This window comes from Lyngbya confervoides BDU141951 (genome assembly GCF_000817775.3).
In the GTDB taxonomy this organism is placed as follows: domain Bacteria; phylum Cyanobacteriota; class Cyanobacteriia; order Thermosynechococcales; family Thermosynechococcaceae; genus Lyngbya; species Lyngbya confervoides.
In genome coordinates this window covers 1-56,403 of record NZ_JTHE03000005.1, presented here as the reverse complement: position 1 = coordinate 56,403, position 56,403 = coordinate 1, and the positions used below count along the sequence as shown (strand labels likewise).

Annotated in this window: 54 protein-coding genes, 2 pseudogenes and 1 riboswitch (1 of these 57 only partly in view); of the genes and pseudogenes, 20 read left to right on the top strand and 36 right to left on the bottom strand. The window is 53.8% G+C overall.

The annotated features are described in order from the left end of the window. A protein-coding gene (locus QQ91_RS00920; protein WP_166278845.1) for an EAL domain-containing protein crosses the window boundary here: on the bottom strand, window positions 1-576 show its 5' end (the start). It extends 2,112 nt beyond the left edge of the window; 576 of the gene's 2,688 nt are visible here — the first part of the coding sequence; it begins with the start codon at window positions 574-576; its stop codon lies beyond the left edge, outside the window. A gap of 290 nt (window positions 577-866) precedes the next feature. Then, window positions 867-1,838, bottom strand: a complete 972-nt coding sequence (locus QQ91_RS00915; protein WP_166278842.1) for a cation diffusion facilitator family transporter — start codon at window positions 1,836-1,838, stop codon at window positions 867-869. Between the two features lie 172 nt (window positions 1,839-2,010). Here QQ91_RS00915 and QQ91_RS00910 point away from each other — a divergent pair, with 172 nt between their 5' ends. After that, complete coding sequence (locus QQ91_RS00910) at window positions 2,011-2,646, top strand: nucleoside triphosphate pyrophosphatase (RefSeq protein WP_166278839.1); 636 nt, start codon at window positions 2,011-2,013, stop codon at window positions 2,644-2,646. Between the two features lie 3 nt (window positions 2,647-2,649). On the opposite strand, the gene QQ91_RS00905 is transcribed toward QQ91_RS00910, so the two are convergent. The 4 genes from QQ91_RS00905 to QQ91_RS00890 all read right to left on the bottom strand — a co-directional run bounded on the left by QQ91_RS00905 (window position 2,650) and on the right by QQ91_RS00890 (window position 5,945). Then, window positions 2,650-3,192 (bottom strand): L,D-transpeptidase, encoded by a 543-nt coding sequence (locus QQ91_RS00905; protein ID WP_166278836.1) that lies wholly within the window; start codon window positions 3,190-3,192, stop codon window positions 2,650-2,652. 120 nt (window positions 3,193-3,312) lie between these two features. Then, entirely contained in the window at window positions 3,313-3,867 is a 555-nt protein-coding gene (locus tag QQ91_RS00900; protein WP_166278833.1) for a L,D-transpeptidase, read from the bottom strand. A 268-nt stretch (window positions 3,868-4,135) separates the two neighbouring features. Beyond that, window positions 4,136-5,230, bottom strand: coding sequence for a peptide chain release factor 1 (prfA, locus tag QQ91_RS00895; protein ID WP_166278830.1), 1,095 nt, complete (start codon window positions 5,228-5,230; stop codon window positions 4,136-4,138). A gap of 94 nt (window positions 5,231-5,324) precedes the next feature. Next, a complete protein-coding gene (locus tag QQ91_RS00890; RefSeq protein WP_250833216.1) occupies window positions 5,325-5,945 on the bottom strand; it encodes a hypothetical protein in 621 nt (206 codons plus the stop codon). A 164-nt stretch (window positions 5,946-6,109) separates the two neighbouring features. Here QQ91_RS00890 and QQ91_RS00885 point away from each other — a divergent pair, with 164 nt between their 5' ends. Then, window positions 6,110-8,065, top strand: coding sequence for a CHASE2 domain-containing protein (locus QQ91_RS00885; protein WP_166278824.1), 1,956 nt, complete (start codon window positions 6,110-6,112; stop codon window positions 8,063-8,065). A gap of 38 nt (window positions 8,066-8,103) precedes the next feature. Here QQ91_RS00885 and QQ91_RS00880 read toward each other — a convergent pair whose 3' ends face one another. Then, window positions 8,104-8,274 carry a hypothetical protein gene (locus tag QQ91_RS00880; protein ID WP_166278821.1) on the bottom strand — a complete coding sequence of 57 codons (171 nt, stop codon included), beginning with the start codon at window positions 8,272-8,274 and terminating at the stop codon, window positions 8,104-8,106. Between the two features lie 163 nt (window positions 8,275-8,437). On the opposite strand from QQ91_RS00880, the gene ndk reads away from it, so the two are divergent. Next, window positions 8,438-8,887 carry a nucleoside-diphosphate kinase gene (gene ndk, locus QQ91_RS00875; protein WP_166278818.1) on the top strand — a complete coding sequence of 150 codons (450 nt, stop codon included), beginning with the start codon at window positions 8,438-8,440 and terminating at the stop codon, window positions 8,885-8,887. A 189-nt stretch (window positions 8,888-9,076) separates the two neighbouring features. On the opposite strand, the gene QQ91_RS00870 is transcribed toward ndk, so the two are convergent. From QQ91_RS00870 to QQ91_RS00850, 5 genes are all read right to left on the bottom strand, one after another. Beyond that, complete coding sequence (locus QQ91_RS00870) at window positions 9,077-10,411, bottom strand: FtsW/RodA/SpoVE family cell cycle protein (protein ID WP_166278815.1); 1,335 nt, start codon at window positions 10,409-10,411, stop codon at window positions 9,077-9,079. Between the two features lie 171 nt (window positions 10,412-10,582). After that, complete coding sequence (locus QQ91_RS00865; protein ID WP_166278963.1) at window positions 10,583-10,786, bottom strand: phycobilisome linker polypeptide; 204 nt, start codon at window positions 10,784-10,786, stop codon at window positions 10,583-10,585. 245 nt (window positions 10,787-11,031) lie between these two features. Beyond that, on the bottom strand, window positions 11,032-11,517 hold the full coding sequence (gene apcB / locus QQ91_RS00860) for an allophycocyanin subunit beta (RefSeq protein WP_166278812.1): 486 nt from the start codon (window positions 11,515-11,517) through the stop codon (window positions 11,032-11,034). 68 nt (window positions 11,518-11,585) lie between these two features. Then, window positions 11,586-12,071 carry an allophycocyanin subunit alpha gene (apcA, locus tag QQ91_RS00855; protein WP_166278809.1) on the bottom strand — a complete coding sequence of 162 codons (486 nt, stop codon included), beginning with the start codon at window positions 12,069-12,071 and terminating at the stop codon, window positions 11,586-11,588. Between the two features lie 274 nt (window positions 12,072-12,345). Then, complete coding sequence (locus tag QQ91_RS00850; protein ID WP_166278806.1) at window positions 12,346-14,982, bottom strand: phycobilisome rod-core linker polypeptide; 2,637 nt, start codon at window positions 14,980-14,982, stop codon at window positions 12,346-12,348. Window positions 14,983-15,477: 495 nt separating this feature from the next. Here QQ91_RS00850 and QQ91_RS00845 point away from each other — a divergent pair. Next, window positions 15,478-16,442: pseudogene (locus QQ91_RS00845) on the top strand (RNA-guided endonuclease InsQ/TnpB family protein); the annotation flags it as partial. Between the two features lie 21 nt (window positions 16,443-16,463). Here QQ91_RS00845 and QQ91_RS00840 read toward each other — a convergent pair. Further along, entirely contained in the window at window positions 16,464-17,912 is a 1,449-nt protein-coding gene (locus QQ91_RS00840; protein ID WP_236096017.1) for a BCD family MFS transporter, read from the bottom strand. A 110-nt stretch (window positions 17,913-18,022) separates the two neighbouring features. Here QQ91_RS00840 and QQ91_RS00835 point away from each other — a divergent pair, with 110 nt between their 5' ends. From QQ91_RS00835 to mnmA, 10 genes are all read left to right on the top strand, one after another. Beyond that, a complete protein-coding gene (locus QQ91_RS00835; protein ID WP_166278803.1) occupies window positions 18,023-19,030 on the top strand; it encodes a hypothetical protein in 1,008 nt (335 codons plus the stop codon). Window positions 19,031-19,152: 122 nt separating this feature from the next. Then, complete coding sequence (locus QQ91_RS00830; protein WP_166278800.1) at window positions 19,153-19,929, top strand: PspA/IM30 family protein; 777 nt, start codon at window positions 19,153-19,155, stop codon at window positions 19,927-19,929. Between the two features lie 9 nt (window positions 19,930-19,938). Further along, a complete protein-coding gene (locus tag QQ91_RS00825; protein ID WP_166278957.1) occupies window positions 19,939-21,108 on the top strand; it encodes an LL-diaminopimelate aminotransferase in 1,170 nt (389 codons plus the stop codon). A gap of 51 nt (window positions 21,109-21,159) precedes the next feature. Continuing rightward, on the top strand, window positions 21,160-21,729 hold the full coding sequence (locus QQ91_RS00820) for an alpha/beta hydrolase (protein WP_166278797.1): 570 nt from the start codon (window positions 21,160-21,162) through the stop codon (window positions 21,727-21,729). Between the two features lie 120 nt (window positions 21,730-21,849). Next, window positions 21,850-22,584: a 2-phosphosulfolactate phosphatase family protein gene (locus tag QQ91_RS00815; RefSeq protein ID WP_166278794.1), complete on the top strand. Its 735-nt coding sequence runs from the start codon at window positions 21,850-21,852 to the stop codon at window positions 22,582-22,584. Window positions 22,585-22,617: 33 nt separating this feature from the next. Next, the gene (locus QQ91_RS00810) at window positions 22,618-23,268 is read left to right on the top strand and encodes a histidine phosphatase family protein (RefSeq protein WP_166278791.1); all 651 of its coding nucleotides are present in this window, start codon (window positions 22,618-22,620) and stop codon (window positions 23,266-23,268) included. Between the two features lie 216 nt (window positions 23,269-23,484). Further along, on the top strand, window positions 23,485-24,657 hold the full coding sequence (gene moeB / locus QQ91_RS00805) for a molybdopterin-synthase adenylyltransferase MoeB (protein WP_166278788.1): 1,173 nt from the start codon (window positions 23,485-23,487) through the stop codon (window positions 24,655-24,657). 68 nt (window positions 24,658-24,725) lie between these two features. Continuing rightward, the gene (gene gcvH, locus QQ91_RS00800; protein WP_166278785.1) at window positions 24,726-25,121 is read left to right on the top strand and encodes a glycine cleavage system protein GcvH; all 396 of its coding nucleotides are present in this window, start codon (window positions 24,726-24,728) and stop codon (window positions 25,119-25,121) included. A gap of 209 nt (window positions 25,122-25,330) precedes the next feature. Continuing rightward, window positions 25,331-25,633 (top strand): DUF3155 domain-containing protein, encoded by a 303-nt coding sequence (locus QQ91_RS00795; RefSeq protein ID WP_166278782.1) that lies wholly within the window; start codon window positions 25,331-25,333, stop codon window positions 25,631-25,633. Between the two features lie 373 nt (window positions 25,634-26,006). Further along, entirely contained in the window at window positions 26,007-27,080 is a 1,074-nt protein-coding gene (gene mnmA / locus QQ91_RS00790; RefSeq protein WP_166278779.1) for a tRNA 2-thiouridine(34) synthase MnmA, read from the top strand. A gap of 25 nt (window positions 27,081-27,105) precedes the next feature. Here the strand turns inward: mnmA and QQ91_RS00785 are convergent, their stop codons facing one another. The 11 genes from QQ91_RS00785 to QQ91_RS00735 form a co-directional block, all read right to left on the bottom strand. Next, a complete protein-coding gene (locus tag QQ91_RS00785) occupies window positions 27,106-27,840 on the bottom strand; it encodes a GDSL-type esterase/lipase family protein (protein WP_201277255.1) in 735 nt (244 codons plus the stop codon). A gap of 53 nt (window positions 27,841-27,893) precedes the next feature. After that, complete coding sequence (gene proB, locus QQ91_RS00780) at window positions 27,894-29,006, bottom strand: glutamate 5-kinase (protein ID WP_166278776.1); 1,113 nt, start codon at window positions 29,004-29,006, stop codon at window positions 27,894-27,896. Between the two features lie 446 nt (window positions 29,007-29,452). After that, window positions 29,453-30,004, bottom strand: a complete 552-nt coding sequence (locus QQ91_RS00775; protein ID WP_166278773.1) for a YqeG family HAD IIIA-type phosphatase — start codon at window positions 30,002-30,004, stop codon at window positions 29,453-29,455. Between the two features lie 24 nt (window positions 30,005-30,028). Continuing rightward, entirely contained in the window at window positions 30,029-31,174 is a 1,146-nt protein-coding gene (gene mltG, locus QQ91_RS00770) for an endolytic transglycosylase MltG (protein ID WP_166278770.1), read from the bottom strand. Window positions 31,175-31,230: 56 nt separating this feature from the next. After that, window positions 31,231-31,785: a DUF3727 domain-containing protein gene (locus QQ91_RS00765; protein WP_166278767.1), complete on the bottom strand. Its 555-nt coding sequence runs from the start codon at window positions 31,783-31,785 to the stop codon at window positions 31,231-31,233. A gap of 63 nt (window positions 31,786-31,848) precedes the next feature. After that, entirely contained in the window at window positions 31,849-32,316 is a 468-nt protein-coding gene (gene ruvX / locus QQ91_RS00760) for a Holliday junction resolvase RuvX (RefSeq protein ID WP_166278764.1), read from the bottom strand. Continuing rightward, the gene (locus tag QQ91_RS00755) at window positions 32,313-33,200 is read right to left on the bottom strand and encodes a PhzF family protein (protein ID WP_166278761.1); all 888 of its coding nucleotides are present in this window, start codon (window positions 33,198-33,200) and stop codon (window positions 32,313-32,315) included. The genes ruvX and QQ91_RS00755 overlap by 4 nt, the downstream gene beginning before the upstream one ends. A 17-nt stretch (window positions 33,201-33,217) precedes the next feature. Then, window positions 33,218-34,330, bottom strand: a complete 1,113-nt coding sequence (locus QQ91_RS00750) for a GNAT family N-acetyltransferase (protein ID WP_166278758.1) — start codon at window positions 34,328-34,330, stop codon at window positions 33,218-33,220. A 115-nt stretch (window positions 34,331-34,445) separates the two neighbouring features. After that, complete coding sequence (locus QQ91_RS00745) at window positions 34,446-34,694, bottom strand: Ycf34 family protein (protein WP_166278755.1); 249 nt, start codon at window positions 34,692-34,694, stop codon at window positions 34,446-34,448. Between the two features lie 342 nt (window positions 34,695-35,036). After that, window positions 35,037-36,248, bottom strand: a complete 1,212-nt coding sequence (locus QQ91_RS00740) for a dihydroorotase (protein ID WP_166278752.1) — start codon at window positions 36,246-36,248, stop codon at window positions 35,037-35,039. Window positions 36,249-36,254: 6 nt separating this feature from the next. Next, window positions 36,255-37,613, bottom strand: coding sequence for a histidine phosphatase family protein (locus QQ91_RS00735; protein WP_201277261.1), 1,359 nt, complete (start codon window positions 37,611-37,613; stop codon window positions 36,255-36,257). 209 nt (window positions 37,614-37,822) lie between these two features. On the opposite strand from QQ91_RS00735, the gene QQ91_RS00730 reads away from it, so the two are divergent. Continuing rightward, window positions 37,823-39,355 carry a CPBP family intramembrane glutamic endopeptidase gene (locus QQ91_RS00730; RefSeq protein ID WP_166278749.1) on the top strand — a complete coding sequence of 511 codons (1,533 nt, stop codon included), beginning with the start codon at window positions 37,823-37,825 and terminating at the stop codon, window positions 39,353-39,355. 15 nt (window positions 39,356-39,370) lie between these two features. Here QQ91_RS00730 and QQ91_RS21565 read toward each other — a convergent pair whose 3' ends face one another. Further along, window positions 39,371-39,505 carry a hypothetical protein gene (locus QQ91_RS21565; protein ID WP_284707149.1) on the bottom strand — a complete coding sequence of 45 codons (135 nt, stop codon included), beginning with the start codon at window positions 39,503-39,505 and terminating at the stop codon, window positions 39,371-39,373. 288 nt (window positions 39,506-39,793) lie between these two features. Between QQ91_RS21565 and QQ91_RS00725 the strand changes: the two genes are divergently transcribed. Together QQ91_RS00725 and QQ91_RS00720 are read left to right on the top strand one after the other, a co-directional pair. After that, window positions 39,794-41,305 (top strand): UbiD family decarboxylase, encoded by a 1,512-nt coding sequence (locus QQ91_RS00725; RefSeq protein WP_166278746.1) that lies wholly within the window; start codon window positions 39,794-39,796, stop codon window positions 41,303-41,305. 110 nt (window positions 41,306-41,415) lie between these two features. After that, window positions 41,416-41,847, top strand: coding sequence for a hypothetical protein (locus QQ91_RS00720; protein WP_166278743.1), 432 nt, complete (start codon window positions 41,416-41,418; stop codon window positions 41,845-41,847). Window positions 41,848-41,870: 23 nt separating this feature from the next. Here the strand turns inward: QQ91_RS00720 and dusA are convergent, their stop codons facing one another. From dusA to QQ91_RS00705, 3 genes are read right to left on the bottom strand one after another with little or no spacing between them, the layout of a single operon-like run. Continuing rightward, window positions 41,871-42,863: a tRNA dihydrouridine(20/20a) synthase DusA gene (dusA, locus tag QQ91_RS00715; RefSeq protein ID WP_166278740.1), complete on the bottom strand. Its 993-nt coding sequence runs from the start codon at window positions 42,861-42,863 to the stop codon at window positions 41,871-41,873. Window positions 42,864-42,868: 5 nt separating this feature from the next. Continuing rightward, window positions 42,869-44,368 carry a DUF4335 domain-containing protein gene (locus QQ91_RS00710; protein ID WP_166278737.1) on the bottom strand — a complete coding sequence of 500 codons (1,500 nt, stop codon included), beginning with the start codon at window positions 44,366-44,368 and terminating at the stop codon, window positions 42,869-42,871. 22 nt (window positions 44,369-44,390) lie between these two features. Beyond that, entirely contained in the window at window positions 44,391-45,038 is a 648-nt protein-coding gene (locus QQ91_RS00705) for a DUF3038 domain-containing protein (protein WP_166278734.1), read from the bottom strand. A 358-nt stretch (window positions 45,039-45,396) separates the two neighbouring features. On the opposite strand from QQ91_RS00705, the gene QQ91_RS00700 reads away from it, so the two are divergent. Then, on the top strand, window positions 45,397-46,467 hold the full coding sequence (locus tag QQ91_RS00700; protein ID WP_166278731.1) for a glycosyltransferase family 4 protein: 1,071 nt from the start codon (window positions 45,397-45,399) through the stop codon (window positions 46,465-46,467). Between the two features lie 146 nt (window positions 46,468-46,613). On the opposite strand, the gene QQ91_RS00695 is transcribed toward QQ91_RS00700, so the two are convergent. Beyond that, window positions 46,614-48,023 (bottom strand): ferredoxin:protochlorophyllide reductase (ATP-dependent) subunit N, encoded by a 1,410-nt coding sequence (locus tag QQ91_RS00695; RefSeq protein ID WP_166278728.1) that lies wholly within the window; start codon window positions 48,021-48,023, stop codon window positions 46,614-46,616. 97 nt (window positions 48,024-48,120) lie between these two features. After that, entirely contained in the window at window positions 48,121-48,981 is an 861-nt protein-coding gene (bchL, locus tag QQ91_RS00690) for a ferredoxin:protochlorophyllide reductase (ATP-dependent) iron-sulfur ATP-binding protein (protein ID WP_166278725.1), read from the bottom strand. 711 nt (window positions 48,982-49,692) lie between these two features. Here bchL and QQ91_RS00685 point away from each other — a divergent pair. Then, window positions 49,693-50,208 carry an SRPBCC family protein gene (locus tag QQ91_RS00685; protein ID WP_166278722.1) on the top strand — a complete coding sequence of 172 codons (516 nt, stop codon included), beginning with the start codon at window positions 49,693-49,695 and terminating at the stop codon, window positions 50,206-50,208. A 76-nt stretch (window positions 50,209-50,284) separates the two neighbouring features. Here the strand turns inward: QQ91_RS00685 and QQ91_RS00680 are convergent, their stop codons facing one another. From QQ91_RS00680 to def, 5 genes are all read right to left on the bottom strand, one after another. Next, window positions 50,285-51,025 carry a hypothetical protein gene (locus QQ91_RS00680; RefSeq protein WP_166278719.1) on the bottom strand — a complete coding sequence of 247 codons (741 nt, stop codon included), beginning with the start codon at window positions 51,023-51,025 and terminating at the stop codon, window positions 50,285-50,287. A 132-nt stretch (window positions 51,026-51,157) separates the two neighbouring features. Continuing rightward, complete coding sequence (locus tag QQ91_RS00675; protein ID WP_166278716.1) at window positions 51,158-52,036, bottom strand: PfkB family carbohydrate kinase; 879 nt, start codon at window positions 52,034-52,036, stop codon at window positions 51,158-51,160. Between the two features lie 284 nt (window positions 52,037-52,320). Next, entirely contained in the window at window positions 52,321-53,046 is a 726-nt protein-coding gene (gene cysH / locus QQ91_RS00670) for a phosphoadenosine phosphosulfate reductase (protein ID WP_166278713.1), read from the bottom strand. A 132-nt stretch (window positions 53,047-53,178) separates the two neighbouring features. Beyond that, window positions 53,179-54,309: a DNA-processing protein DprA gene (gene dprA, locus QQ91_RS00665; protein ID WP_166278710.1), complete on the bottom strand. Its 1,131-nt coding sequence runs from the start codon at window positions 54,307-54,309 to the stop codon at window positions 53,179-53,181. A 14-nt stretch (window positions 54,310-54,323) separates the two neighbouring features. Beyond that, the gene (def, locus tag QQ91_RS00660; RefSeq protein WP_166278707.1) at window positions 54,324-54,893 is read right to left on the bottom strand and encodes a peptide deformylase; all 570 of its coding nucleotides are present in this window, start codon (window positions 54,891-54,893) and stop codon (window positions 54,324-54,326) included. Window positions 54,894-55,106: 213 nt separating this feature from the next. Next, window positions 55,107-55,193: riboswitch (cyclic di-GMP riboswitch) on the bottom strand. A gap of 254 nt (window positions 55,194-55,447) precedes the next feature. Between def and QQ91_RS00655 the strand changes: the two genes are divergently transcribed. After that, a complete protein-coding gene (locus QQ91_RS00655) occupies window positions 55,448-55,981 on the top strand; it encodes a DUF1499 domain-containing protein (protein ID WP_236096018.1) in 534 nt (177 codons plus the stop codon). 230 nt (window positions 55,982-56,211) lie between these two features. Here the strand turns inward: QQ91_RS00655 and QQ91_RS00650 are convergent. After that, a pseudogene (locus tag QQ91_RS00650) lies at window positions 56,212-56,403 on the bottom strand (photosystem II q(b) protein); the annotation flags it as partial.

The window sequence follows — 56,403 nt, the reverse complement described above, 5'->3', positions numbered from 1 at the left end:
CTGCCCCTTAGTGGTGATTTCCAGCATTGGGCTAGGAATGATTTCTGGGAAAGAGGCCAGTCGAATAATCGAGACATCTTCCATCCCCTTGGCGTCGCTCTCCCCACTGAGCATGATGGTTTCCTTCGCGGACTGAAGCGTATGGCCTTCGGTGAAAAAGTGCTGTTCAGAATCTAGACGGTCACAGTAATGACGAAACTCAGCATCGGTGATATTTGCCAACATCAGATACTTAGCCCTGACCTCCGGTCCCCAGAAAATGAGATCACCGGACTGAAGACGGGCCGAAACGCAGCTTTGGCCATTAACCTGGGTACCATTTTTACTGCGCTTTCCCTGGAGATTTCCATCAATTAGGACGAAACTATACTGGTTGGGATCAGCCCCTGTAATTCTCAGTAAGATAGCGTGTTGACGAGAGACCGATTTATCATCAATGACAATGGAACTTTTCGGATCGCGTCCTACAAAGTAGGAGGCGCCCTCTAGAACTTCATACCGCGTCTGTGCCCGATATTGAATGAGCAGCAAATGACGGACTCTCTTTTCCGGAGGAATACCATGCAGCTCAGTCACAAGACCTGTTAACCCTATCCAAGTGCGAGGAAACCGAGGAATTACCGAAAGCGATGGTAGCGGCAACCCTTAGATTTAGGTTTCCCGCCCGGCTCCTCTGAATTACTCCTCCTAAAGGAATAATTGAGCCTAGTCGGCCCCTTGCTTGAAGCGCTCAATGGGCTAGGGGGACAACAAGCCTAAACATCAGGGTTGCTAGTTAACAGTCAGCTCCCCACATGAATCTCCCTCAACTAAATCCCCTCAATTAAACCGTATCGCTGCTGCGGTCAGCCTAATACAGCGCCCCGCTATTCTTTAGGGACTGACCGCTTTTCTGGCGGGCCTGGCGGCGGATCTTCCAGGGAAGCCAGAGGGGGGGCTGGGCGATCTAGCATCGTATCGGCCCAGGAAGCGGGATCGTCGAGGGGCTCTAGGTGGGTCATGACATGGGATCCGGGCAAGGTGCGCATCAGAGACAGCTCTAGTTCTTCACAAAGATCATGGCCCTGCTTCACAGACCAGGTGCCCGGTACCAAAACATGGAATGAAATGAAGCTGCGCGTGCCCGCCACACGAGTGCGCAGGGCATGAAACTGAATCCCCTGATTTTGGTAACGAGCTAAGGTGTTCCAGATTAGCGTCTGGTCAGCTTCAGGCAAAACACCATCCATCAGTGCATTCGCCGTTTCCCGCAAAAGCTTGACGCCAACGGTGGCAATATTCAGAGCCACCAGCAGCGCCATCAGCGGATCGAGGAGGGTCCAGCCTGTCACCTTGACACAAAACAGCCCAGCGATCATTCCCACCGAGGTCCATACATCCGTGAGCAAATGATGGGCATCGGCGCGCAGGGTGATCGACCGCAGCCGTCGACCAGCTCGCAAGAGGAGATAGGCCACTGCCCCGTTGATGGCGGCAGCCAGGAACGAGAGTCCCATGCCCACTGAGATCTGCTGGAGTGGCTGGGGATGAATGAGGCGTTCAAGAGCGGCAATGGCAATACTGACCGCAGCCAAAATGACCAGGGTTCCTTCCAGGCCGCTGGAAAAATATTCTGCTTTGGAGTGCCCAAAGGAGTGATCACGATCGGGGGGCCTAGCCGCAAGGCTGAGCATCCACAAGGCCATCAGCGCTGCCACCAGATTGACGCTAGACTCCGCAGCATCGGAAAACAGGCTCACGGAACCCGTGAGCTCATAGGACCAAACTTTCAGTCCCATGGTGAACAGGGCTGCTCCAATGGAAAGAAAAATATATGCTCGCGGTGAGCGAAAAACCATGCCGTGTTGCACCTGAGCTTACCTTTGGAGTATATCTTTTTCAGAAGGTTCACTGATCTAGCCAGGACCCCTGATCCAGGCCAGCTCACTTCAAGTCTTCCTTCAGTTGCTTCAAGAGCGCCATCAGTCCCGGCCCTGCTATGCTCATGAGGGATTTTCCTCCTCAAGCCCCATGAATCAGCGCCTGCCCCAATTTGTTTTGGCATCAGCCTCTCCAGCCCGCCTGCAGCTGTTGAAAACTGCGGGTATTCCTGCCCTTGCTCAACCCAGCCATTTTGACGAGTCGCGGGTTCAGACCCGTCATCCCATTGAACTGGTGGAGGGGCTGGCTGCGCGTAAGGCTGAAGTGGTGGCCAAAACTTGGTCAGATCCTGCCCTCATCCTCGGTTGTGACTCTGTCTTGGCACTAGACGATGCCATCTATGGCAAGCCCGCCAATGCCGCTGACGCGATCGCGCGTTGGCAAACCCTACGCGGCCGGGTCGGTCATCTCTATACAGGGCATGCCCTCATAGATGGACGAACGCACCAATTGCTAGTGCGCTCCCAACGCACCGATGTATATTTTGCCGCGGTGAGCGATCGCCAAATTAAAGCCTACGTTGCGTCTCAAGAACCGTTAAACTGCGCCGGATGCTTTGCCCTAGACGGTCGAGGGGGCCTGTTTATTGAAAAAATTGAGGGCTGTCACAGCAATGTGATTGGCCTGAGTCTGCCGCTGTTGCGGGAGATGTTAGCCCAGTTGGATATTGATGTCACGGAGTTTTGGTCTACGGTCGATTCCCAGGAAGCCAAGGGACAGACATAATTCCTAGGGGGTCACAATCACGGGCGTACCCACCGACACCAGCTCAAACATCTTCTCAATATGCTCGTCGAGCATCCTGACACAACCGTGGGAGGCCGCGGTTCCCACCGAAGCGCGCATGGAACTGGAGGTACCATGAAAGCCCACCCAATTGTCCCCATCGGTCCAAAAGCCAATCCAGCGATTGCCCAGAGGATTTTGGGGGTCTCCGCTGGGAATCACATACCCCTCAAAGGGATGTTTCCAAGAGGGATTGACAATTTTAGTTTTTACGGCAAACTGCCCCACGGGGGTTTCCCAGCCGGGTCGCCCCACACCCACCGGATACTGCCCCAACCGCTGGTCATCCTGGTAAAGAGTGACGCGTCGCTGGCTGAGGCTCAACTCAATCCGGTTGGCCAACGGTGGCCCCGGCAGGTATGATTCCGGCTGGGGGAGGCCAGGCAATCCAAGGGAGAGGATCGGCTCGGCATGGACTGCTAACGGTGCTCCACACAGCGCTAAGGCTGCGCAGACTCCCAGGAGTTTGACGTTAACCCTAGACATTCCATTATTTGCAAGAGACTAACAAATCCAGTCTGGCATGGAGTTTTTAGGATCGCCAGGAATAATCGTCAGAATTTAACAAGTTCCTGGCTAAATTTGGCCGCTCATCCCCAGGATCCTTTAGCGGACGACCTTCACAGTCACACCCAGTTCAACCAGGTCGAACAGCTCTTCAATGTCTTCAGAGTACATCCGCACGCAGCCATGGGACACGGCATCGCCAATGGAAGATCGCTTGGCGGGAGTCGTACCATGGAATCCCGCCACGCCTACGGCACCGGTTTGGGTTTTACCCTCCCAGAACCCAATCCAACGCGATCCCAAGGGATTATCTGGATCGCCGCCGGGAATTACTGCTCCGCCATCCCAATGTCGCCAAGGCGGATCCTTATACATTGCTGAGATTTTATGCTCTCCCACAGGGGTTTCCCACCCCGCTTTCCCCACAGCGACCGGGTAGGTTTTCACTAAGGTGTCTCCGCTATAGAGGGATAGCTCTCGCTTACTCAGGCTAAGCTCTAATCGTCGGGGATTCACAGCCTCTGGCAGCATTTCGACGGACTGGGGTAAATTGGGCAGCGGATATTTGGCCAGCAAATCCATCGCGGATGCCGCAGATCCATTACTGCCCAAAAGCACCAGGGCACTCATTAAGGTCAGTAGCTTGACATTCATGGTAAATAGCGACGTAGGAAAATCTGAAAAATCTTAGGTAGAACTCAACTTCTAGGACTGCCCCCCCGCAAAGTTGACTTTACGGTTTTATCCTAGCAACCTCAGTGGATTGGTGACGACCCTAGGGTCCTCACTTTGACAAGGGATTGCTTCAAACAGAGGCTTCTGCCCCAGTATGCCGATTGAGTCTGAGTTTTTGCTGAACCTTGCGCTTATTTTGGCGTGCCCAACATGGCCAAGGTTCTCACGTTCATTCCTTGCAAGAGGATTAAGAGACCGCTTCAGCCAGTTCAGCCAGCTGCTGCTGCTGATCTTGGGTGATGCAGGCTTGAATTAAGGGTTCAATATCTCCCTCTAAGACTCGATCGAGGGAGAAGTTTTGGTTGAGGCGGTGGTCCGTGGCGCGATTGTCTTTGTAGTTGTAAGTGCGAATTTTTTCAGAGCGCGATCCGGTTCCGACTTGGGACTTACGCATGGAGGCCACCGACTCTTGCTGCTCGCGCATTTTGATTTCGTAGAGCTTCGCTCGTAGAATCTGCAGGGCTCGCTCTTTATTTTGTAACTGCGATCGCTCTTCTGTACAAAAAATTCGAATGCCGGTGGGTTTATGCAGCAAGTCTACCGCCGTTTCCACCTTATTGACGTTCTGGCCCCCGGCCCCCCCCGACCGAGCCGTGGACATTTCGATTTCTCTCGGGTCAATTTCAATTTCCACCTCATCCACCTCAGGCATCACAGCGAGGGTTGCCGTAGAGGTATGGACTCGTCCCGAAGCCTCTGTGGCCGGGACGCGCTGAACTCGATGGACCCCCGCTTCATACTTGAGTTTGCTATAGACCTGCTCACCTTGAATCTCTAGAATTGCTTCTTTGAAGCCCCCCATCTCTCCGAGGGATTCACTGAGTAAGCGAACTTTCCAGTGCTGAGATTCGGCATACTTAGAATAAAGTCGGACCAGATCTCCCGCCCAGATACTGGCTTCATCGCCACCAGTCCCGGCGCGGATCTCCAACATGATATTCTTTTCATCATTGGGATCACGGGGAAGCAGCAGAATTTTTAGACGATCCTCCAGCTGTGCTTGGCGAGATTCCAGTTCGTCAACCTCCATCATCGCCATTTCTTTCAGTTCTGGGTCGCCTCCGGCTTCCTTCGCAATTTGTTGAGCATCCACCAGTTCCTGGGAAACCTGTTTCCATTCCTCGTAGGTGCCCACGGTTTCTTCCAGTCTAGACCGGGCCTTTGCGACACGCTGAAATTCCTTCGGGTCAGTGGCAATGTCTGGATCCGCAAGCTGGCGGGTCAGTTCGTGGAAGGTTTCCTCAACGGAATTTAGCTTATCCAGCAAATAGGCTTCAGCCATACAGCTCCAGTTGTGAATGAGTTCCCAATGAGTTTATTTTAACGGATCGCGGTTGGCGTTCGTGCAGGCTAAGCGACCTCTGCCCCTGCGATCCTCACTCAGGCTGAGGACCTTCATAAACTTGAATCAAATCACAACCGGGGGAACGCAGCATCCGGTTGACCTGACGAATTTGGACTTCCGTTCCAATAAACACCAGAATCACCTTGCCCTGCTCAATACGCTTCTGTAGGGTCATCGCCTCAAGATCGGCTGAGAAAAGCCTGGGGCCACCGCCAATAAAAATAGCGCCCAATAGACCCGAGGCTGCTCCCAGCAAGCCTCCCAGGACTCCGTTGATCACCCATCCTCCCTGCTCCACAATGGTTAAATCCGTAATTCGATTGAAGGTCAATCCGGCAAAAAAACCAAAGGGCACTAACCAGATCATCATTCGCTGCATCTGCTGTTGCGCCACTTGGTTGGGATCATAGATCTTCATTGCATCTGAGGTCTGGTTTCCAGCCCCCAACAAGGTCACCTGGCGTTCTTCAGGAAACCGATCACACACTGAACCGTAAGCTACTTCGGCCTCAGCCAAATTTGAGAACGTTGCTACCAGGTAGTTTGCCATGGGGGTCTTTGGGTAAATAGCCGGGATATCAATTGCTGGGGGCCAAACACAGAAGGTCAGGGTTAACCCCGATGATGATTCTATCGGTTCCAGGTGAGACATCACGGATTTTTCCCTGAGGTGAACCCTGGGTCAACCCAGTGAGGATCTTCCGGGGGACCTCTGAATCTTTGCTCACAACGCGGGTTCTCAAATTGATTACAATAGGCAAGGAGAAATTACCGGCCTAAGCTGTGGTCCTAAACGTTAAATCGCTCAAGGTGAGAATGCCAGAGCTGGCCATGGTTATCATTGCCAGCACCATCGTGACGGGGTTTCTCGTTTCAGCGCGGCAATGGAGAGTGTTTGAGCTGTTTGAGCTGGTTGCCTACGATCGCTTTGTGCAAATGCGTCCTCCTCAGCCCGTAGACTCGCGACTGCTGGTGATTGGCGTCACAGAACAAGATCTTCAGGATCAAGGCGGAAAACTCCAGCTCCCAGATCAGGTTTATGCCAGACTGCTGCAAAGGCTGCTGGCGCAAAAAGCACGGGTCATTGGTCTAGACATTTATCGAGACTTTCCGGTGGAGCCAGGCCATGCGGAACTGGTGCAAGTGCTTGAGTCCTCTGACCGCATTATTGGAATTACCCGCTTAGGAGATGCCAAAAACCCTCCGGTGGATCCTCCCCCAGCGCTTCCCCCCGAGCAGGTGGGCTTTAACGACGCCACTCAGGATGTGGGCGGTGTCATTCGTCGGTCTATCCTCTATCAAGAGTCTACGCAGGGCGAAATTCTCAGCGCCTTTTCTCTGCTTTTGGCAGAACGATACTTGTTAGAGGAAGGCATTGAATCCCAAGCTAGCCGCGATAATCCCAACTACTTGCAGCTAGGAGCCACTACTTTTGTGCCGTTGAGCCCCCACGATGGTAGCTACATCAATGCAGACGTGGGGGGGTATCAAATTTTATTGAACTATCGCGGGCGACAAACCACGATTCCTCAGGTCAGCCTTGGGGAGGTGCTCAACGGTCGAGTTGACCCCGCTCTTATTCGCGATCGCATTGTCCTCATTGGCACCACCGCCAGCAGCGGCAATGATTTTGCCTATACGCCCTTCAGCTCAGATCGAGAAGATGATCTGGAGCAGCGAATGCCAGGGGTTGTGGTTCATGCTCAGATGGTGAGTCAGTTTCTCGATGCCGCCCTGGGCCAGCGAGCCTTGTTTTGGTTTTGGAGCGAAACCGAAGAAATCCTCTGGTTGAGCCTTTGGTCGCTCTTGGGGGGGATGCTGGCATGGACCGTACGTCACCCCTTACTGCTGGCGCTTGGAGCAGCAGCGGCCCTGGGCATTTTATTTCAAGTTTGTCTGCTGCTTTTTTTGAACATGGGCTGGGTTCCATTAATCCCGGCAGCCTTGGGATTTCTGTTCTCAGGGGGCAGCGTTGTTACCTATACTGCTCAACAGGCCCAGCAACAACGGCGCATGGTGATGCGACTCCTGGGTCAAAGTACCTCTCCGCAAATTGCCGAAACCCTCTGGCAGCGGCGCGATGAGCTCCTGGAAAATGGAAAATTGCCGGGTCAGGAACTCACCACAACTCTGTTGTTCACCGATTTAAAGGGGTTCAGCACTATCTCTGAGCAGTATCCCCCGGAGGTGGTCTTTATCTGGCTCAATGAATACTTAGAGGAGATGACTGGGGCCATTCAAAACCATGAGGGGGTCATCAATAAATTCACTGGCGACGGCGTCATGGCCGTCTTTGGGGTGCCGATTCCCCATGAGTCTCCAGCTGAAATTGCCCAAGATGCCAATCAGGCCGTTGCCTGCGCCCTGGAAATGCAGGAGCGACTCGCGCAGCTAAATCAGCGTCGCCAGGCTACCCACTGTCCCCTTTTCAAAATGCGCGTCGGTGTATTCACAGGTCCCGTGGTCGTAGGCAGCTTGGGCAGTAAAATCCGCCTGGAATACGGGGTCATTGGCGATAGCGTTAATACAGCCTCCCGGCTAGAGAGTTTTGATAAGGATCGACAAACTTCGGACTGCCGCATCCTAATTGCCCGCCAAACGCTGAACTATTTAGATGAACGCTACCAGGTTGAAGCCTGGGGCAATGTCCCTCTCAAAGGAAAGGAGGAACCTATTGAAGTGTTTCAGGTCCTGGGCAGACGCCCTGAGGGCGGCGTTTCACCACCCCGGCACTCCCGCGATCGGCTAACTCAGGCCAGTGAAACCCGATAATGCAGCCAATGCTCCTGTGCTTTGCCACGGATCAAGATTCAGGGCAAGGTGGTGTTTGGCGCAGTTTGGTTAGGTAGGATCGCATCGGGTCGTTTTTCCAGCTGTTGTAAACTCGAATTAACGACATAGGAAAGACCTAGGCCCAAACCCAGCGTTGCCACCACCGTTCCCCCAAGCCCCCAGAGAATTTGTTTTTTAAGGGTATTCATATCCTTGGTCAGTTTTCCCTATATTAGTGATTGGCATCTACCCGGTAGACCATGACCCATCTTGATCTCTTCTCTTATCCTAACGAGGTAAGGCCAGCCTCCCCAACCAGGCAGATCACGTGGGTCAAGCCAACTGTTGAAAATCCCTCAATGGAGAAAATTTGTGGAACGTACGTTTATTGCCATTAAGCCCGATGGTGTCCAGCGTGGACTGGTAGGCACCGTGATTCAACGATTCGAAGCCAAGGGATTTACACTCGTGGGACTCAAGCTGATCCAGGTGAGCCGTGACCTTGCTGAGGCCCACTATGGAGAGCATCGAGAAAAACCGTTTTTTTCCGGCCTGGTGGACTTTATCACCTCTGGTCCCGTGGTAGCCATGGTCTGGGAAGGTAAGGGCGTTGTTGCAGCGGCCCGAAAAATGATTGGATCCACCAATCCCCTTCAGTCTGAACCCGGAACGATTCGAGGAGATTTTGGCATTGATATTGGCCGCAATATTATTCATGGATCCGATGCTGTCGAGACCGCTCAGCGCGAGATTAGCCTTTGGTTTCAAGACAATGAGCTTGCCAATTGGTCTCCTACTCTCTCCTCCTGGATATATGAATAACCCCCTTGCGATCATCTCTCCCAGGGAATGCCCTCACCTTCGGCAGAGGGGGATCTCGTTCTAGAGAGATTTGCAGCTTTTTGCGCAACTAGCAAGGACCTGAGCGGGAACTCTTTCGAGTATTCCTGCTCAGTGGTTATCGATGCTATTAGGTCCGCCATTGTCAGGGGTCCTTTGGCCTTTTACCTTCTACTGAGAGGCTTTATCTCGTTTTCTCCGCCGACGCACCCGCTGTTGTACTTGAGGGTGCTGGCGCGCCAAGGCTTTGCGCTCCTGCCAGGAGCGCCAGGCAGCGCTATCCTTATCCTGATAACTAGGCTGCTCATCGCCCTGTTCCGCGGAAAGGAGCCGCAATCGCTGACGATTTCCTGCGCCTCCACTCCGCAGCGGAATAATATCCGCCTCTTGATCTTCTCGGGCGACCCGAATTAACAATCCTGCCAGCGTTAAGCTAGCAATGAGAGAATTGCTGCCGTAACTCACCAGTGGAAAGGGAAGCCCCGTCGTGGGAAGCGCTCCAATCGTCACTCCGATATGGAGAAGGCTCTGTCCCACCAAAAACACCAGTGCCCCCATTGCAATCAGGCGGTGGGTGGGGCCATTACTTTTGATCGCAATCTTGAGGGCCACTAAGCTAAATAAGGCCAGCAGCCCAAACAGCAACAAGCTGCCGAGAAGTCCAAATTCATCCGCAAACACTGAGAAAATGAAGTCCGTATGCTGGAAGGGAAGGTAGGTTTTTTGCTGAGATAAGCCGTAGCCGTTGCCGATCACTCCCCCTGATCCCACTGCGAGTAAACTCTGGATGAGTTGGTAGCCATCCTGGAGGGGGTCAACCCAGGGATTTAAAAATGACATGATGCGGCGGCGCTGGTACTCTGCAAAACTGACGCTGAGCAATGCCACGCTCACCCCCCCAAGGGCCGTCATCCCCAGGGACTTCAGCGGCAATCCGGCGGAAAAAGCAATGAGCCACAGGGCCACTCCACACAAAGCCGTGGTGCTCAGGTTAGGCTGAATTAGAATGCCTGCCAGAACCAAACCGAACAGCCCCAACCATTTCAACCGCTCTGTCGAGGATAAACGGTGCCACTTACCAAACACATAGGCACTTTGCAAAACCAGAAAGGGTTTCATCATCTCGGAGGGCTGCAGCGGGACGGGTCCCAAAGAAATCCAGCGAGTTGCACCATTGACGGTGACACCAATGCCGGGAATGCGTACCGCGAAAATAAGCAGCAGGCAAGCTAGAAATCCTAACGTTGACCAGCGATAGAGTTGATGAATTGGGGTGCGCACCAGCAGCCGGAGCACCACTAGACCAATTAGAGTGCCCAGAATCTGACGCTTTAAGTAGTACAGCCCATCTCCAGACTCTGCGATCGCCACGGTAAAAGAGGCAGAATAGAGGACCACCAAGCCCAGAATTAACCAAATACCGGTCAGCCACTGCAGGAAGCGAGCTTCAAAGGCCCATTTATCTACCGAGGGATCGAAGAAAGGGAGAAACTGGAGAACCTTCACAGCAATTTATTCCACTGAAATCGAAGTCAGTATAGCAGCGATCCTCAGCACTCGATAAGGCTATAAAAAAGATGTCTCTCGCCAAAACACGAGACACATCTTTCAGAAAGTTCACCTCACTCAAGTTCAACAGCCCGAGATTGTCGGACCCAGTTGGGGGAACAGAAGCGCCTAAAGCAATCCTGTGTTCATTCCCTGCTTACCTGTAGCCAGCTCCACTTTCAGAATTCTTCCACCCATCTTCATAATGCGCTGCTGTTCACGAAACCAGTTGTCGTAGGGTACAAGCTTGGTGAAAAAGGTATTTTGCAGCTCTCGCTGAGTTCGAATTCTTGTCTGGCTGGGAACGCAGGCTGTAACCTTAAACATTCTCATCTGTGCATTTTCTCCTGTAAGGGATAACGACCGCAACTTTGGTAAAGCGTCAAGGACTAAAACATCAATAACATCCATGAGGTTCTTAAAACTGAAGTCTGAGAAATTCAAGCTAACTCTATCCTGCTTAGATCCTGAAAACAGATCTCAAAACTTAAACAGACTAGCAATAGCTTGACTTTCTCAGACTTACACAGGGTATGGAATCCTTACGGAATCCTCCTCCTTCTGAAAATCGCTAGAATTTAGCTAAGGCCAGAGCAGATGTAGTCGAAGTAAACTCCCATTTCCTTGCCCGCATCAGGACCAACAAGGCTTGCGGTCACTTCTTTCATGGCCTGAATGGCTTGAACGGTGCTGCCAACAGGAACGCCGAGAGAGTTGTAAGTTTCCTTCAGACCGTTCAACACACGCTCATCGAGAATGGAGGGATCACCCGCCAGCATGGCATAGGTTGCATAGCGGAGATAGTAGTCCAAATCACGAATACAGGCGGCATAACGGCGAGTGGTGTACATGTTGCCACCGGGACGGGTGGTATCAGAGTACAACAGGGCCTTGGCAACCGCATCCTTCACGATGGTTGCCGCATTGCTGCTGATGGTGCCCGCTGCCCGAACTCGCAGTTCACCGGACTGAAAGTAAGACTTGAGTCGATCCATGGAAGCCCCATCTAGGTACTTCCCTTGAACGTCAGAGGAATTGATAACGGCTGTAATTGCGTCTTGCATAATTGTGCGTCCTTATAAAAAACTTGGAACCTAAAACTTGGAATGAATTAGTGAATCCGAAGGCTTATTTACTGAAGACCACCAATAACGTAGTCAAAGTAAGACCCTGCTTCTGAAGCATCTTCACCAGAAAGTAGCGCTGAGGCAACGCTCTTCATTCCGCGAATTCCTTCAACTACAGCAGGAATTGGAGTTCCTAAGGAGTTGTACATTTCCTTAGCCCCGACGATTCCAATCTCCTCAATGGGAGTGACATCACCGGAAACCACACCGTAGGTGACAAGACGCAGGTAGTAGTCCATGTCGCGCAGGCAGGTGGCAGTCATTTCCTCACCGTAGGCATTTCCACCGGGAGAAACGACGTCTGGACGCTTCTGGAATAGCTGATCACCTGCTTCTTTCACGATGCGCTCGCGATTCTCTGTGAGCGTTTGGGCTATACGAAGACGGCGCTCGCCACTTGTGACAAAGCTCTTAATGCGATCCAGTTCACCAGGGCTAAGATAGCGGGCTTCTGCATCGGCATTCACGATGGATTTCGTGACAACACTCATTAATGGATTCCTCCAATTTGAAAGAAAATTTTAGTAACGAGATGCACCTTATAAAGGCTTTAATGACATCAGGTCGAATACCTACCGGAATCATTCTCAAACATTACGGCCCCCTACAAGGACAACCTGTAATAGTTTTTAATAAAACGATTCATGTAGGCGCAAAAGATTGCCCTCGCAAGGTTTCGGGCTTCCTTGCGAGGGCAATCTTTTTAGAAGGCGAGGTAGGAAGTCTCTAGATCACTCCTGCGATCGCCCCCTTTGTAAATCGATGTTAAGAGTTGCCGGAGGTCACAAAGCTGGGAACTACAATGTCCCGACTTTGCTTTGTTAACTGGTTATACAGGCGCTCGGTATTGGGGAAGTTTGCCGCTGGCAGGGTGGGGAAACGACGGTAGGGCACCGTATCTTCCCCGAAGGCCTGGGCATACTCAAGGCTATTGACCATGGCGCTAACAAAGGCCTTAATTCCCTCGGCCGCCAAAATTTGGTTATAGCGACGAATTTCTGCCTGATCTAAGGGTGCACGTCCCAGGAAATGCTTAGTGCCCAGCTCAATGACCTTGGTGTTGGGGTAGGGCACGTAGAACTCCTTCAGGTACAGGGGGGACTGTCCAAGGAACTCAATGAACTCCTTCAGATTAATCTCCCCATTGCTGAGCTTAGACTCCCATACGATAAATTCATTTTGAACAATGTAGGGGTTGATATTGCGTTCAAAGACTTGGCGATAGGCTGCCTCAATCACCGTCTTCACCTCGGCCTTGTTGACCAAACCGGTGAGCTTGAAGATGCGCGATTGCTCCCGTTGCTTACTCACCCCCTGGAGAACCCGAGGCTGAATCGAAGCCTCAGGTCGCACCTCTTGAGCTTGACCCAACTCGACAAAGCGCGGAGTCGCTGGGGTTGCCACCATCGCAGGAGCCATTGCCATGCGCGAGGGGCGATTGCGTAAGGACTGCCCCCCCGGTGTCAGATAGCGCAGGTAAGGAACCGTATCTTCGCCAAAGGCTTGAGCATACTCCATGCCATCAAGCATGGCATCAACCACGGCATAAAAGCCTTGCTTCGCTGCTAGGTCAAAGTAGCGATTCATTTCTTGACGCCCATAGGTGGGTCGTCCGAGAAGACGGCGATGGGCGTATTCTATGGCCTTACAGACGTATAAAGGCGTCCAGTAAAGGTTGCGATACACCGGTGATTTAGCCAGAATTCGAATGAACTCGCGCACCGAGATTTCACCATTTTCTAACTTGATTTCCGCAACCTTTTGCCGCTGACCATCATAGACATCGCGGCCAAACACCTGCAGGTAGGCAGCGCGGATCACTCTTTGAGTCGAGCTTTCGCCAAACTGAACGCTGGTGTTGTTGCCCTTTTGTGCCGGGAGCTGATCGAGCTTGAACACCTTAGGTCCAAGGGTGCCGGGAGCGACCCCGCGGGCGCGAGGGTTACTAATTTGGCTATTGATCCCCGCGCCTTGATTAATTAAAATTCGACGGGTATCTTTCCCAAAGGGAGCCGGCTGAGCCACCGGATTGCGGGTTTCCCGCGGAAAAATGGCGCCAAACTGGATTTCCAGAGCATCATTGCCAGCCCCGTAGGGATGCTGATCCGGCAGAGCCTGATCTTGAGATGCAAAGACCGTGAGGAACTCAGGTGTCTTGCGGAAGGGGGCACTGTAGCGGAGTAAATTCTGCTGAACCCCCCAATTGCGGCATTCTTGAGCCTCTTGACCTAAACCACGCAGGTAGGGCACCGTCTCTTCGCCAAAGTAGTCCGCATATTCTTCGGAGTCCACTAAGGCATCTACCAGTGCGGATAATCCACCCGTTGAGACAACTGCAAAATACTGCTGGACTTCTTCACGGCTGCTAGGTCCCCGCCCCAGAAAGTGGCGGAATGCTAGCTCTAGGGCGCGACTGTTGATAAAGGGCTGATAAAATTCCTTGGCATAGAGGGGAGACTTTCCGATCCGACGGACAAACTCCTTCATTGAGATTTCGCCATTTTTAACCTGAGACTCCAGGTTGGAGATCGACAGGCCGTAGGCACGCGTAATATCGCGCTCGAAAATTTGCCGATAAGCTGCTCGAATGACTTCATTCTTCTCGGAGGCAGATAGCCCTGGCTTCATGACGAACTTAGGTCGTCGCTCCGAGGCATTGAAGTAAATCTGGGGCAAGCTCAAGCCCTGCTGGTCTGAACTCGGTCGCTGGCGCAGCTTGTCAGAGGGGGTTGCGGCTCGAAACTCCTTGATGACCACTTCGAAATACTGCAAAACAATGTCGGTGGCCTCCGCATCATTTTTGAAGTAGCTCAAACTGGATTTCGCCATTTCCTGAAGGGCCACCAGGGTCGCATCAGTGGAGCAGGCGTTCTCAATCACCTCACGCAGTCCGCGAATATTGACGGACAAGATATTGGGATCCCCTGCCACAATGGCATAGGTGGTGTAGCGCAAAAACCAGTCTAGGTCCCGTAGGGACTTTTGCATTCTGGCTGGGCCGTAGCGGGCGATATTAATCGCTCGAAACCCCCGCGGCGCAGGTCCTAAGGCTGCTTTCACAGCTGCGGATGTGCCGCTGAAAACACCACCGCCTTTGGAGGCTGGAGCAGAGGCGGTGTCCATATCCCTATCCACCGTAGGTCGAGATAGATAGGACATGGGTGAACCCCCCACAAAAATCCGATTGGCGGCTTTTGAGACGATAAGTTCAGAATTCTGGGTTAAAACCGCTGCAATTTCAATCCGCTTCAGCCCAGAACTAAGATAGGTGGATAGTTCACTAAGTTCACCCGCCTGTAAAAAGCGGTCCTGTTGCTCAGCTTGAACAATCGTTGACGTGGGGACGGTTTGATAGAGCTGCGGCTGTGCGACCGAGCTTCCTCCACTTGCCTTTACAATCATGTGCTTTCGAAGGCTCCCTTCCGGTTTACAGTGTTTGACCTGACGCGCTTACGGAACTGAACCCAGCCTTTTCGGTAAATAACCCAAAAGCGGATGGGAAACGGTTGCCAGGAGTTTTGGACAAATCAGTTTAACTTTTAGATTAAAACGAGATGCGCAACCACAACTCGTTCTTTAATAAATGTGTATTAAATTGCAAAACCTACTCCAAAAGGCGCTTAAATTTGGGCGCTGTTTTGCAGCAATGATCGGCGAATATCATACACAGAAAACCTTGGAGACAGGAGTGGCAAGCGCTACGCTGCCCCTTCCAGGATTTCCCTGTCTACCTTCCTAACGCGATATCTCCACCCAAAATATTAAAAACTGTAAATAATGACATTAAGTTTGTTTGAGTTTGGGGGGTGGGGCGTGGCAGGACAATGCCCCCTACCAAGATCTGCCGCAGTGATCCGCCTATCCCGCGAAGTGGTTAGGGGGGTAGGCCGCAGAACGTTTGCCCGGCGGGAGCGCAAAGACTGGCTCGATTCTCGCAAGTCTCCGGTCAATGCTTGTTCAATTCGGCAAGCGTTCATCTGGCCAGCGGATGCCCCCTTCCCGAGTGATGCTCGGCAGTGCAAGTCGTTAACTGCAGCAAAGGCCGATTTCCCCAGGCTCAAGACCGTTAACGCCCAGGTGCTTCAGCAGGTTATCCGAAAGCTGGAAGCGTCCTGGGAGCCTTGAGCGGTTGAAGCGGTCGGGATTCCCTCGATTCAAAAAGCCGAATCGGATGCGCTCCTTTGCGTTCCCTCAGATGCTCAAGACCTGCATCAGCGAGGAAGGGATGAAGCTGCCGCAACTGGGTTTGGTCAAGGTTCGGTGGTCACGGTGTATCCCCGACTTGTTTGAGGTCAAACAAGCCCGAATCGTCCGTAAGGCATCGGGATTTCGTCATGCTGAGTCTTCAGTCTGAGGTTGATATTCCTAGTACGTCGATATTCCTAGTACAACGCCTCATGGCCACCCGGTCGGGATTGATGTCGGGCTGGCGCATCACCTCTGCGATGGTGCAGGGATGATTTTCGGGGAAGACCTGAACTTCCGCATTATGGCCAAAGGAATGCTGGGTCAGCATCCGCTAGACGCAGGATTGGGCAGTTCACCCATCAAATCCTGCCTGGGGTGTGCTTCAAGCGAGAGGTGTATTACGGCAAGGTTGGCCCAAGAGGGACGAGTCAGGACTGTCCTGATTGTGGTACCGCAGTCAAAACAGACTTGAGTGTCAGAATCTCTCACTGTCTTGAATGTGGGTCAACCAAGCCAAGAGACATGGCTGCGGCTCCAGTAATTTCCGTGGGCAACGGGGAATAGAAAATGCCTGTGGAGTCGGGGTGACGGGGAGTTTAGTCATGAATTCTAGTCAACTGGCACTGAAGCAGGAAATCTTTGGGGCGATCCGGGGAATCTCTCTCTGTAACTGATAAGGTCAGAGGGAGAGGATCTCAACCCTCAATTTCGTTGGAGAGGACCGTCGCGATCGCAGCCTTGGCGCTCTCTTGAAACTCTTGAATATTGACCCGTCCCAAGCAGTAAACGGCCAGAATCATGCCGAGCCCCTGAAGTAGAAACACGCTGCTGTAGGCAAGGACGGGCGCATCGAAGAGAGCCTTACCCAAGTTTAATACGCCGCCGCCTAGGACTGTGGCAAGACCGCGGGACAGGGCTTGAGCTAGCCCCCAAGCGCCAATAAAGGTGCCGGCGGTTTCCGCAGCCGTCAAATCCAGCATCAGGCTGGTGGCCCCTGCGGTAATGAGGCCCGAGGATAACCCAAAGCCGAACAGTCCGGCGTTCAGGAGCGGTAGATTTTGGGTCAATCCAGAGAGAATAATTGCCACGAAGCAGGCGATCGCCCCGAAACACCCTAGTTTCGTACCATTTTTTTTGCCCACCCGCGGCAGAATTAAAAAGCCACTGCCGCCTATCCCAAACAGCGTGCCGAGTCCAAACGGAATGTTGAGGCGAGTCGTCTCGGAGATACATAGGCCAAACACTTCCCCGCCAAAAGGTTCCAGCACCGCATCTTGCATAAAGATGCTGATGGTGAGCACCAGCAAGAAGCTGAAGAAAATACCGGTTTGGCGGCTGGCCGTGAGGACAGCAAAGGCATCCGATAGAGACAGTTGCTCCTCCCGCTGAGCGGTAGCCGACCGGGTCTTAAACCGGGAATACTTTGATTCCACCCCCACCGTTGCCAGGAGGCAAAGCCCCAGGACTAAGGCAGGCACCGCAATAAACGCGGGGTTAATCGAAGCCTGAAGCTGTGAGATATCCGTGGCCGCAGCTGTTCCCTCCGGCATTTTCAGAATTGCACTACCACACAGATCGGGCTGATTCAGCAGGCCCGAACTGATAATTGCGCCCACCACAATGCCCACCATCAGCATCGACCAGACTACCCCCACTAGCTGGGATCGATTATCATCGTCGGAAATATCCACCAGCAGAGCCGCGAAGGGGGTTGAGCTCGCGCTTAGGGCCAGGCCATAGAGCCCAAACATCAGCGCGAGGAGGGCGGTCCAGCCGTAGCTGACCGGGCCCCAACCCTGATCCTGCAGCGCCAGGCCCAATTGCCAAATAACCTGCAGGGCTACAAAGGAAATCGTGGTGAACAGCAGGGCACCACACCATACATATCCGGTGCGGTGCTGTCCCAGAAAAGGGCGACTGTCGGAGAGCTGGCCAAACCAAATCCGGGCTGGACTCACAAATTGATGCATGGCGATCGCCCCCGCCGCTAAAAGGGGCAAAACCTTCAGCTCATCAATGAGAATCCGGTTCAGCACCCCCAAGGTTAACAGCGACATCATGCCCAGTCCCATCTGGTAAAGTCCCAGTCGAAACATCGTTAACAGCTGTATTTTAGGAAGCGAAGAATCAGGAGACTGAGCCATGTCGATGTGTAAGGGTGATTAAACAGCAAAAATGATTCAGATTCTAAAGCCTACCAGGCTAAAATAACACCGACTTGTATGACCTTATTAAACGGCGGAATTTAACTGCCATGACGAAACCTTCCCCTTCTCCAGCCGTTGTAGCGGTTCATCCCCAGCTCCATGCAGTGCTAGGAACCCTTGATCTTACCCTGGAGTCTGAGTTAGCCCTCTTTCGCCAAGGCAGAATCTCGCCGACCTGTCCAGAAGCAGCGCTGCCGTCCCCAGCAGGAGATTTTGCGCCAGGCTCGCCGCCAGCCACCCCTACCGCCAAGATCGAGGAGGATGCGTCTTCGCTCTCCCCCGGCCAGGCTCGCGATCTGCCGGCCCACTCTCAGAGCGAGGACATCACGTTGCTCAATCTTACAGAGTTTGAGGACGATCTAGGGGAGATCGACCTAGCCCCCGCAAGCGAAACCACGGCGTTAGTCACCACCGAGTCCTCCTTGACCACCTACACCAATCCTTCGCTAGAGGATTACCTGGAATCATCGGAGGACTTACTGCGCCATTTTTCCCCGCAGGAAATCGAGGATCATTCCCAGTCCGCCCTGTCCTTGGAAAGGTTGGCCTGGGTGGCCGGTATCATCCTGGTGGCCGCGGTGGGTATCGTGGCACTGGTTCAAGTCCTGGGGTCTAGACCCCCTACCCCGAAGGAGGCTCCCTCCCCCAGCAGCGAGGTTGAAGGCTCAGATCCCGATGAACGCACGCTCAACAATCCCCAGGAACGGGGGCCAAACCTAGCCAACGACACGTTCCCAGACTTGAATGGCTCAGCCAGTTTGCCAGCACTCTCACCCAAGCCTACTCCTGAGACCCCTGCGGCAGCCTTGTCGAGTTCTGGCAGGGCCCCAGGAGCAGGCGAAACCCAGTTCTATGTAGTCCTAGACTATGTGGATGAGGCGGGATTGGAGAGCGTGCGAGCCCAGGTCCCAGGGGCAAGGGTGCTGGATTTTACCTCGGGGCGTAGGATTTTACTCCAGCAGTTTGTCAATGAAGGCGAGGCCTTTGCGGCAGCTAAACGCTTTCAAGCTCAGGGTCTAGAGGCCGAGGTCTGGTCCAGTGCCCCATCCTCCTAGGAAAACCGTGCAAAATATGACAGGGTTAAAGTCCCCGATTAAAATATAAACATTAGTCTTAGACCGTGGTTCAACGGTTTGTAGTCTTCTCACAGTTAACCTCGAGTAGGAAGAGCCAAGTCATGGGATTATTCGACCGAGTTAGTCGCCTCGTGCGCTCCAACGTCAACGCAGCCATCAGCAACGCAGAGGATCCAGAAAAGATTCTTGAGCAAACTGTTCTAGATATGCAGGAGGACTTGGTCCAGTTTCGCCAGGCCGTGGCCCAGGCGATCGCATCCCAGAAGCGGCTTGAGCAGCAGTATAACCAGGCCCAAAACCAAGCCAGTGAATGGTATCGCCGCGCCCAGATGGCCCTCCAAAAGGGAGATGAAACCCTAGCTCGCGAGGCCTTAACTCGACGGCAATCCTTTACCGAGACCGCCACCAGCTTAAAAAACCAGCTGGACAACTCCGTATCTCAGGTGGCCAAACTCAAGCGCAATATGACGGCCCTTGAGAGCAAATTGGCCGAAGCGAAGACCAAAAAAGAAATGCTGAAGGCTCGTGCCCGTGCTGCCAAGGCCAATGAGCAGCTCAATCGTACCCTGGGGTCGGTGGATACCGCCAGCGCTATGGGAGCCTTTGATCGAATGGAGGATAAGGTCCTGCAAATGGAGGCCCAGTCCGAAGCGGTCATGGAGCTCTCCAGCGACTCCCTGGAAAGTCAGTTTGCCATGCTTGAAATGGGCAGCGGCGTGGATTCCGAATTGGAAATGATGAAGGCCCAACTGGCGGGGACCGATCCAAATGCGGCGGCCCTGCCGGCCGGAGAAACTCCAGTGCAGGTTTCAGAACCTGAAAAGGCCCCGGTGGATGCGGAGCTAGAGCAACTGCGGGCGCAGCTTGACGAATCGTAGGCCTTGATGATTCAGCTTGCTGAACGGTTAAAGCCCCTACGCCGCAATGTATTTGCGGATATGGATGAAGCCAAGGCCCTTGCCCGCGCCCAGGGGAAAGATCTGATTGATTTATCACTGGGATCTTCAGATCTAGCGGCTTCAGACGCGATTGTTGATGAAATTTCCCGCTCGCTCCAGGATAAAAGCACCCACGGCTATCTGCTGTTCCAGGGCACCCGCGACTTTCGCGAAACTGTGGCGCAGTGGTACCAACAGCGGTATGGATTGTCAGTGGATCCAGAGACGGAAGTTCTGCCCCTGATCGGATCCCAAGAGGGAACGGCCCATCTTCCTCTGGCGATTCTTAACCCCGGCGACTATGCCCTTTTGCTAGACCCTGGCTATCCCTCCCATGCCGGGGGGGTCTACCTGGCCAACGGTCGTCTGTATGGGATGCCACTTCGGCTAGAAAATCACTTTTTACCGGACTTTTCCACGATTCCACCCGATATCTTGGGGAAAGCCCGTTTGATGATCCTCAGCTATCCCCACAATCCCACCACCGCCACTGCAAGCTTGGAATTCTTTCAAAGGGCCGTTCAGTTTTGCCAGGAGCACCATCTTGTCCTAGCCCATGATTTTCCCTACGCAGATCTGGTCTTTTCCCACCAGCCGGCGCCCTCTATCCTGCAGGCCGATCGCGATCGCACCTGCTCCATTGAATTTTTTACATTATCCAAATCCTATAGTATGGGCGGCTTCCGGATAGGATATGCCATCGGCAATCCAGACCTCATTGCAGCACTTCGCCGCATCAAAGCCGTGGTGGACTTCAATCAGTACCGCGGGATTTTAAATGGGGCCCAGGTTGCTCTTCAGCAAGGCCAAAGTGCCGTTGAGCCAATTGTGCAGTGCTTTCGGCAGCGCCAGATCTACTTTCTCAAGGCTCTGGCACAGATGGGGTGGATGGTGAGGCCGCCTGCAGCCACCATGTATATCTGGGCAGCGCTTCCTCCCGAATGGTCCCATAACTCCTTGGGCTTTAGCCAGGCCTTGGTCGCCCAGACTGGAGTCGCCGTCTCGCCCGGTGCAGGGTTTGGGGCCCATGGAGAAGGATATATTCGGTTTGCCTTGGTCCACGATGAAGCCATTCTAGGGCAGGCAGTTGACCGGATTAGAACCTTCCTGCATACTTGAGGTGTCCTTGGGACTTCAGCCCTGGGCCTTCTGATTAGGGTAATTATCGTTATGACTTTGATTCGTCGCCTTAGCCTGCCCCTGGTAAGTATGGGGGCTCTGATTGGGGTTTTCATCGGGGGGCTACAGGCCCAAGCAGCCGAGAAAGTTACGCTCAAGTATGGTCCCTTCTACCGTTCAGTTTCCGTGGCTGAGCTGAAGGACTATGCCTCCAGTGGCAAAACCAGCGGGAGTCTGACCTCCCTCCTGGGGGTTGTGGGTTCTGATCAGCGTCAATCCCTGCTGGGACTTCTCAACACGACCTTGCCCTATGATGTTCTCCAGGTCGACCGTTTGCTGCGATCCCCCTTGGGCGAACAACTCCTCAAGGACATGGCTGCTGCCACCATTTTGCCGGGTGCGGAGGGAACGGAGGCCTTGGCACTGCGAAGCGCTGCGGTTACGGCGGCGGCAGCAGATAAGCAGCTGAGTTTTGTCACCCTTTTGGAAAAGTACCCGGTGCCCACCTTAACCGTTGATTTGCCCCTTCTGATGCAGGTTCTGAAGTCTAACCCAGCGCTGGGCGCTTTGATTAAGGCCCCCGCAGGGGGCGCAGCCCCAAATCCCCAGACCGCACAATAGCCTGCTTCTAGCTGGCGAAGCGACGTTTGACTGGGGCAGGGGCGCAACAGCCGTTCCCTAACTTTGAAGATCAGCTGCGTTGCTGATCTTTCTTTGTTTTTTCATTGGTTTGACCTTTCTATGAAGCTGTTTGTCTATCAAACGCCCGAGTCTGTTCCGCAGGGGGACCTGCCCGACTGTGCAATTGCCGTTGATGTTCTTAGAGCCACCACCACAATTGCCACCGCCCTTGATGCGGGCGCTGAGGCAATTCAGGCCTTCAGTGATTTAGACGCACTCATGGAGGCGAGCCTTCATTGGGAGGCTCCCAAGCGGATTCGCATTGGGGAACGAGGCGGCAAAAAAGTAGCGGGCTTTGACCTGGGGAACTCCCCCATTGACTGCTGCCCTGAACGGGTCCAAGGAAAACGAATTTTCATGAGTACCACCAACGGCACTCGCGCCCTTGCCAGTATTCAGAACGCCCCGACTGTAATAACCGCAGCGTTTTTGAATCGCGCCCGTGTGGTGCAGCACCTCCTAGAGACCCAACCGAGTACGGTTTGGATTGTGGGATCTGGGTGGGAAGGCGCCTTTTCTCTGGAAGATACCACCTGTGCTGGGGCGATCGCCCTCCATGTCATTGAAAAGCTGCAAGTGCCCCTGGAATCCTGCGCCGGCAATGACGAAACCTTTGCAGCTATTGCCCTCTACCAGCAGTATGATCAGGATTTATTGTGCATGGCCAAGCGATCGAGCCATGGTCAGCGCATGCTCGGGCTCAATCTTTTACCCGACATCGAATACTGTATGAAGCAAGACACCCTCAACGTGTTGCCCATGCAGTCCGAACCCGGAGTGTTGGTCAGGGCTTGAGGGGGCAAAGCTTCCCCCTCCACTTCTAACACCATGAAGATTCTCCTGGTGCGCCATGCTGAGTCCTTGGGAAACCTCCGCGGTGAGATTCAAGGTCAGCAAGAGAGTCCGCTTTCTGAAACTGGCCAGCAGCAGGCCCAACAGCTTGCTCAGTATTTGCAGCATCAGATCTGGTCTCCCACCCATATTTACACCAGTCCTCTACAGCGCGCTCGACAGACTGCAGAAATTTTAGCCCTCGGTCGTCCCCTGCTCCTTGAGTCGACATTGATGGAAATCCACAACGGCATCCTTGAGGGCCTGACCTGGACAGAGGCTCAGCTTCAATATCCTCAGCTCTGTGAGCAGTTGCTGGCCTCCTCTGATCCCCTCAGGATTCCAGGGGCAGAAAGCCTTCAGGCTGTAGCCAAGCGATCGCGGCAATTTTGGGACAAGCTTGGGGCCCGACACAGCGACGACGACCGGCTTTGGATCATCTCCCACGGCGGTCTTCTGCAATACTTGATTCAAGTCCTTCTAGGTTGTTCCGCCGTTTGGGGGCTCACAATCCTACCCACGGCCTTATTTGAATTTGATTGCCCCGCTGCGGCGAGGGGGTCCCGTCATCCTTACAATCCAACGACGCAAGTTATCCGCCGTTTTAACGAGCGTCCCCATCTGCTTCTGTCTGCTGCGCTTCCGTAATCCCAATCCCCATGCCCAGCAGTCCTGCGGATCACTCCAGCCACAAAGGACCAACCTTTTCGGTAAGATATGAGACTACGGGAAGGTTGGAACCTTCTTGAGGAAGGGATCGGCAACCGATTTTTTCCCTAATAGCTCGGGTTCTCTCTCCCACAGTTTGCAGAGCAACCTTTAGACGATTCATTAGCCGCAGCGCTCCGCAAAGGACGATCAACCATGCTCAATCCGAATCTCGATCAGATTCAGCTGACCAAAGACGACTACGAACGCTATTCTCGGCACCTGATACTGCCAGAGGTGGGCGTGAGCGGACAAAAACGCCTGAAGGCTGCCAGCGTCCTCTGTGTGGGCACCGGTGGTCTGGGATCTCCCCTATTGCTTTATCTTGCCGCTGCTGGCGTGGGGCGCATCGGTATTGTGGATTTTGATGTGGTGGATCATTCTAATCTCCAGCGTCAAATCATTCACGGCACCTCCTGGGTCGGCAAACCTAAAATTACATCCGCAAAGCATCGTATTTTAGAGATCAATCCCTTTTGTGAGGTTGACCTTTACGAAACGGCCCTCAGCTCTGAAAATGCGCTAGACATCGCCCGGCCCTACGATATGGTCATTGATGGAACGGATAACTTCCCGACTCGTTACCTGGTCAACGATGTATGTGTGCTCCTCAACAAGCCCAATGTCTACGGCTCAATTTTTCGGTTTGAGGGCCAAGCCACGGTCTTTAATTATGAGGGAGGTCCCAACTATCGCGATCTCTATCCTGAACCCCCTCCCCCTGGATTAGTGCCCTCCTGCGCCGAAGGTGGCGTGCTGGGGATTCTCCCAGGTATTATTGGCGTGATTCAAGCCACAGAAGCCATTAAAATCATCTTGGGGCAAGGGACAACCCTCAGTGGTCGTCTGCTGCTCTTTAACGCCCTGGAGATGAAATTTAGGGAGCTGAAGCTTCGGCCCAACCCAGAGCGACCGGTGATTGAAAAGCTCATTGATTACCAAGAGTTTTGCGGCATTCCCCAGGCCCAAGCGTCAGACCAACAGCAACAGCAAGATATGGAAGAAATTACGGTTCAAGAACTCAAGACCCTTTTAGACCAGCAGCCGGACGACTACGTGCTCATTGATGTCCGCAACCCCAATGAGTATGAAATTGCCCAAATTCCCGGATCCGTTTTAATTCCGCTCTCGGAGATTGAGAGTGGTGAAGGCATCCAAAAAGTTCGGAATCTCCTGGGCGATCAGACCCTTATTGCCCACTGCAAAATGGGCGGACGATCGGCCAAAGCCTTGGGTATTTTGTCCCAGGCCGGCATTCCAGGGATTAACGTCAAAGGCGGTATTCATGCCTGGAGCCAAGAGATTGATCCATCCGTTCCGCAGTATTAACTTTGCTGTAGATCCCCGCGATCGCCCACCTTATCCACCGATTTCATCAGACCTTCGACAGAACTTTTATGAGCTTTGAATATCCCAACCATCTCCAGTACCTGGACTCCCACGAATACGTCAACCTGGACGGAGAGATAGCCACGCTAGGCATCACAGCCTTCGCGGTGGATCAACTAGGTGATATTGTCTTTGTTGAGCTTCCGGAGGTGGGAGAGTCCATCACCCAAGGGGAAGCCTTCGGGAATGTGGAATCCGTTAAGGCCGTGGAAGAACTCATGGCCCCAGTCTCAGGAACGGTTACCGAGGTCAATACGGCCGTCCTGGACAGCCCCGAAGTTCTGGCGGACTCTCCCTATGACACGGGATGGCTCTTAAAGGTCCAGCTCGCGGCTCCCTTAACCAACATGAGTCATTTACTGTCTGCGGCGGCTTACCGCCAACAGGTTGAGGGAGAAGCGTGACGAAACTTCGCAATGTCCTGTGCCCCGAACCTAAAAACGTTTCATATCTTTACAAACCAAAGGCCTAGATCCCTCGTCCCTCCGTACCCTTGTCAAGAATCCTTGGCAAAAGGTTAAGGAATGTTGAAATTTTTTTTGTAAAAAGCTATACTGAATCGCAATTTGGTAGCGAACTTTACGCCTGTTCATGCTATAGGGAGGTACAAAGGTTGGCAAGGAGAAGGAAGCGCAAGAGTCGTCGTCGCCTTGAGGGGCGCAGAATTTTAGAATCTGTTCCCCAGTTCAGTATCGAAAGCGGGGAAGATAAACCCGTGACAGCGGCCCGTAAGTACATCAAAGCGGAGAACATACACCCTCCGGCGTTGTTGCTTGTTAAACGCAACGAGCATACAACGGACCGATACTTCTGGGCTGAAAAGGGTCTTTTTGGTGCCCAGTATGTAGAGGAAAATCACTTTTTGTTTCCCAGCTTACGGGTTAACGTGGAGGAAGAGATTCCCCTTCCAGTCTAGGCTCCTGTAAAATACCCAGCATCGTTTTACCCAAGGATGTAAATTGCCCTAAAACGTAAAATTGATGCCTTGCAGAGGCTTTTTGTTCTAAGGACTTGCGGTACCCACCGAAGATCTGGGCAGGAGCCAGTGCCGAGTTTCTTGCTTTACCCCTAAGGCAAAGCGGAAACATTGAAAAAATTTCAAAGTTTGAACAAAGTGAAAGCTTAGTTTTTGGGTCCATTCCGTAGGCCGAAAAGCTAAGCTTTTTTATAGGCAGTTCCGCGCTTGTTTGCAGTGGAGGCCCGCCGCCGTGAGATGCCGTAGTGGCGATCCATCGCTGGCTCTGCAGAGGGGCGCTAGGATATTGACATCAGCAAGGAACAGTAGATCGATGGGACAGGGAGAAAGCAAGCGAGAACGGGTTGTCGTCGGCCTGTCGGGTGGCGTAGATAGCTCGGTCACGGCCGTCCTCCTTCAGCAGCAGGGCTATGAAGTCATTGGCTTAACCCTCTGGTTGATGAAAGGGAAAGGGCAATGTTGCTCAGAGGGATTGGTGGATGCAGCTCAGCTTTGTGAAACCCTGGGTATTGAGCATCAGGTCGTCGATACCCGTGAACGCTTCCAAAAATATATTGTTGATTACCTAGTCTCAGGCTATGAACAGGGAATTACGCCGCTTCCCTGTTCGCAGTGTAATCGAGCCGTCAAGTTTGGTCCCATGGTTGAGCTGGCCCGTCATGACTTCAAGGCCAGCAAAATTGCCACGGGGCACTATGCCCGCGTTCATTTTGATCCCCACAGGGGTCGCTACCAGCTTCGCCGGGCCATCGATCGCCAAAAGGATCAGTCCTATTTTCTCTATGATCTGACCCAGGATCTCCTTGCCGCCACCCTTTTTCCCCTGGGCGAGCAAACCAAGGCCGAGACCCGTCGTATTGCAGCGCAGTATCATCTCCATACTGCTGATAAACCGGAAAGTCAGGACCTGTGCCTGATTGAGGCCCACGGATCCATGCAGTCCTTTTTAGATCAGCATATTCCAGCCAAGCCAGGGGAGATTGTGGACCTGGAGGGGACTGTGCTCGGCCAACATCAAGGCATCCATCGATACACCATCGGCCAGCGAAAAGGCTTAGGCATTGCGGCCCAGAAGCCTCTTTATGTGGTGGCGCTCAATGTCCAGGAAAACCGGGTGGTCGTGGGCGATCGCGACAGCATTACCCTCACAAGCTGCTGGGTACAGCGCGTTAACTGGGTGTCTGTTGCCCCACCCCAAACTCCCATTCAGGCCGAAGTTCAGCTCCGGTATCGCGCCCAACCTGTTCCAGCCACGGTGGTGCCCCTTGCCGCAGATCGCGCCCAACTCCTGTTTGCAGATCCTCAAGCCGGGGTAACGCCTGGGCAGGCAGCGGTTTGGTATCAGGAGGATAGAGTCCTGGGGGGAGGCGTGCTAGAGTCTGGGTGATCCCAGAGTCCAGGTTTACAGAGGGTTATCCAAGAGTCGTGTTATGGCTGGTCAGCGTACCGTGGAAACAGCGTTCGAGCGCTGGCCAGTGCACAATATCCTGATAGAGATGGAGATAGCCCCTGGAATTGGGATGCAGTCCATCATCACAGAGCTGTTGGACCAGCCAATCTGCCCCCCGCTGTCGCCAGATTTCAAACACATCCAGGTAGGGAACTTGCCGCTCTTGACAGGCGAGGCGTGTGGCTTCTTTGTAGAGATACTGATCTTCCTGGGTCAGGAAAAATGCATCCATGAACGGCATTTGTCGTTCGTCCACCGGGACCATGCCCACAAACAAGACCTGGGCCAGCTGACAGGCCTGATCCAGCAAAGTTCCGAGATGACCTTGAAAGGCCTCAAAGGGGGTTCTGTGACGCCCGCGAGAATGTCCTAAGCGAGCTGAATCATTTACGCCAAAGGAAAAAATCAGGGTTTGGGGAGGACGATGACGCAGTTCTCCCCGCTGTTGAAACTCAAATTCAAAACGATGGTGAATCTGAGCGATGGTGTCCCCGCGCACCCCTAAGTTATAGAGGACAGGTGCTGACGGAGTGCTGGACATCCAGTCTCGCTTGAGACGATCAACCCATCCGCCGCCCACAGGATCGCCATAGCCATAGGTGAGGCTATCTCCAATGGCAACGACCTTGGGTGGGGGAGGCCCCATTACGGTTGCCGATCCTGTGGGTCCTAGGTGCAGGGCAAGCACATCACTCATTAGTTCGCAGTCTTCTAAGCCGGGGAGTCACGCAGTTTTAATATTTTTTAACTTTAGCGGAGAAGCACCAAATTGTCGCGGTGGATCACCGTATCGGTATCGGCATAGCCCAGAATTTGGGCAATCTTTTCAGACCGCTGCCCTCGAATCTGGTGAAGCTCTTGACTGCTGTAATTCACCAGGCCCCGAGCCACCTCTTGATCTTGGGCATCACAGATCTGAACAGCTTGCTGAGCCTGAAAGTTCCCGCTAATGGTGAGGATGCCAGCGGGCAAGAGCGATCGCCCCAACTGCGTAATGGCTCGAATCGCACCATCGTCTAGGACTAGCTTGCCAGCAGGCACAAGGGTGTGGGCAATCCAGTGCTTGCGGGCATTAATGGGGGTCGGATGGGCGGCAAACTGAGTGCCAATTGCTTCACCCGCCACAATCTTCAGCAGATTTTGAGGCGATCGCCCGTGGGTGATCACGGTGCGAACCCCCGCTGAGGTAGCGATATCAGCGGCCAAGATCTTGGTGGCCATACCGCCGGTCCCCCATCGCGAACCGGGGTCATGGGTTTGGACATTGGTGATGGCCAACTGTGCCAGGGATTCTACCAGGTGAATGGGCTGAGCCTCAGGGTCAGTTTTAGGATTGGCAGAATAGAGATACTCGACATCGGTGAGAATGCAGAGCCAGTTAGCCTGCACCAGACTCGCCACTAACGCTGAGAGTCTATCGTTATCGCCAAACTTGAGTTCATCCACCGCCACCGTATCGTTTTCGTTCACGATGGGCACAATATTCAACTTCAGCAATTCATTCAGGGTGTTGGATGCGTTGATAAATCGATAGCGATCCATTAAATCACCGCGCGTGAGCAGGATTTGGGCAATCGGCTGCTGCAGGGAGGAAAAAAAATCATCATAAATGCGCATCAATCGTCCCTGACCCACGGCAGCGATCGCCTGCTTGAGAGCCATGGATTGGGGACGCTCAGCCAAGGCAAGCCGAGCACAGCCAATCCCCACGGCCCCTGAGGTCACGAGAATGACCCGATGTCCAGCCTGGCGAAGCTGACAGAGGGTTTCCACCAGCCCTGCGATGGTGGTCAGCGATAGCTGACCTGTCTGAGGCTGAGTTAAACAGGTGGTGCCAACTTTTACAACAATAATCTGACCCATCGCAAATCTAACCCGTGGCAAACCCTGACAAAAAAGAACGCGCTAAAAACAAAGCATAAAGTCGTACATCTTACCACAGCCCCCGCGAGGACTGAGGTGTCCCCTGAAACCCTGAAACAATAAAACAAGGGCATGGTCCTACATCGATTTCTCCCTCTTTGTTCCTGCCCGATCCGACTCATGCCAAGGTCCATCGCGGCTTTGCCATCGGGGATGCTCAGCCAAAAACATCAGGTCAGCTCTACGCAGAGGGCTGACCTGATGTTGAAAAATTGATTGAATTTTATGGTCGAGAACCTTTATTAAGCTGGCTCTGATTTATCTCTCCCTATAATGGACCCCCTTGACTGAAACCTTAACAGACCTAATGTTTTCTTTAGATTTTGCAGACTCTATTGAGATAAGTTGCGCTACTTGTAGTTTTGTAACTACATGGATTGCCCCTCCTAGGGCGATGAAGGCTGCTGGACCTTGTTGGAAATTGAGGCCCCGAGGCGTCTTGACAACCAAATTTCAAAGGCTCGCAGCAAACCAGTTTTGGTAACGCTAACCTGCGGGGGGTGAATGGGGTCCACCAAAATACTCAACATGCCGAGGCGGTTTCCCGCTAAGACGTCTGTAAATAGGCGATCGCCCACCATCGCGACTTGATGGGGCTGCAGATCCATTTGGACTAAGGCCTTGCGCAAGCTGCGCCGGGAGGGCTTCCCAGCCCCGAAATAGTAAGGCACCTCCAAACGCTTGGCGACCCGCCGGATGCGGCTATGCTTTAAGTTATTGCTCACCAAGGCAATGCGGACCAAGGGTTTAATCTCTTGAATCCATTGCGCTACGTCCGGTGAAACATCTTGGGTCCGGGTTGAGACGATGGTATCGTCCACATCAAAAATCATCCCCTGCACTTGATACTGCTGGATTAGCTGGGGCGTAATGCTTAAAACAGACCCAGGCAGATAAAGATCAGGCTCCAGCAGCTGAATCCAATTTTGGGGAACCATAACTTCTGTGAAGATAGAGAAAACTTAGGATTTTGGGTCAAATTTATCTCGAATTTTAGCTTGAGCCCTTTCATGTTCAGCGAGGGTCTTGCTAAACACATGCGTTCCGTCATAGCGGGCAACAAAGTAGAGGTACTCCGTTTGCGCGGGATTGAGGGAAACCTCTAAGCTGGCCAGCCCAGGAGAGGCAATGGGCGTGGGAGTCAAGCCTGGGTTGATGTAGGTGTTGTAGGGAGAGGGTGTGCGGACTTGGGCCAGGGTTAGGGGATTTTCGGGCGTTTGCGTCACGCCCAAACCATATTCCACCGTAGGATCGGACCCTAAGGTCATGCCGATCTCCAGGCGGTTTTTAAAGACTCCAGCAATAATCGGCCGTTCTTGGGGCACCACAGACTCTTTTTCCACGATGCTGGCAAAGGTAACCCACTCTTGCAGGGTGAGCGACGGGGGGGGGCTGGCGGCTTCGTAAAGAGGAAGTGCCGTGGTTTCAAAGCGTTTGAGCATAGTTGCCAGTACCGCCTCTGGGGTGCGACTGTCCACTGGAACTTGATAGGTATCGGGAAATAAAAATCCCTCCAGGGATTCTAGCTGCGGCGGAAGCCACTGGGGAGGGTTGGCCAAAATCTGCTCCGCAACAGCCCTAAATTCGTCCTGGGAAAACCAGCCCTGGGCTTCAAAATATTGAGCCATCTGGCGCATACTCCAACCCTCTGGGATGGTAAAAACGGCCTCCTTGACCCGTCCCTCCCAAATCGTTTCGGCTAAATTCGGCAACGGATCTCCAGGAGACAGTTCATAGGTGCCAGCTTGAAACCCCCCCGGTCGATTCGTGAGGCCAGCCCACCGGGTCCAGATTTTCCAGGCCAGCAATGAGTGAATTAAATTTTTATCCTGGAGGATTTGCCCAACCTCGTTGGCAGAGGTCCCTGACGGAATTTGCACCTGGATGTTGGCAGCCTCCGCACGACTTGCCCCCTGCACCAAAACGGGTCGCGTTTGCGATCGCCACCAGGCCTGACTGCAGCCGTAGGCTCCCCCCAGCAGCACCGTCAGGCCTAGAACCGGTGCCCAAATTCTCCTCGACGAAGGCTTGCGGGGCCGTCGGGGCTGAAGAGACTGGGAGCGGGGGGACCGTTTCGATTTAGGGTTTGGCTGAAGGTTGCGAGTCATAACGTCAAAATCTATGGTAGGAAAGCGAAACAGTTCCGTCAGGGTTTTCGACTCAATTAGGCTTCGTCATCGAGAAGATGCTCTTCGAAGTAGGGCAGAAGTTTGGGCTGAAGGAGCTTAAATTCCTCTGGCTTCAACAGTTCAGGTTCGTTGTGCTCATTCAAACGCACGATAAATAAAACCGGATCGATGGGTGTATAGGCGGCATATTCCTGTTCCTCGTGAAAAAAGGTTGCCAGGAGCTGATACTCATCTTGTTCATCATTTTCATTGAAATCTTCCGCCTCTATGGCCAAAATCTGCTCCTCATCCACCTCAGGCAATTCGCCTTCCACCGTTAGCGAGAGGGCAGATCGCTTAAGCTTCAAGTTTTGCTCGGCGAGGACAGCCTGAGCCGTGGCAAAAATCTCGCTGAGTTCAGCTTCCTCAATGGGCATCAAAATTTCTTCCTCATCTCCGTTCTCAACCCAGGCAAAAATATCCACCGGATAGTCCACAGGACTCAATAGAGCATATCGTTCACCATCGAGATCCACCGCGGCCTCCACATAACAATTCAGTAGATGCCCCGTCTCGTCGGTTAGGGTCAGAATTTCCCCTTCCATATCCATAGCGATCAGCGCTCCTCGTTGATGTACCGTCCAGTCGTAGGGGTCGAGAGTTCCCTAGGCCTTCTATGAGAAGTTGTTCTCCAAATCATGAGACATTCTCGCATGAGAAGTTGAATCCTGTCGTTTTTGATCTAACCACTGCTGCAAGATCAAAGCGGCCGCCTTGCGATCAATGATGCCGCTCTCTCGATTCACTCGCTTACTCTGCTGATAAACCAGCTGTTTGGCTTCGTAAGAGGTCAGTCGCTCATCGACATACTCCAAAGGCAAAGCCACCGCCTCTGCAATTCGGCGGGCTAGTTTTTGAACCCGGCGGGCTTGGTACCCGATTTTGCCATCCATCGTATAGGGCAGCCCTACAACCAGGAGGGTGACGTCTCGATCTTGAATAATTTGTTTGAGCTGCTGCATATCTGCCTCAAAGGATCGCCGGTGAATCGTGGTGATTCCTGTGGCCAGCAGCCCAAGGCGATCGCAGCCGGAAACGCCAATGCGTCTCTCCCCTAGATCTAGTCCCAGCGCCGATATCAAAGCTCAAACTCTCCTCGCAAAATCGTAACCGCCTGCCCTCCGAGACGGGGCTTTTGATTGCTTAAATCCAGGTGAATCCGTCCAGATCGCCCCAGACTGTCGCCCTGCTCCAGGATCAGATGGTCCTCCATTACCTGATGACAAGCCCTCAGATGTAGCCCCAAGGGACCACTGACCGAACCCGTCACCGGATCTTCTAAGATGCCAGACTGGGGCGCGAAGAAACGCAAATGGGCCGCGTGGGCCGGATCCAGAGTTTGGGGGGTATAGCAGCAAAAGCCACGCCATTGATGGCGATCGCCCAGTTGATGCAGTTCTTTAAAGTCTGGATCTAAGCTTTGCAGCATCGCTAAGGATTCCACCTGCACCAGCACATCCTGATTAAGGCTCTCGATCACTCCCCTTTTGAGCTGTCTTGGATCTAACCTCAGGCCAGCGGCAACCTGCGCCAGGATGGTGGGCTCCAGGGTCTGGAAATCACAGGAGGGAAGCGAGAGCCAAATCCAGGCGCGATCGGACTGGGTAAAATCCACAAAGGCCGAGAGAATCCCGCTGAGGGTCTCTAGATAAAGCACCTGGTTGGTGCCTTTTTTGAGATTAAACCAGCCCAGTTCACACAGCACCTGAATTGTCGCCAAGGTCGCATGGCCACAGAGAGAGACTTCTTGGGTTGGCGTAAACCAGCGCAGACGAAAATCAGCGTCTTGGCTTTGAGCAGGCTCCACAAAGGCTGTTTCAGAGCAGTTCACTTCACGGGCAATGAGCTGCTTTTGATCGTCACTGAGGCCAGCCGCGGTGGGGATGACCACCGCGGGATTGCCGCAGAAGGGCTGGGTCGTGAAGGCATTGACCCAGTAGGCTGACAACTTCAGAATCTCCGTCATCGCTTCATCTCGGTCGGCTACTGGCGTATCCAGGTTTCTTTCATCCGCCCCGGAATCGGCGTTTGTTTAGGCTGAAGTCCCTGGAGCACCTCCGCAAGGGGCAGGGTTTCCAGGGCATTCCAGCGCGTTTCGCGCAATTTATGCCAAACCGATCGCGACATCATAATAGAGTGACCCACACGCTCTGCCTCAATTTGCCCCAGATAGTCCTCTCGCTCCGACTGGTAATCGGTTGAGGTCAGATGCAGCGGCATCGGGTCAACGGTCTGCGTAAGCCCCGCCATGTGGGACAGCAGCTCAGGATAGAGCCAGGTATAGGCAGGATGAACCGTCATTTGACCAATATGGGGAACTGATCCGTCGCGACACAGGCAGAGTTCAAAATGTCCAATGGCCACCTTGCGCTGGGGCTCAAAAATATAGCCGCGCAGATTTTTCTGGGAACTCCAGGTTTGCTGCAGCTTTTCCCACAACCCTGACAATAAATCCTGCGTAAAGTCCTGAACGCGCCGATCAAGCACCTGTCGCACAAAGGGAGGCATGGCCACAGTGTCGAGCTGATATAAAAGTGCAGAGTCTGCGTTATTGATGGAAATCAGATTGGGCAGGGCAACGGGCTTTTGCGCCAGCTGCTGGAGTTGATCGGTTCTCAGGGACCAATGGGTGGCATGGGCCAAGGGCTGAAATCCATTTTGGCGATACAGGCCTATGCGCTGACTGTAGTTCACATCCAGCTCCACCAGCCAGGTGTGGGCTTCATAGAGCGATCGCAGGCAGTGTTGCAGCAGCTCGCTCCCCAGATCTATCAAGCTTTGAGACTCCGCCACTGCCAGGGCATTCACCTTCCAAGTGGTGCGCGCCTGATTGCAGGGCATCACCTGAATGACGCCCAGGATGGATTTCAAACCCTGAGCCACAAAGGTTTGGGCAGGAGACTGCAGTCCCAGAGGAAAGACATTGACCAGCTGCTCTGGCCGCTGAAAGAGATCTTGGGTTTTCCCAGGGCGCGAAAGCAAGGTGGAGATCCAGGGAAGATGCTCTGCCTCAGTGAGCAGCGTATTCACTGCCTCAATATCTCGATACTGAATGGCGCGAATGACCACGTCTGGTTTAGTTTGGGCAGATATCATACCGCTGTAGCCCTCAGTGCAGGATCAAGCGCAGTCGAAAGGCAGTCAAAGTAAAGACCCTGTCTGAGGATATTGTACACACACCTGTTACCCAACTGGACAAAGACCTCCGCGGCTAGGTCGGTACAGCTTCGCCGGGTCTGAGCCTGGCCCACTTACCAGGAGACTCTACGAAGCTCGCACAGCCCACCACATCCCATTCCATTTCAATTTCTAAATCCGCGTTGCGAATATTGACATTAATAGTGGGATCAATAGGCTCAAAATGAGGGTCTTGGGTGAGATGAGGCTGCTGATGCTGATGTTCCACCGCGTGGTAAGTGACACATTGGTCTACATAGTCGCAGTTCACGCAAATACACATGGCGCTGCCCCAAACAGAGGGTGATACTACTGTCAACGACCGGATACTCACTGCTCCACAACAGGACAGCGCCTTCCCCCTTCATCGGGAACTGCCGTCAGAATCAGAGCTGTGGAAGTCTTAAGCTGCCTCCCAAGGTCAGGGACGCTCTGGCTGCTAAACTTCACCCGTGCTGTTGTTCGGGCAGGTGCCTAGCTTTTGCATCTGGTATTGACGTTGAAGATGAGTCAATTATTACACCTCTGACAATTCCTCGCCAACCCTATGCATGGTGTGAGCGGTGGTCAAACCCCTGTAGGTGCGGGATGGATCACTCGTCTGGCCCTCTTTTCCCAGGGCCAGCTAAGGGGTTCGCCCTTGCCAATTTGCCCACACCTGGCGAACTTGCCCCAGGGGTTCAGCCCCTGGCTCGAACAGAATCATTTCTGCCGGTTGTCCCACCTCCAGCCGGGGAGGCGCTTGCTGAAGACAGCGAGCCGGCTGTTGACTCAGCGATCGCCACAGAACTGCGGGGGACCAGCGATCGCTGGCCACAAAAGCCTGCCATAGAGCTGCAAAGGCTTGACCGAGGCCGGGACATCCAGGCGGAGCCTGAGCAAAGGGAACCGTTTTCTCCTCGTAGGTATAGACATGGTGATCCACCGCAACGGCATCAAGGAGCCCCGAGGCAACCGCCTCAATCAATGCGGCCTGATCCGCAGGATTGCCCAGGGGGGGATCTAACCGCAGCATGGGATCATAGTGAACCAAGGCCTCACAATTTTTCAGTAAATGCATCCAGGTGGTACTGGCAGTGACGGGCAGGCCACGGGCCTTCGCCTGGGCAATCAAATCAAGGCTGCGTGCAGTGGAAATCCGCATGAGATGCACTGGCGTTGACTCTGGAGAAAGGCACTCCAGCAAGGCTGCAAGCGGTGCGGTTTCAGCCGCCAGGGGCAAGCTGGGAAGCCCAAAGCGTAGGGCTTGCACACTTTCCCGAATCACCCCGCCTTGGGCCAAGGCTAGATCGCAGGGCCACAGCGCCACCGGACAGTGCCAACCTTGGGTATAGTCCAACAGGCGGCGCATGATCTGAGCATCCGCCAGCGGTTGACCGTCGCTCAACCCGGTAATCCCACTGCCCCACAGCTCTTGCAACTCCGTTAATGCCTGGCCCGCCAACTCCTGGGTAATAGCTCCCCAGGTCCTCACCTGAAGGGGACTGGTGGCAGGAACGCTCTTTAAAAGTTGCTGAACAGCCCCCGGAGTGGTCAGGGGGGGGTGGGTTTGGGGCAATAAATTAAGGCGCGTAAACCCACCCGATAGGGCAGTCTCCAGAAGTTGGGCTAAGGTCTCCCGATGTTCATAACCGGGCTCACCACAGGTGCTATAGAGATCCACCAGTCCCGGCCCCAAAATCAAATCCCGGCAGTCGCGACTCTCCGTCCCCGCTGGAACCTCCTGCAGGGAATCTGCAATTGCCGTGATCACCCCCTCTTGGATCAAAACGTCTGCAACCCGATCTATCCTCTGTTCGGGGTCAATGAGACGAACCTGTTGCAGCAACTCGGTCATGGGTGTTTACAAGGCCCCGGCAGCAGTTTGATCTAAAATGCCACCATCGAGGTGAGTGGTAATATTCATGGCCTGAAGGGTTGGGCGACCATCGGCGGCAAAATCAATGACGCTAACAGCACCGTTTCCCTGCTTAAAGTTCCAGAACTTAGCCGCACTAGCGCCCACCGTGTGGCAGAGAATCACCTTATTCACCGCGTCATGGGCCACAACCATACCGGTGGGCATGGCCTGTTGATCCCGCTGGGCGAGGGCTTCCTGAACGATTTCATCCCAAGCCGCAACCGTTCGATCCCAAACCTGCTGTAAATTTTCTCCTGCAGGCATCTGAACTTGTTCTGGTTGGGTGCGCCAGCGTTCTAATTCACCAGGGTAGGCCTCCTCAATTTCAGCCTCTAGACGCCCTTCCCAGGTCCCGTGACTGATTTCACAGAGCCGATCATTCAACGCTAGGCTGATCTGAGGATGATGGGCCAAAATTAATTCCGCCGTCAATTTGGGGCGTTGCATGGGACTGCTCACCGCAAAGTCTAGGGGCAGACCTTTTAGGAACGCCGCTGCCTGCCGCCCCTGCCGTTTCCCGTTTTCATTGAGGGGAATATCTCGCTGACCCTGGAAACGTCCTTGGCGGTTCCAGTCCGTTTCACCGTGACGTACCAGGAGTAAGCGCAGTGCGCCGTAGCCAGGACGGGGCTTGGGTACGGGTAAATCTAGGTGAGAGGTTAAATTCAAGGCCTCCAGTTGCGCGCTGGCAAGGGTGCCATCGGGGAAGTTCAGGACGCTAATGTTACAATTCGCTTGCTGCAGCATTTGATAGCGATCGGGAGCCAGCCCCAGCGCGGTGCAGAGCAAGGCTCGATTAATGCCGCTGTGACCCACAAGGAGGACGGTTTGGTGACGGTGACGCGGCAGCAGATCCTCCCAGACCTGGGCTGCCTGCCGAAACACTGCCTGCACAGGGTAGACGGTGGCAACCTCAGAGCCTTGCTTGACTTCCATTTTGAGTTCATGGGGCGCTTGATGCCATTGTCGATACAGGACGGGAAACTGCTGCTTCACCTCGCTAAACAGCATCCCTTCCCACCGGGGCAAGCCAATTTCAATTAAGTTGTCCAGGGTTTCAGGACTGGGCGACGGCATACCGTTGCTCAGCCTGTCCCAAATCCTTTGCATCGTTTGCTGCGCCCGCTGTAGAGGACTGCAGTAAAGGGCATCGAAGGCTAAGCCCTTGAGCGCCTCGCCCACCCGCTGGGCATCCGCAATTCCCCTATCCGTCAGCAGAGACTGATCGAGATGTCCCTGTACTCGCCGTTCTACATTGAAGCTGCTTTCGCCATGGCGAACCAGAATTACTCGCGTACCCAGGGGACTATCCTCCGCAATGTGTCATTGACTTTACGTTTATCTTTCTCTGCTGATGCAGAACTTTCTTAAAGTTGACAGAAGGCGATGGGCAGGTCAAGTGCTTCCCGATCAATCCTCCAGATTCATTACCCCAGGCTCATCTCAGGTTAGAGTGAGGGGTGGTTTATTTTGACTAGTGATATGGACAGAACAGGAGTCCCAAACCAGTGATGACCGCTAAGCGCGTTGGGCTATTCTTCTTGAGTCTTTGGGTGACGTTTTTGATTGGGGCGGCACTTTACGGGAGTTGGAAACAGCCCCAAACCCAGGGCCAGTTGAGCCTATATCAAACGGACCTGGTCTTAGAGGCAACAGCCTGGCACCCGCCATCATCGGATCAGGTTGAGCTGAAAATTCAGCTTTTAGGCAAGGACCCGCTGCAGCAGGCCTATAAGCAATATCAAATGGTGCGTGACTCTATCCAAAAAAGTCTACCGAGCGAAGCGGCGGAGGCGGATCCTCGCCAGACTCCGACCGATCCCCCCGGCCTGCGATCGCAAGATCTGCTGGATCGACTCTCGATTCGCCTGGGCATCCTGGCCGCAGTGCGCCACGACCAGATCGCGGCGCGCCAGGCTTGGCAGACCGTGCGAGATGCGCCCTACACCTCCGAAGTTCACCGCCAAAATCTGGCTCTGGTGGAGAGCCTTGAACAAACTTGGCAATCGCCCAGTTCCCTGTCCGCAGCGGCAGAACCGCTGCTGCGCCAGGCCCTGTCCGGCTGGTTTCGAGATCAAACCCTGCAGCAACTGTTTGAGCAGACTGATCAGCCTGAGGCCTTGGCAGCCCTGCAGCGCGATCGCCAGACTCGGGGCGAAGCGGCCCTGTGGCGGCTGGGACTCGTGGTGGGGACGCCCGCCCTTGGCAGCCTCCTAGGCCTAGCTTTGCTGGTGGGCTGGAGCCTGCAACAATACCGCCGCAAATTCCAAGGGGATCCTTCCCCCGCCGACTCCCCCAACCAGGCCCAGGCGGAGACCTCTGCCCTTGGCGTGGCGGTTCCCTGGGACCTAGATACCGTATGGACCACCATGCTGATTTGGTTCTTTGCCTTTTTCGCAGTGAGTCTTGCCGTTCCCGTGGGGATTCAGGCCTTGGCTGGTTTGGCCACGACGGCTACGGCACGCGGTCAAGCGCTCCTGGCTCTGGCCAACTACAGTGGCCTGATGCTGGTGGGACTAGGCATCATTATCTACGCAACCCGTCCCTACATTGGCTCCTTCTTCCAGTGGCTACCGCTGACTGTGCAGGGGCGATGGATCCTGTGGGGCGTGGGGGGATATTTTGCGGCTCTTCCCCTAGTGCTACTCATTTCCCTGATCAACCGTCAACTGCTCAGCGACCAGGGCGGTGGCAATCCACTGTTAGAAATTATTTTACAAAGTAACGATGGCTGGACCTGGCTTGTGTTGCTGGGAATGGTGTCTGTCCTGGCACCGGCCTTTGAGGAGATGGTATTTCGCGGCTTCGTCCTCACCTCCCTCAGCCGATTTTTTCCTGCCTGGGGTGCGGTGGGCCTCAGCGCAGCACTTTTCGCGATCGCTCACCTGAACGTTGCAGATTTTCTCCCACTTCTGGTGCTGGGCACTGTGCTGGGTACGATTTATATTCAGTCTCGAAATCTGGCTGCGTCCATTTTGCTGCACAGCCTTTGGAATGGTGCTTCTTTACTGTCTCTTCTGTTTCTCGGAAACGGTTCCGCCTAACCCTAAAAAATCAGCCTAGATCTTAGAGGTGGAAGATTGCTTCGAGGCTGCGGGTGATTTGGGCAGTCCATCTGCCATAAACAGAAAACATCCCAAAACACAGGCCCCGCACCAAAAGCCAAGGGTGGCAACAATCAACGGTTCAATCATGACGAACTCCTTTCTAATCGGACGACAGAGCCCTGTGCGGCACAGGCTGCCCTTGTTTTAGCATTCCCTGAAGAAAAATTTGTGGGCGGCCCCAGAGCGTTCTTTGTAAATCTTAACAAAAGATTCTCTCTTTGGACATAGATATTCACAATCGTGTCCAGCGTTTTCCATCTATTACACCTGGGCTAGGGGGACACACGCCTCACCCGGAGAGGGGCGCTTGCCCCCCAATCTGGCGCAGTCCTCCATAATAGACAGTGACTTTCCCATCTAAAAACTCCAACAGTCATGGCCAGAGACCTGCGCGGATTTATTGCTCTCCTGGAAGATAGGGGACAACTACGGCGAATTTCGGCGCCCGTGGATCCAGATTTAGAAATTGCCGAAATTGCCAACCGGCTCCTGAGTTGGGGGGGGCCTGGGTTGTTATTTGAAAACGTCAAAGGCTGCGACTATCCGGTGGCGGTTAACTTGATGGGTACGGTGGAACGCATTTGCTGGGCCATGAACATGGATCAGCCCCAGGATCTAGAGCGTCTGGGCGAAAAACTAGCACAGCTTCAACAGCCCAAGCCTCCTAAAAAGATCTCCCAAGCGGTGGACTTTGGGAAAATCCTCTTTGATGTGGTCAAGGCCAAGCCCGGAAAAGCCTTTCTGCCTGCCTGCCAGCAGGTGATGGTCCGGGAAGCGGACTTGAATTTACATCGAATTCCCATGATTCGTCCCTACCCCCAAGACGCCGGCAAAATCATTACCCTGGGGCTGGTCATTACGAAGGATTGTGAAACCGGCACCCCCAACGTGGGAGTTTATCGACTCCAGCTCCAGTCTCACACCACCATGACGGTGCATTGGCTGTCGGTGCGGGGGGGGGCCCGCCACCTGCGTAAAGCGGCCGAGCAGGGGAAAAAGCTGGAGGTGGCCGTCGCGCTCGGCGTGGATCCCCTGATCATCATGGCGGCAGCCACCCCCATTCCGGTGGATCTGTCCGAATGGCTCTTTGCAGGTCTTTACGGTGGGTCAGGGGTGGCGCTCACCCGGTGCAAGACCCTGGATCTGGAGGTGCCCGCCGATGCGGAGTTTGTGCTGGAAGGAACCATCACGCCCGGTGAGGTGCTGCCCGATGGCCCCTTTGGCGATCACATGGGCTACTACGGGGGGGTTGAGGATTCTCCGTTGGTGCGCTTCCACTGCATGACCCACCGCAAGAATCCCGTCTATCTGACGACCTTTAGCGGTCGCCCCCCTAAGGAGGAGGCGATGATGGCGATCGCGCTTAACCGTATCTACACCCCAATTTTGCGCCAGCAGGTTTCAGAAATTGTCGATTTCTTCTTGCCCATGGAGGCTCTGAGCTACAAGGCGGCCATCATTTCAATTGATAAAGCCTACCCCGGCCAGGCTCGCCGGGCGGCCCTGGCCTTCTGGAGTGCTCTCCCCCAATTCACCTATACAAAGTTTGTGATTGTGGTCGATAAGGCCATTAATATTCGAGATCCTCGACAGGTGGTCTGGGCTATTTCCTCTAAGGTTGACCCCGTGCGGGATGTGTTTATCTTGCCGGAGACACCCTTTGACACCCTCGACTTTGCCAGTGAAAAAATTGGCCTAGGTGGACGGATGGGGATTGATGCCACCACGAAAATCCCTCCAGAAACCGACCATGACTGGGGCAAGCCGCTAGAGTCTGACCCCGCGATGGCCCAGCAAGTGCAGCAGCGTTGGGCCGAGTACGGACTCGCCGATTTGCACAGGCCCCAGGAGGGCATCGATCCCAATCTCTTTGGATATGACGTGTAGCAAAACTTTACAAAACTCTCCGGTTTTATTAACTTTCTTTGCTTAACCTTGGAGGTTTTCGGAAAAATTCCTGAAGCTTTAGAAATGGTTATGAACAATTTTTGATCGCGATGGCTTCAGCATTTTCCTTGGCTCCTCGGTATCGTTTGGATGATGAGTCTCCCTGGCTACGGGGTATTGATCCGCTTCGGCAGTATCACATTCAGGTCAATGGCGATCGCCAAACCCTAGATGTGATTCCTGGTTTACGGGTTTCGACGGCGGAGCTAAAACTGACCCTGGGCCAGGTGCGGTCCTTAGCCCCAGGTGAAGCCTTAAGAATTCCGGTGGGGCTGGAGTCATGGCTTGATATCCATTGCGTCTCCGACAACTGCTATGGGCTAGCCAGCAATCTCCAAGGAGCGCCGGTATGGCACTTATTGGATGCTGAAGCCTTGGAATCCCTGCTGATGACCGCTCATCCCGACTGGCAGAGCAACATGACCACCTTGGATCTGGGTCGTCAGCAAATTTTTCAGCCCCGACAGCCGGCTGCTGTCTAGGTCCGCAGGGAGAGAATCTCTAGCTAAGGGGATTCCGGAATCTGCGCTAGGGCCTGAGTAATCACTTCTGGTCCTGCCCCCGGTCGAGAGGATTGCTCGGTTAGCTGGCGTTTCCAAAGGCGACTACCGGGCTGCCCGTTAAACAGTTGCAGCATGTGACGGGTGATGCGGCTCAGCTTTAAGCCCCGCCTCACCCAGGTTTCGATATAGGGCAGCATGGCTTGGGCAACCCCATGGCGCGAGGGCACAGGCTGCGGATCGTGGTAATACTGCCCATCTGCCGTGGCCAGCAGGTAGGGGTGATCGTAGGCCGCTCGCCCCACCATTACCCCATCTACGTGGGAGAGCTGCGCTTGAATGTGATCCGGTTGGCTAAAGCCCCCGTTAATTTCAATGGTGAGCTGGGGGAACGCCTGTTTGAGACGGTACACATCCTGGTAGCGCAGCGGTGGAATTGTGCGATTATCCTTGGGGCTTAGGCCCTGGAGCCAGGCTTTTCGGGCGTGGACAATGAAGCGCTGGCAGCCAGCTTCGGCCACCGTCTGCACGAAGTGCGCCATGTCTTCGTAGCGATCGCGATCGTCAATGCCAATCCGGTGCTTCACGGTCACTGGAATCGCTGCAACCTTACCCATTGCCTCGACGCAGCGAGCAACCGTTTCCGGATAGGCCATCAGGCAGGCCCCAAAGTTGCCGCTTTGTACGCGGGCGCTAGGACAGCCCACATTCAGATTGATTTCGTCATACCCCCAATGGGCCGCCAGCTGCGCGCAAAGGGCCAGTTCCTGGGGATCATCCCCGCCCACCTGCAGCACCAGAGGATGTTCCTCGGGGGAATAGTCCAGTAAATGGGAGCGATCGCCGTAACGAAGGGCGGAGCTTGGGATCATCTCGGTGTACAGCCAGGTATGGCGGGTGATCTGTCGCAGAAAGTAGCGACAGTGGCGATCGGTGCGGTCCATCATGGGGGCAATGCTCAGAGGTGCCGGACGCAACCTAACAGAAAGAGAAGACATGGCAATTAAGGTTGGACAGCATTCACGCTGCCATCAGGGTACAGGTTAACCGTGACCTGGACTGGACCGGATAAGGACGAGGACACCATTGCCTCCCCAGACTTCGGCAAAGGCGCTTGGGGTTGGTAGCGCTCTCCAGCACTATTGAGCGGGCGAATCCCTTGCAGCGTCCCGTCAGCATTGAGGGTAAGCGTAAAGCTCAGGGTCTCCTGAATTGTATCTTGGCTCTGCCAGCGGGCTTGGAAATATTTTTGAATCTCGCTTACCACTGACTGGGGCTGAGGATCCGCCCGCGACAGGCGTGCCGATTCACTGGCCCGGTCCACTGTCGATTTCGACGACGGCGGGACTGCAGAGACTGAAAAATCAGCGGTAGGGGCTGTGGGCAGAGACTGTGGCGGGGACCCTGGGGAATCAGCCTCGGAGGTCTGGGAGGGCCGCCGTGATTTTGAGATGGGGGCAGTGGGTTGAGAATTCGCTGAAGCCGTCACTCCAGCCTGGGGCGGGGGATCAGCGCCCCTAGAGGGCGCTGGAGAGAATTGGTGAGGTTGTGCCTGTGTGGGTTGTGCCGAGGCCGAGGGCCGAGCGGGATTAGCTGGTGGTGCTGCCGAGATCGGAGATTCCGAGGATTTGGATGCCGAGGAGGACGGAGAGTCGCGGTTGCCCTGGGATGGATCGGCGGCTGGGGATGTTGCCACCAAGGGCGAAGAGGGGGAGACGGACTGACGTGGAGGGCTTCCAGGCACAGGTTGGGTTCCCTGATCCACCTCTTGGGCGCTAGGATCGCGCCCCTCCTCTGCCGTTTGCAGCACCGAAGTGCCACCGATCCACCAGGCCATGCCCCCCGTCAACCCCAAAGCAATCGCAACCATGGCAGCCGTCCTGGTCCACACCAACGCCGTGTCGGGCAGGAGACGCAATGTTCGCCGCACCGGCAGTCCAGTTAAGGTTTGGGAGGCTAGCTGTAAAATCTCAGCCAGGTCATAGAGCTGTAGGGTCGTTAAAACAATGCTGGATTGCGACGGAGTTGATCCTAAATCCCCCAGATACAGCCGATGCCTGAGCCACGATGTTGCCTCTAAACGCGGAAGTTGAAAGGGCGATAGTTTCAAGGCAGGAGGCAGATCCGCCGTGGTTCGGGGCGGCATCTGGAGCAAGGAAGCCCCCTGACTGAGATGTTCAGAGCCTACATCGTTGGATAGGTCCTGAACAGGGGGAGCAAGCAGCTGCTGAACATAGGCCTCTGCAATCAGGCCCAGGGCTTCTAGCTGATCGGGATCTCCCTGGATCTCGATCAGACGGTCTTCAACGGATCCGATCGCTGCAGTTTCCCCAGGCAGTTCGGCCGAGGATTCATCCTGGGCCAATAATGCCAGGCTAAACGACTCGATTTGCCCCAATTCCTGACCCCACCACCGTGATAGAGGACTGGAATGCACAGCGATCGCCAAGGACCAATGGGGATTGGTAAAGCGCTCAGTTTTAGCTGGCGATAGTCTAATCATAGAATCCTAGGGCCATTTGACCCTATCCTACCGATTCATCCCCGTCTGGAGCGGGACGTTTCACTTTTGTAGACGCTGCAGATGCACCAGCAGACGTTCCCCCGGCAGCCCCCTCTAAAAGCGCTAACCACAGGCGCTGAACCCCCTGCCTCCCTCCATAAAAGAGCAGGTCAATCAACAGCTTGAAGGCCAGGGGGGTTAATTGCTCAGAGGACAGCGCCGCTGCCTCCATGCGATCTTGATAGCTGTTGGTAAAGCGATCGAGAAAATCTCCCAGAATGGGATGATGATGGGGCGGCTTTTGGGCCTGGGTGGCTCTCTCTAGCTGCTGCACGGCCTGCCGAATGGTTGCTTGATGGGCTCGGGCCAGATAGCAGATGACCAGCACCAGGGATCGCGCTTCTTCCACATCTAGCTTTTTACGGCCACCGCTGCCTTTCCGGATCGGGTTAGACTGGCGCAACCGCCACAGAGAGACGCGATCGCTCACCATCGCATCCACCCCCAACTCCCGAGCCGCCGCCAACATGGCATCGGACCCAATTCCTGCGATCGCTTCTAGGGCCAGCAAAACGAGGTCAATGCGGGTTTTGATATTATTGAGCTGGCCAGCATGCAGCACAGGTGCTCCCGTCTGGATTAAAAACTCCTCAGAAGCGTCGTTTTTCATTCAACCCCTGCCTGGACCCCATTGAGGCAAACCCTAAATTTGCTAAGCCCCGCGCCTGATCTGTGCTGCCCATTCTAGACAACTTCCCCAGAATGGTAGCCAACTTAACGGGAACCAATAAGTATTTATACTAGTCTTGATGCCAGAGGGCCGACGCATTCGGGTGTGGCTCGTAGCCTACCACAGGGGTGAGCGGAACAAAACCTTAGCCCACGCCCTGAGACCTGCACTCAGTTAGGCATGCAATCAGTATGAAAAACTAACTTAGGGTAATCTGGGGAAAAGGACCAGAAAATAGACAGACCTTCGGTTAGATTCCCCCAATATTTAGAGAATATCAGCCATTGGAGTTAAACAGATGCGTATTGCCCAAGTTTCCCCCCTGTGGGAACGAGTGCCCCCGCCCGGCTATGGCGGAATTGAATTGGTCGTGAGCTATCTTTGTGATGAGTTGACGCGACGGGGTCATGAAGTCACGCTATTTGCATCGGGTGACTCCGAAACCTTAGCAACCCTGGACTCGGTGGTCCCCCAAGCTCTGCGGTTGGATCCCCAGGTCAAGGAGCACGGCATTTATGACATGCTGCAAATGCAGCGCGTTTTTGATCGCGCCGACGAGTTTGATTTAATCCACTTCCATAATGGCTATGGCGCACTCCCCCTGGCAGAACTTTGTCACACCCCAGTGCTTCACACGCTTCACGGTCGATTTACCCAGGATAATCAGAAGCTATTTAGCGCCTACGGCAAGCAGCCCTACATCTCAATTAGCAATGCCCAGCGTCTGCCCGGTCTAGATATTAACTATCTGGCCACGGTCTACAATGGCATTGATCCCCACAACTATCCCTTTCAAGCCCAGTCCAGTCCTGAGCCCTATCTCGCTTTCCTTGGCCGTCTATCTCCTGAAAAAGGCCCCCAAAATGCCATTGAGATTGCCCACAAAACTGGCTGGAAACTCAAAATGGCAGGCAAAGTGGATGCGGTGGACCAGAGGTTTTTTCACGAGCAGATTCAGCCGCTCATCGACGGTGAGCAAATTGAATACCTGGGGGAGGTAACCCATGCACAGAAGGTGCAGCTGTTGGCTAATGCAGCATTGACCCTATTTCCGATTACCTGGCCCGAGCCGTTTGGGTTGGTGATGATTGAGTCAATGTGTACAGGGACCCCTGTCCTGGGCACGCAGCTTGGGTCAGTTCCAGAAGTCATTCAAAACGGAGTCTCTGGATTTGCCTGCCCCTCCATCGCGGACATAATTGCGGTGCTCCCCCAGGCCGTCAACTTGGACCGGACTGCTTGTCGCCAGTACGTGTTAGATCAATTCTCGATTCAAAGCATGGTTGACGGCTACCTGCTGGCCTACAAAAAGCTCCTCGGCGGCATCAGGCCATTTCCGGTTCACGGTAAGCGTAAGTTAGCCTCCTAATCCCAGCCGTCTAGACGCGACCCATCAAGGCGCAGACTCCATCAAGGCCTCACCCAGGGATCAAAAGCCCAGGCCCGTCCATCGGCGGCTTTCTGGCTGGCTTCCCTGGGTGAGGCCTTTGACCCACCCTGCGGCAGGAGGACACGTCAAACCCTAGCGTCTTCTCGCACCAAGTTGGTCCAACCTAACTCTTTCAAGGATTGATTGCGTCGTAGGGGACGGGTGACCAACTCCAGGATGTCGCGAGCGTTGCCAAACCCGTGAATTTGCGCAAAGGTAAATTCCACGGACCACTTTGTATTAATCCCGCGGGCTTCTAAGGGATTGGCATGGGCCATTCCCGTAATGACTAAATCTGGCTGTAACGCTTTGATCCGCTGAACTTGATGGTAATTATCCGGTTTTTCCACGATTTTTGGCAGTGAAACCCCCATATCCCTGCAGGTTTGCTCCAGCAGCACCAGCTCCGCGGCCTGATAGCGCTTATCCATGTAGGGAATGCCAATTTCAGGAACTGTCATCCCGCATCGAATTAAGAATCGGGCCAGGGATATCTCCAGCAAGTTGTCGCCCATAAAGAAGACGGACTTGCCTTGAATAAGCTGGAGGTAGTCTTGGAGGGATTCCCAAATTTGGGCCTCCCGTTCCGCTAGCCCCTGCGGTTCGATCCCCATCACGGCACAGATTTTTTCTACCCAAGCCCTTGTGCCATCTGGACCGATGGGAAATGGTGCCCCAATCAACTTACATTTCTTCCGGCGCATGAGAGTAGAGGCGGTGCGACTTAAAAAGGGATTCACTCCGTTGACGTAGTAGCCCTCAGCCAGCGCTGGCAGTTCCGTAAATCGCTTTGCAGGCAACCATCCACTCACTTTGATTCGCTGTTTTTTTAACTCCAGGCTGAGCTGCGTGACCACCGGATCCGGCAATGATCCAAATAGAACCAAGGGTGGGTGATCGAGATAGTCTGCCTCTGCGGTCGCGGAGTCTTCCGATTTACGTCCAAAATTAAGTAATGAACCAAGGGCACTGGGGCGACTGGAAGTCGAGGGTAAGGCTGCCGCCTCGGGATCAGGACAGCGATGGGCCATTGCGGCGAGCACGGTATCTTCTCCCTGGGTAAAGGCGTAGTCCAAGCCATTGGCTCTGGCCACGACAATGGGAATCCCGATCTCAGCCTCGAGCCTTGGAGCTAAGCCCTCTAAATCCATCTTGATGATTTCAGTGGTGCAAGTGCCAATCCAAACAATGACGCTGGGATTGCGATCGCGCTTGATCTGCGTGCACAGGCGCTTGAGTTCTTCATAGTCATTGAGCTTGGCAGAAATGTCGCCCTCTTCCAGCTCTGCCATAGCATAGCGAGGCTCAGCAAAGATCATGACTCCCATGGCATTTTGGAGAAAATATCCGCAGGTTTTGGTGCCAATGACTAAAAAGAAGCTATCTTCGATTTTCTGATAGAGCCAGGCCACGCAGCTAATGGGGCAAAACGTATGATAGTTGCCGGTTTCGCAGTCAAAGTTCAGCGCTGAAGGTTGTTGTTGAGCCAGGGTCATTCTCTTGGTTCTCTCTCTTGGGGCAATGGTGAATGGGACAGGATTGAGTCAGGGCTAGCATTGAGTCAGAACTAGCATTGATTCAGGGCCAGCATGACTAAACCATCATGAGGTCAAACTCATCCTGCTGGACCTTCTCGGTGGGAGGATTGAGATAGAAATCCGAAAGGAGCGAAAAGAGTTCACGGTCCTGGGCATCTTTGGGGACGACTCCCTCCGGCTGGGCCAGAAGTTGATCGGCGATATTGAGATAGTAGTCACAGACGTAGGCCAGCGACGGATCCGACTCTGTCATTTCAAATAGGGTTTTGCCCTTGACGCGAGAGACGCGGATATCTTCCACGAGCGGCAAAATTTCCAGCACAGGCATCGGCACCGCCTCCACGTACTTGTCAATTAAGTCACGCTTGGCTGTGCGATTACCGATTAGGCCAGCCAGCCGCAGGGGATGGGTCCGAGACTTCTCTCGAACTGAGGCGGCAATCCGATTAGCCGCAAATAAGGCATCAAAGCCATTGTCAGTGACAATCATGCAGTAGTCCGCATAGTTCAGCGGAGCCGCAAAGCCCCCACAAACCACATCCCCCAGGACGTCGAACAAAATGACGTCGTATTCATCGAAGGCGTTCAGCTCCTTTAACAGCTTCACCGTTTCACCGACTACATATCCCCCACAGCCGGCTCCGGCAGGAGGACCTCCGGCTTCCACACAGTCCACTCCGCCATAGCCCTTATAAATCACGTCTTCAGGCCAAATATCTTCATAGTGATAATCGCGCTCTTGGAGCGTATCAATAATCGTGGGGATTAAAAAGCCCGTGAGGGTGAAGGTGCTGTCATGCTTCGGGTCGCACCCGATTTGCAAAACCTTTTTGCCACGAGCCGCCAACGCGACCGAAATATTACAGCTGGTCGTTGATTTACCAATGCCGCCTTTCCCGTACACTGCAAGTTTCACGAGGGCCGTCCTCCAATAAGTTCAGGCGGGGTTGTTTGTACCCCACCCCTGGATTATTGTGCAGATTCTGTCCGGTATTCAGAAGCACAATAGGAATAAAACAGAGTAAAAAATTAAAAAAATGAGTAAAATTAATTTTTAAGGCTTTTTGAGCGCATTTTTTCTATTTTTAATCTAAAAAAATTATTTTTTAGCTGTTTTAATTTAAGTTAGAACAAAAACAAATTAATTCCTGGCTGGGTCAGCAAGAGCCCCATGCAACGCCCAGCCCCTACCGATGAACCCTTTCGAAGGGGGTGCCAATCCTTCCCCGTTTCAGCCTTGAGGACCAGCCCGACGGGTCCAGGGAAGTCTTGTTCAGATTTTTAGATCGGGGGCCGGCGGCAGTGACCTGGAGCAAATTTGGCGATCGCAGGTGGTTTCATCCATCCCGATTCCGGCAGAAGGTGCCCCATGCACCCAGGGCCTAAACCGGGCACCTGCATCGGCGCCCTGTAAATATTCATGAATCTTGCCAATCGTGAATATATATAAAGCAGAAGCTGGAAATTTTGAGCGAATTCAGCAAAAAGACTTAGGTGATTCTGCTTATTGACCCGATGGATTCTGAGGTTTCCCCTTTGCTCTCAGCCAGCCTGGGAGATTTCCTCAGGTCTGGGAATGTCCTCCTGCTACGATAGATCTAGCCATGGATGTCCAGGAGTGAATCCCATGTCTTTACCGTTCTGGCTCAGGCGCTTTCGGCGTCAGCCCTATCTTCGCTGGAAACTCGTCAAAACCTATCGCGCTATTAGCGCTGCTTCAGTGGAAACCATCTGGGGAAAGTTGAGTGATGTGACCGATGTTTCTTGGCATCCGCTACTGGTCAAAACGGACGTTCCCTTTGGCTTACAAGCTAAACCAGGCCTCATTTACCGGGCCATGAATCGCTGGATTCCCGTGCCCTGCCGCATGTTTGTGGAAAAGGTGAATCCCAATCAATTTATCAGCATCAGAATTCTGGCCTTTCCGGGGCTGGAGGAACGAGTCACCTATCAACTCAGCTCCGATGTGAAGGGAACCTTCATCTCCTACTCTGTGATGCTGCGCGGCTGGCTAACGCCGCTCGTCTGGTCTTTCCTGCGCGGTCCTGCGGAAAAGGTTGCTACTCGCCTGGCCAGCGCTGCGGAAACCGATGGCCGACAATCCTGGACAAGTTATTGGCGATCGCATCCGACAGACTTTTAGTGGATCTGTATTTAGTGGATCTATATTAGTGGATCTGTATTAAGGAACCCCCCCCCGCCAGGGCAGAGACCCCAGGCTAGGCCTTGAGGCGCAGCCATTTATTAAAGCGACTCCCCCGTACCTTGCGATTCACATCGGACTCTAGATCAAAGCGTTCTTCCAATTCCTCAGGCGTTAGCTTACTAAAGCGGCTCCAGGATAAATCTCCTCCAAACAGATTAAATGCTTCACGGGTGGAAATCCATTCTCCTTCACCGCCACTGGATTTTCGTCGCGAGGATCGGGTTGGGCGTCCCGATGCGGCATTAGGCTTCTTGGGCTTAACAGGAGCAGGAGTCTGCGCCTTTTTGGTCGGGGCTGATTTACTGCTGGACTTGACCGATCCGCTTGCTCTGCCCCGATTATTAACAGGACGTGCAGAGACGTTGGAACGGTTGGTGGGCTCTGACCGAGTTCGTGTGGGCTTTGTTTCAGGCTTTTCCCGAGTGCGGCGGCGACGAACGGGTGGCTTTGGTGAGGATTCCGCCGGAGCCTTTGCCTCTTGAGTCGTTGCCAATTCCCCTTCTAAGGAGGCGACTCGTTCCGAAAGCTTTTCCAAGGTTGCCATGATCTCGTTAATCGGAGGTGGGGCATCCGGAATTGAGGGTGGGGCATCCGTTACGGAAGGACTCGGTGAAGAATTGGAACTACTAAAATGCTCGTTGAGGATCGCAAGAATGACACCAGAGAAATTTTTAATTTGATTTTTTTTGCCGTATTCTCGAAGCTTTTGCTTGATGTCTGGCTGCAAAGGAACAGCAATTTTAGAACTTTTCATAGCCATAGCAGGTAACCCTTTTGAAACGTTAGGCGAGGTCTTCAACCAGTTCTGGAGAAAGGTCTGAACTGTTTCTCCTGTGGGGAGGCAATGATAAAATAATACTGCCTATTTTGAAAGAATGGGGAAAATTTAGGAAACGATTTTTGATAGCCAGGAACGGGTGCCTCGAAACCCACAGGAAAAGCTGGCCAGATCAGCAGCTTTGGCAAGGGCATCGCTCCAGCCCATTTCCAAACAGTAATAGCTAAAGGCACCATGAAAAAAGTCGCCCGCTCCCAGGGTATCGAGGCACGGAACGGAAGGGCAAGGAATTTGTCCTCTCCCCTGCTCAGTCCAGCAGTCAATGGGCTCCGATCCATGGGTAATGGCGATGCGCAGGTGAGGAGAGTAGCGCTGCTGCAGATAATTCAGCGTCTCAGACTCAGTGCGGCAATGGGGAGCCCGAAAATCTGCCGAGCAGATCAATTCTGAAATCCAGGGCAGGAGTTGATCGAGACCCTTTTTCCAGCTCCCGCCATCTAGAACCGTCGGAATTCCCCGATCCGCAGCCTGCTGCGCGATCGCGATGCTCACCGGAAGTTGATGGCCATCCATTAACACCACTTGCACACCCTCTAATAGATCCGGGGGGATTTGGGAGGGGTCAGCCTCCAGCCCCTGAGCATTGCGAGACACCACCGCGCGATCGCCCTGGGTGGAAACGACAATCGAAGCGCAAGAGGGTGGTTCTGGCGTAGCAGGGTTTAAGTCAATGCTGGTCACCTCATACCGATTCAAATCGTGATGAATCAGCGTAGTTAAAGGATGCTGCCCTATGACACTGAGTAATTTCGCCTCTCCTCCTAACACCGAGAATAGAATGGCTGCGTTGGTGGCAGGGCCACCCGCAGCCAGGGTTAAATCCGTGGCAACAATTTTTTCATTGGATTGGGGCGATCGAGGAGCATGATAGATCAGATCCAGCGTCGTCAGGCCCACAAATAATCCCTGTCTTTTGCGGTCTGTCATTTTAACGATTTGCCTGACTCCCCTCAGAATGCATCGTTTCCAAACTCATCTCCATCAGACCTGTCTTGCACAGTTTCATCGGCAGGGCTCCTTGCGCTTCGGGACGTTTCCCTCACCGCGATCGGTTCAATGGGAAACGCACTGCGCAAGAAAGTTAATAATTCCAGCTCTAATCCTAATTCAAGGGATAAAATCACTCCCAGTTCCACGCCCTGCCTTAACCGCAAAGGAGTCACTGGATTCCTGTGACCCCGCTTCGAGAGAGAATTGCAGTGACCTGGCTGCTAGCGATGAATGCCACACTCGGTTTTCGCCGTCCCGCGCCAGCGACCCTCTCGCTCATGCTCTCCCTCTTGCAGTGGGGTGGTCAGGGGTTCATCCCCGATACTGCCGTATCCTTGGTCATGGAGATGATTGTAGGGCACTTTATTTTCCATAATATATTTCCAAACCTCGCGATGGGTCCAGTGAGCGAGAGGATTAATCTTCAACCGCCCCTGATCATCCCATTCAAAAATCGGAAGCTGTTGTCGGGAAATGGACTGATCTCGCCGGCGTCCCGTAATCCAGGACTTTACACCCAGCTCTTGCAGGGCAAGCTGTAACGGCGCCACCTTCGTCAGCTGATGAAAGTAATCAACATCTTTTTCCCAGAGATCATCGCCGTAACGCTGGGCAAAGGCCTCTCGTGTGGTCAAGCCTTGGGGGCGATAGACCTCAAGATGCAACCGGTAGTCTCGTTGCGTACGATGCACTAAGGCGAGGGTTTCGGGAAAATGGTGCAGGGTATCCAAGAATAAAATCGGGACTGGCGGGCGCGGGTCGAGATCTCGATAGAGCAAATCCAGAATGACCATGCCGCTGGGGCCAAAGGCAGTGCTCTGAATTAAGCCCTCGGGCACCGTTTCAAGAGACCAGAGCAAAATTGATTTAGGATGAGCATTGGCGAATTGTTGGTTGAGCGCTTCCAGATTCAGGGCAGTCTGGATCGCCGCAGAACGGTGTGTCATAGGTGTCAATGAACCCCAGTCAAAGCAGTCAAACAGATCGAAGTCTATCTTAACTCAGTAAACACACAATCTTGAGTGGAGAACCGTACATTGAAGGCCACATAGAGGGGCAGAGGCTGAAGGCAAGGCATACTAGGGATTACACAGGGAATAGCGCATTCCCGGAAGCTGCTTCACCTGACCGTTGAGCTCTAATTGCAAAAGCAGGCTCGACAGATGTCCCGTTGATTCGCTCCAGTGCTGTGCCAGTAGATCAAAGGACACGGAGGCGGATTCTTGACGTTGACAAAGCTGCTGGAGAGTCAAGAGGAGTTGAGATTCTTGGGGAGATAGATTCACGGGTTTGCCAGGTGGGGGATGGGGGGGATCGAGGGCAGGAATGGTTCCCAGCATCTCCAGCAAATGCCCTTCACTGAGAATCACCTGAGCACCGCGACTGAGTAGTCCCAGGCAGCCTAGGGCACGAGGATTGTCGAGATTGCCTGGTAGCACATAGACATCTCGCGCATAGTCATTGGCGAGGTAGGCGGTAATCAATGCTCCGGAGCGGGAGGGCGCTTCCATGACCAGGGTAGCTCGGCACAGTCCGGCAATAATCCGATTCCGGCGGGGAAAGTGGGCTCGATTGGGCTGAGTTCCGGCTGGATATTCACTGAGTAAGCAGCCCTGCTGGGTAATCTGTTCGTATAGCCCCTGGTTGCGAGGCGGATAGACGACATCCACTCCAGTTCCGAGAACTGCAAAGGTGCGCTGATTGGCTTCAAGACAGCTGCGATGCGCCTGGGTATCGATCCCTTCTGCCATCCCTGAAACCACTAAAAAGCCGTTGCGTGATAAGGTCCGACACAGGCGATGAGTCCACCGTTTCCCGTAATCGGAGGGATCGCGAGTGCCCACTACGGCCACCGCTGGCGATCGCCCCTGGAGTTCCGCAGCCGTGGGATCGCCGCGATAATACAGGACCAGGGGTGGATCGCTAATTTCCTTGAGCAAACGAGGATAATTCGGCTCAATCCAGGTTAAAAAATGCGGATTTTGGACCTGATGCTGCGCCAGAAAGGCAAAGGGATCGATCGTGCCTCGGGTGACCTGGATGGCAGCAAGCACCTTTGGGCCAATGCCAGACACCTGCTGGAGGGAGGTCGGATTTGCAACCCAGGCCGATTCCAAGGTGCCAAAGGTCTGCTGAATCCGTCGCAGCAGCACAGGACCAACCCCTGGCACTTGCGCCCAGGCAAGACAGTAGGCCCGCTCGCGGTCCACCTGTTGCGTGCACCCTAAACTGGACGAACCGCCTGCCGCGAGAACCCGTGGCGAACCAGTTCTTCGTTGAGTAAAAAGTCGTTCTCCACGCGATCGACAAACAGCACGCCCTCTAGGTGATCGATTTCATGCTGAATGACGCGCGAGAGCAGCCCCTCGGCCACCAGCTTTTGCGGTCGTCCCTGCTCGTCCTTGTAGACCACTTCAATCTCATCGGGACGCTTCACGTCTAAATAGACCCCCGGAATACTCAAGCAGCCTTCCTGACCCAGGGCGAGCCCCTTCCCAAACCGGCGAATTTTTGGATTAATTAACACCAGTGGCTCGTGACTCGCCTCCTCAGGGTCAATATCGATCACCAGCATTTGCTTAGAAAGTCCCACCTGGGGCGCAGCCAGCCCAATACCATCGGCACTATACATTGTCTGAAGCATGTGCTTGGCTAGATCACGGATTTCTTGGTTGACGGTCGCAACTCGCTTGGCTGCCTGCCGAAGAACGCGATCGCCCAGGGTATGAATGTCAAGGGGTGGGTGAGCAAGCTTTTCTTTATTCACCACAATCGGAGCTGCTTTAGCAGGCATAGGGCACTCTGGATACGTTATGAATCAACACATGGTATAGGTTCATCTTAACACTTCGACACGGGGCCACCAGCCCCGAATCTTCGGGCCTCGATCCATAACATCTCAGCGATCAAGGCCCTGATCTCAGGCAAGCCCCACAGCCTTCGCTCTAGGGCTGCCCCTAGGATCTCAGGCAGACCTGTGCTTCCTAGGAAGATTATGAAAAACCCCTTCGGAATAGCAGCATCCATACAGTTCATTGCTTCAGGATTGCTAATTTGCGCCTTTTCCTTTCGTGAAAAGTTGCCGTTTCGAGGGCATTATCGGGCTATTGCGGGGGGGTATAGCCCTTTAGGTATTACGTTAGCGAAGGAATCGCTTCATGATATCCGTAAAATTACGGAAAAGTGACCGAGGGTTTCGGATACAAAACTTTACAGAGAGGATTCCTGGAGGACGAAACGCTGGGGCCTCAATGTCCTCCCCAGCCCCTCAGTGGTCGCAAGTTTCTGAATATCTCTCTAAGAAGTCGCTACACTGCTTTTGGTCATCATCCTGAGTAACCTGTGTCTATGCTTCAACGCTGTTTTTGCCTTCTGATCTCGGCTCTGTGCACCCTGGGGATTCTCTGGGTCAACCCGTCACCGGCCCATGCCTTTCCCGCTGATCATCCGTCAATCCCGATGGCGCTACCTGGCTTACAGGGCCTGTTTGCAGGAGATTCTCCGACGAATCTTGGCGTTGATCACGGGCAGCTAGCTCCCTGCCCAGCCTCACCCAACTGCATCTCGAGTCAGAGCCGGGATCCGGAGCACTATATTGAGCCAATTGCCTACCAGGGCGATAACCAAGCGGCAAAATCTGTCCTATTGGATGTGCTCTCGGTGGTTCCGCGAACCCGCATTATTGAACAGGGCGATCGCTATGTTCGCGTTGAATTTACCACTGCCCTCATGGGCTTTGTGGACGACGGCGAATTTTATTTTCCAGACAATGAAAACCTCATCCATCTCCGATCTGCCTCACGACTCGGAGAATCTGATTTAGGGTTAAACCGACGGCGAATGGAGCAAATTCGTCTGGCCATGCGCGATTTGGGCGTCTAAGAATTTTCCTCCTCGTCAGTAGCTAGGAATACAAAAGGCCTTCCAAAAATCCGCTATGTTCACAATTGTAAAAGCTTTACAACTTATCTTTATCCTTTTATAGAAACAAGCCCTGGCTCATCTGTCAGGGTTAAACCTCGGAGAAATTTATTGCTCCAAACCCCAAGCGAAAAAGCGCCGAGTCTGCAAGGACTCGGCGCTTTTTCGTAATTCTAGATCAGGCTATGGGTCTAGCCATGAATAACCGGAGCTGTCAGAGCCACAGGGGTGGACTCACCAGCCGCTAGGTCAAGTGGGAAGTTGTGAGCGTTGCGCTCGTGCATGACCTCGAATCCTAGGTTCGCACGGTTCAGCACATCTGCCCAGGTATTGATCACATTGCCCTGGCTGTCCACGATGGAGTGGTTGAAGTTGAACCCGTT

What these genes read in the sequence shown, in the direction of transcription:
- QQ91_RS00710 (WP_166278737.1), bottom strand. Translation starts at nt 44,368, where the DNA reads ATGATTAGACTATCGCCAGCTAAAACTGAGCGCTTTACCAATCCCCAT.
- moeB (WP_166278788.1), top strand. Translation starts at nt 23,485, where the DNA reads ATGCTCAATCCGAATCTCGATCAGATTCAGCTGACCAAAGACGACTAC.
- QQ91_RS00765 (WP_166278767.1), bottom strand. Translation starts at nt 31,785, where the DNA reads ATGGATATGGAAGGGGAAATTCTGACCCTAACCGACGAGACGGGGCAT.
- QQ91_RS21565 (WP_284707149.1), bottom strand. Translation starts at nt 39,505, where the DNA reads ATGATTGAACCGTTGATTGTTGCCACCCTTGGCTTTTGGTGCGGGGCC.
- QQ91_RS00700 (WP_166278731.1), top strand. Translation starts at nt 45,397, where the DNA reads ATGCGTATTGCCCAAGTTTCCCCCCTGTGGGAACGAGTGCCCCCGCCC.
- QQ91_RS00750 (WP_166278758.1), bottom strand. Translation starts at nt 34,330, where the DNA reads ATGATATCTGCCCAAACTAAACCAGACGTGGTCATTCGCGCCATTCAG.
- QQ91_RS00725 (WP_166278746.1), top strand. Translation starts at nt 39,794, where the DNA reads ATGGCCAGAGACCTGCGCGGATTTATTGCTCTCCTGGAAGATAGGGGA.
- QQ91_RS00775 (WP_166278773.1), bottom strand. Translation starts at nt 30,004, where the DNA reads ATGGTTCCCCAAAATTGGATTCAGCTGCTGGAGCCTGATCTTTATCTG.
- QQ91_RS00830 (WP_166278800.1), top strand. Translation starts at nt 19,153, where the DNA reads ATGGGATTATTCGACCGAGTTAGTCGCCTCGTGCGCTCCAACGTCAAC.
- QQ91_RS00740 (WP_166278752.1), bottom strand. Translation starts at nt 36,248, where the DNA reads ATGACCGAGTTGCTGCAACAGGTTCGTCTCATTGACCCCGAACAGAGG.
- apcB (WP_166278812.1), bottom strand. Translation starts at nt 11,517, where the DNA reads ATGCAAGACGCAATTACAGCCGTTATCAATTCCTCTGACGTTCAAGGG.
- QQ91_RS00680 (WP_166278719.1), bottom strand. Translation starts at nt 51,025, where the DNA reads ATGAAAAGTTCTAAAATTGCTGTTCCTTTGCAGCCAGACATCAAGCAA.
- QQ91_RS00815 (WP_166278794.1), top strand. Translation starts at nt 21,850, where the DNA reads ATGAAGCTGTTTGTCTATCAAACGCCCGAGTCTGTTCCGCAGGGGGAC.
- QQ91_RS00705 (WP_166278734.1), bottom strand. Translation starts at nt 45,038, where the DNA reads ATGAAAAACGACGCTTCTGAGGAGTTTTTAATCCAGACGGGAGCACCT.
- QQ91_RS00890 (WP_250833216.1), bottom strand. Translation starts at nt 5,945, where the DNA reads ATGTCTCACCTGGAACCGATAGAATCATCATCGGGGTTAACCCTGACC.
- cysH (WP_166278713.1), bottom strand. Translation starts at nt 53,046, where the DNA reads ATGACACACCGTTCTGCGGCGATCCAGACTGCCCTGAATCTGGAAGCG.
- QQ91_RS00785 (WP_201277255.1), bottom strand. Translation starts at nt 27,840, where the DNA reads ATGAGTGATGTGCTTGCCCTGCACCTAGGACCCACAGGATCGGCAACC.
- prfA (WP_166278830.1), bottom strand. Translation starts at nt 5,230, where the DNA reads ATGGCTGAAGCCTATTTGCTGGATAAGCTAAATTCCGTTGAGGAAACC.
- mnmA (WP_166278779.1), top strand. Translation starts at nt 26,007, where the DNA reads ATGGGACAGGGAGAAAGCAAGCGAGAACGGGTTGTCGTCGGCCTGTCG.
- QQ91_RS00720 (WP_166278743.1), top strand. Translation starts at nt 41,416, where the DNA reads ATGGCTTCAGCATTTTCCTTGGCTCCTCGGTATCGTTTGGATGATGAG.
- QQ91_RS00810 (WP_166278791.1), top strand. Translation starts at nt 22,618, where the DNA reads ATGAAGATTCTCCTGGTGCGCCATGCTGAGTCCTTGGGAAACCTCCGC.
- proB (WP_166278776.1), bottom strand. Translation starts at nt 29,006, where the DNA reads ATGGGTCAGATTATTGTTGTAAAAGTTGGCACCACCTGTTTAACTCAG.
- gcvH (WP_166278785.1), top strand. Translation starts at nt 24,726, where the DNA reads ATGAGCTTTGAATATCCCAACCATCTCCAGTACCTGGACTCCCACGAA.
- QQ91_RS00840 (WP_236096017.1), bottom strand. Translation starts at nt 17,912, where the DNA reads ATGGCTCAGTCTCCTGATTCTTCGCTTCCTAAAATACAGCTGTTAACG.
- QQ91_RS00910 (WP_166278839.1), top strand. Translation starts at nt 2,011, where the DNA reads ATGAATCAGCGCCTGCCCCAATTTGTTTTGGCATCAGCCTCTCCAGCC.
- QQ91_RS00675 (WP_166278716.1), bottom strand. Translation starts at nt 52,036, where the DNA reads ATGACAGACCGCAAAAGACAGGGATTATTTGTGGGCCTGACGACGCTG.
- dusA (WP_166278740.1), bottom strand. Translation starts at nt 42,863, where the DNA reads ATGTCTTCTCTTTCTGTTAGGTTGCGTCCGGCACCTCTGAGCATTGCC.
- QQ91_RS00730 (WP_166278749.1), top strand. Translation starts at nt 37,823, where the DNA reads ATGACCGCTAAGCGCGTTGGGCTATTCTTCTTGAGTCTTTGGGTGACG.
- QQ91_RS00880 (WP_166278821.1), bottom strand. Translation starts at nt 8,274, where the DNA reads ATGAATACCCTTAAAAAACAAATTCTCTGGGGGCTTGGGGGAACGGTG.
- QQ91_RS00905 (WP_166278836.1), bottom strand. Translation starts at nt 3,192, where the DNA reads ATGTCTAGGGTTAACGTCAAACTCCTGGGAGTCTGCGCAGCCTTAGCG.
- QQ91_RS00820 (WP_166278797.1), top strand. Translation starts at nt 21,160, where the DNA reads ATGACTTTGATTCGTCGCCTTAGCCTGCCCCTGGTAAGTATGGGGGCT.
- QQ91_RS00835 (WP_166278803.1), top strand. Translation starts at nt 18,023, where the DNA reads ATGACGAAACCTTCCCCTTCTCCAGCCGTTGTAGCGGTTCATCCCCAG.
- QQ91_RS00915 (WP_166278842.1), bottom strand. Translation starts at nt 1,838, where the DNA reads ATGGTTTTTCGCTCACCGCGAGCATATATTTTTCTTTCCATTGGAGCA.
- def (WP_166278707.1), bottom strand. Translation starts at nt 54,893, where the DNA reads ATGCCTGCTAAAGCAGCTCCGATTGTGGTGAATAAAGAAAAGCTTGCT.
- QQ91_RS00850 (WP_166278806.1), bottom strand. Translation starts at nt 14,982, where the DNA reads ATGATTGTAAAGGCAAGTGGAGGAAGCTCGGTCGCACAGCCGCAGCTC.
- QQ91_RS00885 (WP_166278824.1), top strand. Translation starts at nt 6,110, where the DNA reads ATGCCAGAGCTGGCCATGGTTATCATTGCCAGCACCATCGTGACGGGG.
- QQ91_RS00685 (WP_166278722.1), top strand. Translation starts at nt 49,693, where the DNA reads ATGTCTTTACCGTTCTGGCTCAGGCGCTTTCGGCGTCAGCCCTATCTT.
- QQ91_RS00900 (WP_166278833.1), bottom strand. Translation starts at nt 3,867, where the DNA reads ATGAATGTCAAGCTACTGACCTTAATGAGTGCCCTGGTGCTTTTGGGC.
- apcA (WP_166278809.1), bottom strand. Translation starts at nt 12,071, where the DNA reads ATGAGTGTTGTCACGAAATCCATCGTGAATGCCGATGCAGAAGCCCGC.
- QQ91_RS00755 (WP_166278761.1), bottom strand. Translation starts at nt 33,200, where the DNA reads ATGACGGAGATTCTGAAGTTGTCAGCCTACTGGGTCAATGCCTTCACG.
- QQ91_RS00695 (WP_166278728.1), bottom strand. Translation starts at nt 48,023, where the DNA reads ATGACCCTGGCTCAACAACAACCTTCAGCGCTGAACTTTGACTGCGAA.
- mltG (WP_166278770.1), bottom strand. Translation starts at nt 31,174, where the DNA reads ATGACTCGCAACCTTCAGCCAAACCCTAAATCGAAACGGTCCCCCCGC.
- QQ91_RS00745 (WP_166278755.1), bottom strand. Translation starts at nt 34,694, where the DNA reads ATGTGTATTTGCGTGAACTGCGACTATGTAGACCAATGTGTCACTTAC.
- QQ91_RS00655 (WP_236096018.1), top strand. Translation starts at nt 55,448, where the DNA reads ATGCTTCAACGCTGTTTTTGCCTTCTGATCTCGGCTCTGTGCACCCTG.
- QQ91_RS00865 (WP_166278963.1), bottom strand. Translation starts at nt 10,786, where the DNA reads ATGAGAATGTTTAAGGTTACAGCCTGCGTTCCCAGCCAGACAAGAATT.